Raw genomic sequence first — 56,166 nt, 5'->3', positions numbered from 1 at the left:
GAGGCTTATGCGGCCCGCCATACGCCGGGCTACTGGATGAAGACCGACGAGACCCGGCGGGCGAAGCAGGCCCGTCTCCTGATGGAGGCGGAAAAGGGCGGACGGACCGTCACCACCACTTACGAGACGGATCAGTTCCGAGCCGTGACCGAGCTCACCATCCTGTCACCGGACCATCCGCGCCTGCTTGCAATCATTACGGGAGCCTGCGCGGCGTCCGGAGGCAACATCGTCGATGCGCAGATCTTCACCACCACGGACGGCATGGCCCTCGACACCATCGTGCTGTCCCGCGCCTTCGACCGGGACGAAGACGAGCTGCGGCGGGCCGAGCGGGTCGCCAAGGCCATCGAACGGGCCCTGAAAGGCGAGGTGAGGATCGCCGATCTCGTGGACGGCAAGCGCCCGTCGAAGGAGCGCTCTCGGGCTTTCCACGTGCCCCCGGAGGTGACCATCGACAATTCCCTGTCGAACCGCCAGACGGTGATCGAGGTCTCCGGCCTCGACCGGCCGGGCCTGCTCTATGACCTCACCACGGCCTTGGGCAAGCTCAACCTCAACATCGCCTCGGCCCATATCGTCACCTTCGGCGAGAAGGCCGTGGACGTGTTCTACGTGACGGACCTGACCGGCACGAAGGTCACCCATGCAGGCCGCCAAGCCACCATCCGCCGGGCCCTGCTGGACGTGTTCAAGGCAGAGGAAACCGCCTCCCTCCAGCGGCGCAGCGCTTGATTTGTGGCGCTCGTGACCTGATATGTGGCCCGAACCCATGTTTCTCCCACCTTCAGTTGATCGAGCATGAATCCGAACGACACGGAAAACCAGAACGCGGCCCCGCAGGCCGAGCCCGCCAACGATGCTGCCCCCGAGGCCGCTTTCGCGCCCGAGGCCGACCCGATCGCCGTTCTCGAAGCCGAGAAGGCGGATCTCAAGGACAAGCTCCTGCGCCTGATGGCCGATATGGAGAACCTGCGCCGCCGCACCGAGCGCGAAGTCACGGACGCCCGCACCTATGCGGTGGCGAACTTCGCCCGCGACATGCTCAACGTGGCCGACAACATCCGCCGCGCCATCGAGAGCGTGCCGGAGGAGGCGAGCAGGACCGCCGAGGGCGCCTTCAAGGGCCTCATCGACGGCATCGACCTCACCGAGCGCGACCTGTTGAAGAACCTGGAGCGCCACGGGGTGAAGCGCCTCGACCCGCAGGGGCAGAAGTTCGACCCGAACCTGCACCAGGCCATGTTCGAGATCCCCAACGCGGAGGTGCCGAACGGCACGGTCCTGCAGGTGGTCCAATCCGGCTACGTGATCGGCGACCGGGTTCTGCGCCCGGCGCTGGTCGGCGTCTCCAAGGGCGGCCCGAAGGCGGCCGCCAATGGCGCCGGCAGCGAGACGGCGGACAACTCGTCGGCTTCGTAAGGGACCGGATTTTCCGGTGAACCAGTCCCGCTTCGCCTGAAAATGCTGTAAGCGAACACCCCATAAGCCCTCATCCTGAGGAGGACCGTCAGGTCTGTCTCGAGGTCCCGGACTATGTCCGGGCACGGGGGCGCCTCCAGTGCTCTCTGGACCCTCCTTCGAGACGCAGCTGCGCTGCTCCTCAGGATGAGGTCCGGAGTTATGGCAAGGTGTCCTCGGTGAATTTGCTCCACACGATCCCCTTCGAGACCATCGGCGTCGCCGTCTTCGCGCTTTCTGGCGCCCTGATGGCGGCCCGCAAGGGCATGGACCCGTTCGGCTTCGCCCTCCTGGCGACCCTCACGGGCGTCGGCGGCGGCACCGTGCGGGACCTGCTCATCGGCATCCGGCCGGTCTTCTGGGTGGGTGATCCGGTCGATGTGCTCGTCTGCCTCATCGTGGCCGAGCTGGTGTTTATCCTCGGCCCCAAGCGCGTCACTTGGATCGAGGGCGGGCGGCAAGGGCGCCTGCTGCTCTGGGCAGATGCCCTAGGCTTGGCCCTGTTCGCGGTCTCAGGCACGGCCAAGGCACTCGGCGCCGGCGTGCCGGCCCTGTCGGCGGTGGCGCTCGGCACCGTCACGGCCACGTTCGGCGGCATCATCCGGGACATCTTCGCGGGAACGACGCCGCTCGTGCTGCGCAAGGAGATCTATGTCACGGCGGCGGCCCTGGGCGCTGCCGTCATGGTGGCCCTGCAGGCCCTCAGCCTCGATCCGTTCCTCAGCGCCGCCCTGGGCTTTGTCGCTGCCTTTACCTTAAGGGCGCTCGCCCTCCTGCACGGCTGGTCCCTGCCGGCCTTTCCGGCTCGGGACTAAAGCATCGGACCCAAAAGTGGATTTGCACTTTTGGGTCCGATGCTCCTTCTAATAGGCGTTCATCTCCACGCCGTCGATCACCGCCCGGAAGCGCCGCAGGTTCTCGTCCCGCTGTTCCATCCGGGTCATGCCGACCATGCGCACATAGCGGCCGGGTTCGAAGCGGATGGTCTGCATCACGACAACGGGCTGGCCCGATTCCGCCTCCACCGCCCTGGCGACGATCTCGTGCCAGTCCTGGCCTTTGAAGCGGAAGGATTCCGAGCGCTCGACCCTCACATCCTTGAGGATCTGGTTGGCGTTGAGCGCCGCGCGGGCGAACTGGTTGCGCTGATCGCCGGCGGGCGGCGCGGCACCCGGGGAGGCGGCCATGATCAGGATCGGCTGCTCCACCGCCTTGATCGTGTCCTTCGGGCCGTCCGTGAACAGGACGGAGTTGCCGGAGATCGCTCGCACGGGGCGGAAGCCCGCAAGGTCGCCGAGCCGGAACGGCATGGCGGAGACCTGCTCCTCGATGGGGATCGGGCCGCGCAGGGCAACAGACTTCAGGGCCTCCCGGATCTGGGCCTCGCTGTAGCCGTCGGCCCCGCCGCGCACCTGCGCGATGATGAGGCCGGTCACGTCGGGGCCCTTGACGGCCATGACCCATTTGCGCCCCTCCACAGGACCTTCCATGGTGCCCCCGATCAGCACCCCGGCCTTGTCGCCGAGCTTCAGGGTCTCGCGGGAGGTCTCGTTCAGGCCCTGGCGCTTCAGGGCATCCTTGGTGAAACCCTTGACCAGCTGCTCATAGGCCGGTGCGGGCATCTCCACGAGGTTGATGGCGGCGGCCTTCTCCTCGTTCTCGAAGCCGCTGAAGCGCCGGGACACGGTCATGTCCTGCGGCGGCACGATGCCGATCCGCGAGGCCGGCGGAAACACGGGCTCGGCCGCGAGGGCGGCCTGAACCGATAGAACGACGCCCAAGGCAGCGGCTGCAAAAGCTTTCACGGGTATGCCCCTCCAGGAAACGTGCAGGTCGTGGTTTAGCAGAGGCTAGAGCGCCTTTTCCACCTTGCGCAAGGTGAGATTGAGGCGCCCGCCCTGCGGCAGCAGGTCCGAGCTGCCGGGCGTCAGCCGGTCGATGCCATGATAGATCAGCCGCGCCGGCCCGCCGAACACGATCGCGTCACCGGAGCGAAGCTTGATCGATTTCGTCGGATCCTTGCGCTCCAGACCGCCATAGCGGAACAGCGCCGTGTCGCCCAGGGACAGGGACACGACAGGGGCATCAAATTCCTCCTCGTCCTTGTCCTGGTGCATCCCCATGCGGGCGCTTTGTTCGTAGAAGTTGATCAGGCAGGCATCGGGCGGATGCGGGTAGCCGCTCAATTCCTCCCAGGCGCTCAGCACCTGTTCCGGCATGACAGGCCAAAGCTCGCCCGTCTCAGGATGCGTCGGCTGATAGCGGTAGCCCTGTACATCCGACACCCAGCCCAGCCGCCCGCAATTGGTCATCCGCACGGAAAACGGTTTTCCCGTGCGCGGCATGCGCGGAGTGAAGAGGGGTGCTGCCTTCGTGATCTCGCGCACCGCCTGGAGCAGACGCTCCTGCGCCGGGCGGTCGAGATAATCAGGGTAGTAGGTGAGGCCGGAGCTAAGGGTGATGGACGACATGGACTTATTTTGCACGCTCACCTCCGCACGTCATCACCGGCCCTGTGCCGGTGATCTCGATTGTGTGGAGCGCCGCGCTTCTCGGAAGCGAGATGGCCGGGACAAGCCCGGCCATGACGGATGAGGTTGTGCCAGGCGTTTTTCCTTACCCCTCCAGCACCTTCTTGCTGGCGACCGTCGTGTCCTCGTTGAGCTTGTAGACGAGCGGGATGCCCGTCGCGAGCTCGAGGCCCGGGATGGTCTCCGAGGTCAAACCGTCGAGCACCATCACCAGGGCACGCAGAGAATTACCGTGGGCGGCCACCAGCACGCGCTCGCCGCGCATGACGCGGGGCAGGATCTCGCGGATGTAGTAGGGCAGCACGCGGGCCACCGTGTCCTTCAGGCTCTCGCCGCCGGGGGGCGGCACGTCGTAGGAACGGCGCCAGAGATGGACCTGCTCCTCGCCCCAGCGGGCACGGGCGTCGTCCTTGTTGAGGCCCGCGAGATCGCCGTAGTCGCGCTCGTTCAGGGCGAGGTTTGCAATGGTCTTGAGATCCGGCTGGCCGATCTCTTCCAGGATCAGCTTGCAGGTGCGCTGCGCCCGGGAGAGATCGGACGTGAAGGCGACGTCGAACTGAACGCCCATCTCCTTGAGCCGCTGACCGGCGGTGCGCGCCTCCTGGACGCCGAGATCGGTCAGGCCCGGATCCTTCCAGCCGGTGAACAGGTTCTTGAGGTTCCATTCGCTCTGGCCGTGGCGGGCCAGCACAAGAAGGCGATCCATATCGTCGTGTCTCCGATGTCCGTGAGATGTAAGAGAGTTTTAGAGCCGATCGAGGCCAAGGACATGGTCCATGGTGTAATAGCCCGGCTTCTTGTCGAAGCCCCAGAGGGCGGCCCTCACGGCGCCGCGGGCGAAGAGGCCCCGGTCCTCGGCCCGGTGCGACAGCTCCAGGCGCTCGCCGGCACCGGCGAAGATCACCGAATGCTCGCCCACCACGGTGCCGCCGCGAAGCGTCGCAAAGCCGATATCGCCCGGATTGCGCGCGCCCGTATGCCCGTCGCGGCTGCGCACGGAGCGCTCCTTCAGCGACACCTTTCGTCCCTCAGCCGCCGCATCGCCGAGAAGCAGCGCCGTGCCCGAGGGCGCATCCACCTTCATGCGGTGGTGCATTTCCAGTACCTCGATGTCGAAGTCTTCGCCGAGCGTCGCGGCCACCTTGCGCACAAGACCGGCCAGCAGGTTGACGCCGAGCGACATGTTGCCGGACTGGATGATGCGCGCATGGCGCGCGGCTGCCTCGAGCTTGGTGAAGTCGTCTTCTGCCAAGCCGGTGGTGCCGATCACATGAACGATGCGGGCCTGGGCTGCGAGCGCCGCGAAGGCCGTGGTGGCAGCGGGCGTCGTAAAATCGAGAACGCCGTCAGCCTTGGCGAACACGGGCAGGGGATCGTCGGTGATGGTCACGTCGAGCGGGCCTGTTCCGGCGAGAAGGCCGGCATCCTGCCCGAGGGCCTTCGAGCCCTCACGCGCAATGGCCCCAACGAGGGTGCAGCCTTGCGCCTCAGCCACGGCCTTGATGAGCATGCGCCCCATGCGTCCGGCGGCGCCCACCACGACAAGTCGCATCTCGCTCATGGCCGTTCTCCTGTTGTCACGGGGACAGGGTATAGCGGGTGAGAAGGAGACTGAGAAGCGCGGAGGCTTTCCCGCCTTTGTCATCCCCGGCGAGCGCAGCGAGGGAAGGGGATCCATAGCGTCGAGCCTGTGAGTGGATTCCCTTCCCCTCCGCTACGCTCCGGCCGGGAATGACACCCTCCCACGTCATCACCGGCCTTGTGCCGGTGATCCCGATCACATGGAGCGCCGTGCTTTTCAACATCGGGATGGCAGGGACAAGCCCGGCCATGACGGTGAGCAGATTACCCCGGCTGCGGCCCCTCGTAGCCTTCGATGATGATGATGTCGGCGACCGCGTGACCGTCGCGCTCCGCCTTGGCGGCCTGATACTCGGGCGAGTCCCAGCATTCCAGCGCCGCCTCGTAGGACGGGAATTCGATCACTACGTTGCGGGCGCGCGCCTCGCCCTCGGCCACCCGATACGCGCCGCCGCGCACCAGGAAGCGAGCACCGTATTTGGCGAACGGCACTGCATTGGCCTTCACGTAGTTCTGGTAGGCGTCGGGGTTCGAAACATCGACGCGGCCGATCCAATAGCCCTTCATCGTTCAAGCTCCTTCCACGAGCACGAATTCGCCAACGCAGGCGCCGTCGCGCTTGGCTTTCGCGGCCTGATATTCGGGAGAGTTGTAATAGGTCCTGGCCTGCTCCACCGAGTCGAACTCGATCACCACGTTGCGCGGGCGCGCCTCGCCCTGGAGCGCCTCATAAGCGCCGCCGCGCACCAGCGGCCGGCCGCCATACTGGCGGATCGCTTCCGTCGCGCCCTTGGCGTATTCCGCATAGGCTTCCGGGTTGGTGACGGTGACGCGGGCAATGACATAGCCTTTGGGCATCGGGCGCTCCTTTTGATTTGAGGTGACGCAGCGAACGCCAGGGCAGCCCCAGCGTCAAGCCTCATCCTCGTCGTCATCACCGGCCTTGTGCCGGTGATCCCGCTTGCAGCACACCCTCACCTCATCCTGAGGAGCCTGCGCAGCAGGCGTCTCGAAGGAGCTTCCAGAGCGCACTGGATCCTCCTTCGAGACGGCGCTTGCGCGCCTCCTCAGGATGAGGTTTGTGATTGTTCAAAACATGGATGGCCGGGACCGATCCCCGGATCAAGTCCGAGGACGGCCATGGCAAATGGGGAATGTCTCGTCCATTCCCTTCTCCATGATTTCGCCCCAAGAAAATCAATCGGCCAGAAGGGCGGGCAGGTCGGCCAGCAGGCTGTCGCGGGCGCGGAAGCTCGCGACGGAGCTTTCCCTGCGCTCGTCGCGGATCAGGCGCGCGAAGAGGATCTTGCGCTCGCCCTTCTGCGCCCATCCCACGAACCAGCCGAATTGCCGGGACCGGTCGAACGTGCCGTCCCGCAGCGGCTGAAAGCCGGTGCCGGTCTTGCCATAGGCCGTCCATCCATCGGCCAGTGGGAAGCTCGGCATGATCGCGAGCGTCATGGCGTGGGCCTTGTCCGACACCGGCAATTCACGCTTGAGCAGCTTGCGGAAGAAAGCGATCTGCTCGACAGGCGAGATCTGCAGCGAGGAGGCGCTCAGCCATGCGCGGGTCAGGCCGTTCTTCTTGCCCTTGTCGCCACTGCCATCGCGGTTGCCATAACTGAACGCGTCGACATAACGTTTGAAGCGCTCCTCGCCCAACTCGCGGGTCAGAACATGCGAGTACCAGAGCACTGAATCCTTCAGCCATGACTGCGGGGTCTTGGTCGCCTTCCAGGCCTCGTTCCAAGCCTTGTATTCAGGCTTGTAGGGCCAGGCGGGCTCGTCCTCGTCCGTGAGGATGCCGGCGTCAAAGCCCATCACGCTCAACGGGACCTTGAAGGTGGAGGCCGGGCTGTTGCGGCGCTCGCAATCGCCCTCACGCTTCAGCACGCGGTCGGTGTCGAACGCGGTGACAAGGGTGCAGGTATCGGCTCTGGCTGCGCCGGCGAGCGCGAGCAGGCAGGAGCATGCAAGGAGCAGGCGAGCGAGCATCGTGTGTCTCAGGCGCCGGCGATGTCGCGCACGATGGCTTCCGCGGCCGCGCGTGGATCGGCGGCCTTCACGATGGGGCGGGCCACCACGAGGTGGTTGGCGCCCAGCCGAATGCCTTCGGCCGGTGTGACGATGCGCTTCTGGTCGCCGGCCTCCGAACCCGCGGGACGGATCCCGGGCGTGACGATGAGGCGATCGGGGCCGACGATGGAGCGTACGCGATGCGCTTCCGGAGCCGCGCAGACGATGCCGTCGATGCCGAGATCGCGCGCCTGCCCCGCGCGTTGCGCGACGAGATCTGCGGCCGGAACCGGGGCATAGCCCGCTTCGACGAGATCGTTGTCGTCATAGGAGGTGAGCACCGTCACGGCGAGGATCTTCAGATCGGATCCCGCCTTTCCGGCCACCGCCGCGCGCATGGTCTGCGGATAGGCATGGACCGTGAGGAACGTGGCGCCGAGGCGCGCCACCGAGCGCACGCCTTCCTCCACCGTGTTGCCGATGTCGTGGAGCTTGAGATCGAGAAAGACCTTCTTGCCCTGGCCGATCAGCTCGCGGGCGAACTCCAAGCCGCCCGCATAGGCGAGCTGATAGCCGATCTTGTAGAAGGTCCCGGCATCGCCGATGCGCTCGACGAGCGCGCGGGCCTCCTCGACGGACGGAACGTCGAGACCGATGATAAGCTTGTCGCGGATGTCGCCTGCGGAAATGGGATGCGTCGGAAGGGACATCGCGGCGCTCATGGGTTGTTGACCTTGTTGTAGACCCAGACGCGGGCCGGGGGCAGGTTGCGCCAGATCCGGTTGGAGGCGCGGGCGCTGTAGCTGTCCGAGCGCGCCGGGATCGGCGGCACCACCGCGTAGGTGAACTGGATGAAGGGCGCGCCCGGGTGCATCATGCCTTGAGCGGTTTCCAGAAGTTCCAGGCGCTGATCCATGGGCTTGGTGAAGAGCGGCAGGCTCGACACGGTGGCGGCCCCCGGCTCTGATAAGATGCCCGAGAGCGTCTCCTTCAGATCGTAGGCGTCGCCCTGGATGATTGCCGCCTTGGGAAAGCGGCGCTTCAGCAGCTGACAGAATTCGGGGTTGTACTCGATGAGGACCAGCCGGTCCTGGGCCACGCCGCGCCGGATCAGGGCGTCGGTCACCGGGCCGGTGCCGGGACCGAGCTCGATCACCGGACCGGGAATGCGCGGGTCCACATAGGACGCCATGGTCCGGGCCAGGATCTTGCCGGACGGTGTGACCGCGCCGACGGTGAGCGGGCGTTCGAGCCAGGAGCGCAGGAAGCGCGCCTCATCCTGGAAGCGATCCTTCTTGAGAGGGATTTTTCGGGCCGTTGGCCGTTGGAACGACTGAACCACTAAGCTGACCCCTCGATCTTGCAGATCACGTTCGCTCTTTAGAATCCAATGAAAACGACCGTCAAGTTAAGTTGATCCGCCCAGGCCGTCGAGAAACTCGCGGAAACGCGAGAAAAAGCCTGAGCTTTCCGGGTGATTTTCCTTGGAGCACTCCTGGTCGAACTCCATCAGGAGCTCGCGTTGGCGCTTGGTGAGCTTCTGCGGGGTTTCCACAACAACCTGAATGTAGAGGTCGCCCACGTCGCGCGAGCGCAGCACCGGCATGCCTTTCCCGCGCAGGCGGAACTGCTTTCCGGTCTGGGTGCCCTCGGGCACCTTCACGAGGGCCTCGGAGCCGCCCAGCGTCGGCACGTTGAACTCGCCGCCGATCGCCGCCGTCACCATGGAGATCGGCACGCGGCAGAACAGGTCCGCGCCGTCGCGCTGGAAGAACGGATGCGGCTTGATCGAGAGGAAGATGTAGAGATCGCCCGCCGGCCCGCCGCGCAGGCCGGCTTCGCCCTCGCCCGCAAGGCGGATGCGCGTGCCGTCCTCGACGCCTGCCGGGATGTTGACCGAGAGGGTGCGCTCGCGGGTGACGCGTCCTGCGCCGCCGCAGGAGGCGCAGGGGTCGTCGATGACCTCGCCGCGCCCGTGGCAGTTGGGGCAGGTGCGCTCGATGGAGAAGAACCCTTGCGTCGCCCGCACCCGGCCGGCGCCGCCGCAGGTGGGGCAGGCCTTGGGCTTCGAGCCCGGCTTCGCGCCGGAGCCGGTGCAGGCCTCGCAGGTGACGGAGGTCGGGATCTTGAGTTCCGCGTTCTTGCCGTGGAAGGCCTCGTCGAGGGAGATCTCAAGGTTGTAGCGCATGTCGGCGCCGCGCTCGCGCCCGCCGGCGCTGCGTCCGCGGCCCCGCGCTCCGCCGGCCTCCCCGAAGAAGTTCTCGAAGATGTCCGACATGAAGTCGGAGAAATCGCCGTTGAAGCCCGGCCCGCCGGCGCCGCCGCCATTGGCGAAGGCCGCATGGCCGTAGCGGTCATAGGCCGCGCGCTTCTGGCCGTCCGAGAGGGTCTGGTAAGCCTCGTTGATTTCCTTGAACTTGACCTCGGCCTCGTGATTGCCCGGATTCTTGTCCGGGTGATACTGCATCGCGAGCTTGCGGAAGGCGGATTTCATCTCCGCTTCGGTCGCGGTCTTCGCGACGCCGAGAACCTCGTAGTAATCGCGCTTGGACATGTCAGGCGCCCCTCGGAGCGGCCGGCCGCTCCGTCTTGTTCATCGTCCGCATTGCATGCGCTGCACAGGGAAGGACTCCGAAAGTCCTTGCCGGAGCATCGCGAAAAGCGGTCGGTTGATCGGTCATGGGTGTTTCAAGCTCATTTCACGAAAACGGCACCCGGTCATGAAACCGGGTGCCGAATTCTCTAAAGAGCGCTCATCATTCAGGCGCGCTTTTTCTTGTCGCCTTCGTCGACTTCCTGGAAGTCGGCGTCGATGACGTCGTCCTTCTGGGCAGTCTCGCCTTCAGGCTGCTCGCCGCCTTCCGCGCTGCCGGCCTGGGCCGCGTACATGGCTTCGCCGAGCTTCATGGAGGCCTGCATCAGGTCCGTGGTGCGGGCCTTGATGACCTCGGCATCCTCGCCGGCCAGCGCCTGACGCAGCGCGTCGATGGCGGTGGTGATGCCCTGCCTGTCGGCTTCCGAGACCTTGTCGCCGTACTCGGTAACCGACTTCTCGGTGGCGTGGATCAGGCTCTCGCCCTGGTTCCTCGCCTCGACAAGCTCGCGACGCTTCTTGTCTTCCTCGGCGTGAGCCTCGGCGTCCTTCACCATCTTCTCGATGTCGGCGTCGGACAGGCCGCCGGAGGCCTGGATGCGGATCTGGTGCTCCTTGGCCGTCGCCTTGTCCTTCGCCGTGACGTTCACGATGCCGTTCGCGTCGATGTCGAAGGTCACCTCGATCTGCGGCACGCCGCGCGGTGCGGGCGGAATGCCCACGAGGTCGAACTGGCCGAGCAGCTTGTTGTCCGCGGCCATTTCGCGCTCGCCCTGGAAGACCCGGATCGTCACCGCGTTCTGGTTGTCTTCCGCGGTGGAGAACACCTGGCTCTTCTTCGTCGGGATCGTCGTGTTGCGGTCGATCAGGCGGGTGAACACGCCGCCGAGCGTCTCGATGCCGAGCGACAGCGGGGTCACGTCGAGAAGCAGAACGTCCTTCACGTCGCCCTGGAGCACGCCGGCCTGGATCGCAGCACCGATGGCCACGACCTCATCCGGGTTGACGCCCTTGTGGGGCTCCTTGCCGAAGAAGTTCTTCACCACTTCCTGGATCTTCGGCATGCGGGTCATGCCGCCCACCAGAACCACCTCGTCGATGTCGCCCGGCGAGATGCCGGCATCCTTGAGGGCCTTGCGGCAGGGCTCGATGGTCTTCTGCACGAGATCGTCCACGAGCTGCTCGAACTTGGCGCGCGAGAGCTTGAGGGCGAGGTGCTTCGGACCGGAGGCATCCGCCGTGATGTAGGGCAGGTTGATCTCGGTCTGGGAGGCCGAGGACAGCTCGATCTTGGCCTTCTCGGCCGCTTCCTTCAGGCGCTGAAGGGCGAGCTTGTCCTTGGTCAGGTCGATGCCCTGCTCCTTCTTGAACTCCGCCGCCAGGTACTCGACGAGGCGCATGTCGAAGTCCTCGCCGCCGAGGAAGGTATCGCCGTTCGTGGACTTCACCTCGAACACGCCGTCGCCGATCTCGAGCACGGACACGTCGAAGGTGCCGCCGCCGAGGTCATAGACCGCGATCATGCCGGACTGCTTCTTGTCCAGGCCATAGGCCAGGGCAGCGGCAGTCGGCTCGTTGATGATGCGCAGGACCTCGAGGCCGGCGATGCGGCCGGCGTCCTTGGTGGCCTGACGCTGGGCGTCGTTGAAATAGGCCGGAACCGTGATGACCGCCTGCGTGACCGGCTGCCCGAGATAGGACTCGGCCGTCTCCTTCATCTTCTGAAGGGTGAAGGCGGAGATCTGCGACGGCGACATCTGCTTGCCGTCGGCCTCGACCCAGGCGTCGTTGTTGCCGCCCTTCACGATGGGATAGGGGACGAGGCCCATGTCCTTCTTGGTCATGGGGTCGTCGAAGGTGCGGCCGATCAGGCGCTTGATGGCGAAGAACGTGCGCGACGGGTTCGTGACCCCCTGGCGCTTGGCCGGCTGGCCGACGAGGCGCTCGCCTTCGTCCGTGAACGCCACGATGGACGGGGTCGTCCGGGCGCCTTCCGCGTTCTCGATAACTTTGGGCGTCGAGCCTTCCATGACTGCGACGCAGGAATTGGTGGTGCCGAGGTCGATACCAATGACCTTACCCATGGCGGGATCCCTCACTTTCAAGCAGACCGCCGAGCCCTCAAAGCAGCTCGGCCCATGGCTTACATGTTGCTGACAAATCGCCGGGGCCGCCTCAAACCGAGCCGTGCCCCGTGCTGGCCACGATATAAGAAGGGGTTTTCAGGGCTGCAAGACGAAGGTGGACGCTAGTTTGCGCCAATTCGTCGGAGCCGGACCCTGTTGCATTCCTGCAATATGGGGCGGGGCGCCAAGGCTGCCGGCCCTGAGGCTGGGCTCAGGCGGAGCGATTATCGGGAGCTGTTTCGACGATCACGGTGAGCGCTGCCCTCAGGACCACCTGCCCGGCCTCGTCCCGGACGCTGACGATGAAGGTCTTCTGGTTGCCGTCGGGAAGGGCATCCCGCGCCAGGTCGGGCAGGGCCTTCTGGGCCTCGATCCTGGCCATCTCGACGCTCTGCAACTCGATTCCTTCGGAATCGGAAATGAGACGGTTGCCATCGTAGGTGTCGAAAAAATAGCGCGGCAACTGCATCTCCCATAGCCTGGTGTCTGACAACTCAAGGAACGGGTGATTTGTTCGGAATTCCATCCCAAAACCAGGAAAATGCCTGAAATTCCAAGTCGCTGGCCGGTTTCGAGCAATGGCTGGTCAAGCGGAAGGGGCGGGCCTACCATGCTTGGTGCATAGCCGGTGTGGCTGTGGCTGGTTGTGGGACACCGTGCCCGTGAGAAGGAGCCCGACCATGATGGCCCAATCCCCGAACGGCTTGATGATCCGGAAGCTGGACAGCATCTTCCCGCTATCGGACGAGGAGGAGCAGGCTCTGGCCAGGCTTCCGATGCAGATTGCCGCCTACAAGGCCGACCAGGACATCGTCCGCATCGGCGACCGCCCGTCCCAGTCCTGCCTTCTCCTGGAAGGCTTCACCTGCGTGTACAAGATCACCGCCGAGGGCAAGCGCCAGATCGTGGCCTTCCATGTGCCCGGTGACATTCCCGACCTGCAGAGCCTGCACCTGAAGGTCATGGACAACAGCCTCGCGACCGTCAGCCCATGCACGCTGGGCTTCATTCCGCACGAAGCCCTGTACGACCTCTGCAACCGCTATCCCCGGATCACCGCCGCCCTCTGGCGCGAGACGCTGGTGGACGCCTCGATCTTCCGCGAATGGATGACCGGCATCGGGCGGCGCGAGGCCTACAACCGGACGGCCCACCTTCTGTGCGAGATGCGGGTGCGCCTGAATATGGTGGGCCTGGTGGAGGACGGGACCTTCGACCTGCCGATCACCCAGACCGAGCTCGCGGATGCCATCGGGGCCAGCACGGTCCACGTCAACCGGGTTCTGCAGGAGCTGAGGGCCGACGGCCTCATCCGCAGCCGGGGAACCCAGGTGAGCATCCTGGACTGGAAAGGACTGAAGGAGGCGGGCGATTTCGACCCGCTCTACCTCCACCTTCGGCAGGAGGGGAATGCCTGAGCCCGATCAGTCAACCGTTCTGGAAGGGCGTATTCCTCTTCAGCTTGGCGGCCCGCCGCCCGTAAATCCTATGATCGGCAGAAGCTGATCGCGCTTGAATCGCTCCGTGCGCTCCCGGTCCTGTGCCTCCATCTGCTCAGCCGTCGGCTCGCAGATACCGTCGCATTCCTTGAACGTAACCGCGACCGTCTCCAACGCGATATCATCCGGGGCTTCAGGCGGCTCGGAATTGAGGTCTCGCGCATGAAGAGCGCTTGAGAACGGCCAGTGCGAAATATGGTGCCAGAGCCTCTGGATCGGTGCGCCCATGGCAGCCTCCTCTCATCCAAGAGCATGCTCTTCGCCTTAGAATAGCACGGACCTGTTCAATCTCCTAAGCAAGGCAGTCGGCATGATCCCGCTTTGGGCTTACGAGAATTCTACCCTTCGTTCCCGCTCAAACTCCGCCCCGCTTCCCATCCCAGAATCGCCTGCTTGCGGGTGAGCCCCCAATGGTAGCCGGTGAGTGCGCCCGAGCGGCCGAGCACCCGGTGGCAGGGGACCACGAAGGAGACCGGGTTTTTGCCCACTGCCGCGCCCACGGCCCGGCAGGCGGCGGGCTTGCCGATGTGGCGGGCGATGTCGGAATAGGTGGTGGCCCGGTCGCGGGGGATGCGCAGCAGGGTCTGCCAGACCCGCACCTCGAAATCGGTGCCGATGAGCACCACCCGGAGCGGCTGCTCCGCCTGCCATTGCGACGGGCTGAAAATGCGCTTCGCCACCGGCGCGGTGGCGGCCGGGTCCTCCACATACTCCGCCCTCGGCCAGCGGCGGGTCATGTCGGCGAGCGCCGCCGGACGGTCTCCGTCGTCCACGAAGCCCAGGCCCGCAAGGCCCCTGTCGGTCACGATCAGCAGCGCCTCGCCGAAGGGCGAGGGATGGAAGCCGAAGCGCATGGTGAGCCCTGAGCCGCCCGCTTTGTAGTCGCCCGGCGTCATGGCCTCGTGGGTGACGAACAGGTCGTGCAGCCGGGCCGGACCCGACAGCCCCAGCTCGTAGGTGGCGTCGAGCACGCTGGCGGAATCCGCCAGCAGCGCCTTGGCGTTGTCCAAGGTGATCGCCTGGAGGAAGGCCTTGGGCGACAGACCCGCCCAGCGCCGGAACAGGTGGTGCACATGGGTGGTGGACAGGCCCACATGGTCGGCAATGGCCTCCAGCGACGGCTGCTCGCGCCAGCGCTCCGAGATGTAGGCAATGATCCGGCGCACCCGCTCGTAATCCGAATGGGGCTCGTCCGGCACCATGAGGTCGGCCGGTTCGATGGTGATGTCGCGCAAGGTATCGAGCATGACTTTTATCCTTGATTGACGCTCATCCTAGCGACCCTGAGGGAGGGGCGACACCCGATATCTGTGCGAACCCACCCGTCCGGATCTTCCAAGATTCCATCCACCTTCTCGGACAGGTATCAAACAGGAGCATCATATATATCGTTGCAGTTGAGGGCTCTGCCACTAAGATGCGTCTCGAAGCTCCGCGATAGGCATCCTGGGAAACAGTCATGACTCGTAAGTACCCGACATTGATCGCTCTCCCGGTCATGGCTCTGCTATCGGCCTGCCAGACCAGTCAAATCAATGAGCCGGGGACAGCCATGGCAGCCGTGGAGGCTGAGACTGGAGCGGAAGCCTACGCTTTCGGAGCCGCGCAAGGTGCCGTCGGTGTTGCGGCAGCCTTCGATCCTACGGGTGCTGCATCCCTGCCGACCATGGCTGCAGGCCGCGCGGCCCACAGAGCCTGGATGGCAAGCGTCCAAGCCCGCACAAGGGCTGCCCAGGAAGTGGATCAACAGGCTTTTTATAAGAAACATGGAATGAACCCGGATGGCACACCGTCAGGAGTGCCAGGGCCCGGTTCCAAAACGCCGTAGTAGGCAGAACGCTCGGTAAAATTCTTGAGGGTTAGGATGACCGCCTTCTCACCATCGCGCTTGTTCTCACTTTGTTCTTGACAATTCTCCTAAGCTCGGCTATAGGTATGGACATCCTCGTCCGATGAGGGGCGCGCTCGCGAGGCGTCGTAAGAGTGGGGCAAGGAGCGGTCCTGCCGCAGGCCTCGCAAGCCTGTGATCGCAGGTGGCCGATCTGGCATGCCTCCAGGTCCGCTGAAACAAACCGCGCGTGATGAGCAGCTTGGCTCTCACCTTCCACACACCACATCGAGCCGGGCTGCCCTGAGCGCCACCCTCGATTGACCTGACGGCTTGAGGCCAGACGGCCTCAGGCCCGAAGGTGCTGGTTCTTTCTCAATAGCCCCGCTTCACATCCGCCAGGGCACGGCCCAAGGCTTCGGCGAGGGTCTCGCGCTCCGGCGGGGAGAGGTCGCGGGCGATCACCACGTGCTCGTTGCGGGAGGAAAGCGCCAGCTTCTGCATGCCGTATTCGTCGTCGATCTCCCGGTCGAGGCGGGTCCAGAGCGGGTTGAACTGCCAGTCCTTCACCTCGCCCTTCGGGCTCACCTTGCGGAACAGGAGCCGGATCGGGGTCAGCTCGAGCAGTTCGAAGGCATCGCCTTGCCGGTAGCTGACCCGGAAGGCGATGTAGAGGCCGAGGAAATCGAGGCCGAAGAAGCCGGCCACGGGCCAGAAGCCCATGACCACGAAGGGGATGCTCGCCACCAGGGAGGTGAGGCAGACGAGCCACATGACGATCCTGAACGCTCTCGGGCTCAGCGACCGGTGCGGCCGGATGACGGCCGAGAACACCGGCTCCTCGAACCGTTCCGCGCCATCAAATGTCGCCTTGCTGCCTGCCATAGCCTGGATATAACGCAGGAATGTCCGATCTGAAGTCGTCCTCTCGTCGCATTTCGAAGCCTAAGACCAAGTCTGCCGTGCCGGCAAAAGCCGTGGGCAGGGCGGTGCGCTCCCGCGTGCCGAAGCCGGTCGACCGGGCCACCATGGTCGAGATCTTCCGCCGCTGGCACACGGCCAATCCCGAGCCCAAGGGCGAGCTCGACTACACGAACCCGTATACGCTGCTGGTCGCCGTGACGCTCTCGGCCCAGGCGACCGACGTGGGGGTCAACAAGGCGACGAAGAACCTGTTTCCGATTGCCGACACGCCGCAGAAGATGCTCGATCTCGGCGAGGAAGGCCTGCGCCAGCACGTCAAGACGCTGAATTTCTTCAACACCAAGGCGAAGAACGTGATCGCCATGGCCCGGCGCCTCGTCGATGAGTTCGGCGGTGAGGTGCCCAATTCCGTGGAGATCCTGGAGACCCTGCCGGGGGTCGGGCGCAAGACCGCAAGCGTCGTGGTCAACATCGCGTTCGGCGATCCGAGGGTTGCGGTGGACACGCACATCTTCCGCGTCACCAACCGCCTGCCGCTCGCCATCACCAAGACGCCGCTGGACACGCAGGTCGCCCTCGAAAAGCTGATCCCGGACGAGTACCGGCTCCACGCTCATCACTGGCTCATCCTGCACGGCCGCTACATCTGCAAGGCCCGCAAGCCCGAATGCTGGCGCTGCCCGGTGAACGACCTGTGCCGCTATCCGGACAAGACGATTCCTTAGGTTTTGCTCTCGCTCCTCAATCTCTCATCGTCATCCCTGGGCTTGTCCCGGGGATCCACGTCTTTACAGCCCTGCGTTTCCGAAGACGTGGATGGCCGGAACAAGTCCGGCCATGACGAGGGAGGGTGAAACGCGCTACCGCCGCAAGCAACGCGGTGCTGAAGGCGTGCAGGCGATTCCCGGCGTCGAGCAGGCGAGCCCTTGCGGTGTGCGGCTGCAGACCACGCAGCTGTCGGTCCATTCCAGGCACGTCGCATCCGGCGCGCCGTTCGGCATGGCGGCTCGTGGCTCCGTGCTCAGGCCGAAGAGGATCGCCAATGTTGCAACCAGCAAAGCGACCGCAACAGAGAGGGTGACGGCCAGGGCTTCGTCGCACGACAGCATGGGTCAGCCGTAGACCATGAGGCCTGCGAGACCTGCGGCCCCGGCGAGGATGCGCCAATAGGCGAAGGGCGTGAAGCCATGGCGCGACACGTAGTCGAGCAGCAGCTTCACCACGAGCAGGGCCGCCACGAAGGCGGAGATGAATCCCGCCACGATGATCGTGATGTCGTTGGCCGAGAGGATCTTGTAGTTCTTCAGCAGGTCGTAGGTGAAAGCGCCCGCCATGGTGGGCATGGCCAGGAAGAACGAGAATTCCGCGGCCGCGCGTTTCGAGGCTCCCATCAGCATGGCTCCCACGATGGTGGCGCCTGAGCGCGACACGCCGGGGATCATCGCCACGCATTGGATGAGGCCGATCTTGAGGTACATCGAAAGAGGAAAGCGGGTCGCGTCGGTTTTCGTCGCCTCGAGCGGCATCCGGTCGATGACGAGCAGCACGAAGCCTCCGACGATCAGCGTCACGCACACGATCCAGGGGTTGAAGAGCACCTCCTTGATGAAGCCGTGCAGCACGGCGCCGATCAGGGCCGCGGGCAGGAAGGCCACCAGCACGCCGATCACGAAGTGGCGCGCCATGGGATCGTGCGGCAGGGCCTTGGCGATCGACCAGAGCTTGTTGAAGTAGACCGACAGGATCGCCAGGATCGCGCCGAGCTGGATCAGCACCTCGAAGGTCTTGCCCGTCGACTCGAAGCCGAGGAAGTGGCCGACGAGGAGCAGGTGGCCGGTCGAGGAGACGGGGAGAAACTCCGTCAGCCCTTCGATGAGGCCGAGAAAGAGCGCCTCGATGATTTGCGACATCGTTGAAAATCCTGAGAACGGCGCCAGATGCGGGAGCGCCTCCACCTCTGTCAAGAAAGGTTTGCGCTCAAGGCGCGGCCCTTCTGCGTCAGAGACATGAGATTCACCAATATTCCTTACCAACTCTTAACGAAGCACGGCCTTATTCTTGCCGCCTGTTTCGCGTCAGCATCATTCATGGCCACCCTGCATTCCTATCCCTTTTGCCCGCAGTCGCGGTTCGCGCGCCTCATTGTTGCGGAACTCGGCCTTGAACCGGACGTGGTCGAGGAGAAGCCGTGGGATCGGCGCATCCCGTATCTTGAGATCAACCCGGCCGGCAACCTGCCGCTCTTCCTCGACGACAACGGGCTCGCGGTGCCAGGCCCCATGGGCATTGCGGAGTATCTGGACGAGACGCGGGGCGAGGATCTTCGCGATCGCCGGTTCCTGCCGGGGGATCTCGCCGGGCGGGTCGAGGTGCGCCGCCTGCTCGACTGGTTCCTGGTCAAGTTCCACGGCGAGGTGTCGGACTACCTTGCCACAGAAAAGATCTATAAGCGGTTCATGCCCAGCGAACTGGGGGGCGGTCCGCCGGACATGGGCGCGATTCGCGCAGCCCAGACCAATGTGCGATACCATCTCAAATATATCGGTTTTCTAATCTCAAAACGGAATTGGCTTGCCGGCGACCAGATGACCTATGCGGATCTGGCCGCGGCGGCCCATCTGTCGGTGGTGGATTATCTCGGCGACGTGCCATGGAACGAGGACGAGACAGCGAAGCTTTGGTACGCCAGGATCAAGTCCCGGCCGTCCTTTCGCGCGCTCCTGGCGGACCGGGTGCCGGGCATGGCGCCGGCGGACCACTACGACAACCTGGACTTTTAACCGGGGAAGCTCTCAAGCGCGCCTTCGTCGAGCGCGCCAAGGCGCTCGGCTTCGACACCGTGCGCATTGCCCGGCCGGATTCGATCCCGCTTGCGCCGGAGCGTCTTCAGGCCTGGCTTGAGGCCGGGCATCACGGCTCCATGGACTGGATGGCGGACACGGCCGAGCGCCGCGCCGACCCCCGCACCCTTTGGCCGGAGGTGCGCAGCGTCATCCTGCTCGGGCTGAACTACGGGCCTGCCGATGATCCCCTCGCGGAACTTGCCCAGAAGGACCGCGGCTACATCTCGGTCTATGCCCGCAACCGCGACTACCATGACGTGATCAAGGGCAAGCTGAAGGAGGCTGCGGGCTTCCTGGCTTCCAAAGCCTCGTCCGACGTGAAGGTGTTCGTCGATACGGCGCCGGTGATGGAAAAGCCGCTGGCGGAAGCAGCGGGCCTCGGCTTCCAGGGCAAGCACACGGTGGTCGTGTCACGGGAGTTCGGCAACTGGCTCTTCTTGGGCGCCATCTTCACCACGGCGGAACTGCCTGCCGACGCGCCGGAGCGCAACCATTGCGGCTCCTGCCGCCGCTGCCTCGATGTCTGCCCGACGAACGCCTTTCCGGCGCCCTATCAGCTCGATGCGAGGCGCTGCATCTCGTATCTGACCATCGAGCATAAGGGACATATCCCCGAAGAGCTTCGCTCCGGCATCGGCAACCGCATCTTCGGCTGCGACGACTGTCTGGCGGTATGCCCCTGGAACAAGTTCGCGCAGGCCGGCCGCGAGGCGCGCCTCGTGCAGCGGGAGGACCTTGCCGCCCTGCCGCTGGCGGATCTCGCCCGCCTCGACGATCCCGCGTTCCGCACCCGCTTCGCCGGCACGCCCATCAAGCGCACGGGGCGCGACCGTTTCATCCGCAACGTGCTGATCGCCATCGGCAACGCGGGCGATGCGAGCCTCGCGGAAGAGGCAGAGCGCCTGCTGGACGACGCCTCGCCGCTGGTGCGCGCCATGGCGGTCTGGACGCTCGGACGCTTGCTGCCGCCCGAGGCGAAGGCTCGCTATGCTGCCGAGCGGCTGGAGCAAGAGAGCGATCCAGATGTGCGCGAAGAATGGCGTAAGGTGATGGCGACCCTGATCGAAACCGTAGTCTGAATTCTAAGAAACGAACCATCATCCTCCAACCTCATCCTGAGGAGCCCACGTAGTGGGCGTCTCGAAGGAGCTTCCAGAGAGCACTGGACGATCCTTCGAGACGCAGCCTTACGGCTGCTCCTCAGGATGAGGTCGGAGGGTGTGAAGTGCGGTTTTGCTGCCGGCCAGAATCACGCCGCGTGGCGGTTCGCAGTCGGCCCGAAATGGTCGATGTAGCGTGGATTAATCGCCGAGACGGGAAGGACGACGAGCACGTCCGTGGTGCCGAACTGCCGGTCGATCACGGCGCCCGTGCCGAAGGTCGCACCAACGCGCAGGTAGCCCTTGATCAGGGGCGGCAGGGCATGAAGGGCGGCCTTCGGGTCGATAGCCTCCTTGGGCAGGATGTTCATGGGGGTGAAGCGTTCCGGCAGGGCGCGGGCCTGCCACTCGGCCGGGGCGGCGGCGTAGTGGTGCAGGAAGCTTAAAGGGAGCGCCAGCGCCCGCGGGTCCGTGCCCTCCAGGCTGGCGCAGCCCATCATCACGTCGATGCGATGATGGAGCACATAGGCCCAGATGCCGTGCCACAGCAGTTCGACCGTGCGCTTGTTACGATAGGGCTTGAGCACGCAGGAGCGGCCGAGCTCCAGGAAGCGCAGGCCGGGATGAGCCTTCAGCAGCGGCGCGATGTCGTATTCGCCCCGCGTGTAGAACCCACTGTTGCGCTCAGCCATGGCCTGGCGGAGCAGGCGGTAGGTGCCCACCACCTTGGGCTTCGCCGGGCGGAAGGGCTTGGCCTTCACGTCGTGGTCAAGGACGAGGATGTGGTCGCAGATCCGGTCATATTCATCCACATCGCGGCGGGAGATCAGGGCCGCACCGCTGGGGGAGGCCGACATCTCCTCGTAGAACACCTTGAAGCGCAGACGCTGGGCGCGCCGGATGTTCTTGGCGGTGGTGGCGAGGCGAACCTCGAGGGAGCCGATCCGGCCGAGCACCGGATCGAGGCTGCCATAGTCGCGGACGATCCTGTCGCCTCCGGGCATGAACTTGAGCCCGTGAAGACCTGAACCAATAGGGGCCAAGCCAGGCGCGGCATGGTTCGAAGGATACTGACTCATCGCTGCCTCACAGAATCGTCTCTCCGGCGCCGGATCGTGGCTGACGCCGCTCCGCTTCCGCTATGACATAAAACCTGTTCCAAACTGTTTTGTGACAGAAAACATATCCGTTCCGGTGGAAGATATCGGAGCCGGTTCAGGGATTCACAAGCAGGGTGAAGGGATCCTCGCTCCCATATCACGCAGCGGCTGGGCGCCGGTCCGCATGGGCGCGGTAGGAGAGAGCTTCGGCCACATGGATGCGCCGGACGCGCTCCTCCCCATCGAGGTCGGCGAGCGTCCGCCCCACCTTCAGCACCCGGTGGAAGCCGCGGGCCGAGAGCCGCATGGCATTGGCCGCATCGCGGATCAGGGACAGGCCCTCCGGATCGGGCTGCGCCACGTCCTCCAGCAGCGCCGGCGGGCAGGCGGCATTGGTGGTCACGCCATCGAGCTTCAGAGCGGCATAGCGCCTGACCTGCCGCTCGCGGGCCTGGGCCACCCGGGCCGCAACGTCGGCGGAGCCCTCAGCGGGAGCCGGCAGGATCAGGTCGGCCGCCGTGACGGCCGGCACGTCGATGGACAGATCGATGCGGTCGAGGAGGGGGCCGGAGAGCCGTGCCTGGTACTGCGCGATGCAGCGCTCGTTCGGCTGACGGCGGCAGACATAGCCGGGCTCGGTGGCCTGCCCGCAGCGGCACGGGTTCATGGCGGCGACGAGCTGGAAGCGGGCGGGATAGGTGACCCGGTGATTGGCCCTGGCGATCAGGATTTCGCCTGCCTCGATCGGCTGACGCAGCGAATCCAGAACCTGCGGCTGGAATTCCGGCAGCTCATCGAGAAAGAGCACCCCGTGGTGGGCGAGCGACGCCTCGCCGGGGCGGGCGTTGAGCCCGCTGCCCACCAGCGCCGCCATGGAAGCCGAATGGTGCGGAGCCCGGAAGGGGCGGCGGTTCGACAGGGCGCCCTCGGCCAGCAGCCCCGCCACCGACTGGATCATCGAAACCTCCAGGAGTTCCCGTGGCGAGAGCGGCGGCAGGATGGAGGGCAGGCGCTGGGCCAGCATGGATTTGCCGGCGCCGGGCGGGCCGTTCATCAGGAGGTTATGGGCGCCGGCCGCAGCGATCTCGAGGGTCCGCTTGGCGCTCTCCTGTCCCTTGATGTCCCTGAGATCCGGCAGCATGCCGGAGGCGGGCATGATGGCGGGTTCCGGTCGCGCCAGCACCTGGGTGCCCTTGAAGTGATTGGCGAGCTGGATGAGCGAGCGCGGTGCCAGGATGTCGATGTCGCTGCCGGCCCAGGCGGCCTCCGAGCCGCAGGCTGCGGGGCAGATCAGCCCATGACTACGCTAATGGGCCGCCATGGCGGCGGGAAGCGCTCCCGCGACGGCGGTGATCGAGCCGTCGAGCGCCAGCTCGCCCAGCACCGTGAAGCCACCCAGGGCATCCGCCGGGATGGCCCCGATGGCGCCCATGACTGCAAGGGCGATGGGCAGATCGTAATGGCTGCCCTCTTTCGGCAGGTCGGCCGGGGCGAGATTGACCGTGATGCGCTTGGCCGGCAGGGCGAGGCCCGAGGCGATCAGGGCCGAGCGGACCCGCTCGCGGGATTCCGCCACCGCCTTGTCGGGCAGGCCCACGATGGTGAAGGCGACCGCGCCGGGGGAAATCTGAACCTGGACATCGACCGTCCGCGCTTCAATTCCTTCGAACGCAACAGTGGAAACGCGCGTCACCATCCGGCTTGAACCTCCCGCAAAGCCTGGATGTTAACGTGGTCTTTTGAAACAGGATAGTGTTGCTATATTTTCTGGCGGAAGACTCGCTTTTCATGCGGAACCGTCGCCCTGAAAAAGCGTTGAGTCCAACTGTACGGAGAAAGCCGCAAGGCGACCAAGTCTCCGAAAAAGCTGTTCGGGAGGGGCCTTCATGACACGGATCGATTTCATTCGGCTGAAGCCGCGATGCTGATCCGACAATCGAGAAGGCCGTTGACTTGGCGCAACGGGAAGCCAGGTACACGTACCGAATTTGGAATGTCCGCCGTCGCGGAGGAGACGAAGTTTGAGTAGCGATAAGCCTTTGCGCATCCTCGTCGTCGAGGATGAAATCCTCATCGCGCTCGAACTCGAAAGCCTGCTCCAGGATCTGGGGCATGACGTCGTAGGGATCGCAGCCTCGTCCGAGGACGCCTTGTCCCTCGGCCGGGATCTCAAGCCCGATCTCGCCTTCGTCGACATCCATCTATCGGACGGGCCGACCGGCGTCGACGTGGCCCGCCATCTCAGCAGCGAGCACGAGGTCACGGTGCTGTTCATGACAGCCAATGCCAAGCGCATTCCTGAAGATTTCGCAGGCGCCTGGGGCGTCATCGCCAAGCCCTATACGGAGCGCGGCGTGCGGGAGGCTCTCGCCTATGTGATGGCCGGTCACCCGCGCGAGGCTCAGGAGGCGCGAACGGTGACCTTCGTCCCTTTCGATCCGGCAACCCGCCAGCGTAGCTCGCAAATGTCGTGAGAAGCCCCTGCGGCTAAAGCATCGGACCCAGAAGTGGAGGGCACTTCTGGAATTCAATTCGATGCTCTAATTCTGTGACTTGAGTCGGTAGAGCGCATCGAGCGCTTCCCGCGGGGTCATCTGGTCGGGATCGAGAGCCGCGAGCGCTTCCCGTAAGGAATCCTGCTTCAGTGCAGGTAGAGGCTCATTGCGGACGGGCACGGCGAAGAGCGGCAGGTCGTCGAGCAGCGCGCGCTTCGGGGCCTCCCGGTCGGATTTTTCCAACTTACTTAAGATCGTCTTTGCTCGCTCGACGACGGGCGTCGGCAAACCGGCAAGGCGCGCCACCTGCAGGCCATAGGAGCGGTCGGCCGCGCCGGGCACCACTTCGTGCAGGAACACCACCTCGCCGTTCCATTCCGTAACCTTCAGGGTCGCGTTCGAGATGCGAGCCATGCGCTCGGCCAAAGCCGTCAGCTCGTGGAAATGGGTGGCGAACAGGGCGCGGCAGCGATTGGTCTCGTGCAGGTGCTCGATGGCCGCCCAGGCAATGGACAGCCCGTCGAAGGTGGCGGTGCCGCGGCCGATCTCGTCGAGGATCACGAGAGACCGGGCGGTGGCCTGATTGAGGATGGCGGCGGTTTCCACCATCTCGACCATGAAGGTCGAGCGGCCCCGCGCCAGGTCGTCGGCGGCGCCCACGCGGGAGAAGAGCCGGTCGACGATGCCGATCTTCGCCTCTTTCGCGGGCACGTAGGAGCCCATCTGGGCCAGCACGACGATGAGCGCGTTCTGGCGCAGATAGGTCGACTTGCCGCCCATGTTCGGGCCGGTGATCAGCAGGATGTGCCCCGCGTCCTTGCCGGACAGGTCCGAATCGTTGGCGATGAACGGAACGCCCTCGCGCTTGAGCGCGGCCTCGACCACCGGATGGCGCCCACCCTTGATCGTAAACGCGAGACCGGTGTCCACCACGGGCCGCGTCCAGTCGAGGCGCATGGCGAGATCGGCGAGCGCCGCCGTCACGTCGATGACGGCGATCGCTTCCGCAGCCATCGCGATCTCTCCCGTGAGATCGAGCAGCGCCTGCACCATCTCGTCGAACAGCGCGAGTTCGATCTTCAGCCCTCGGTCGGCCGCAGAGGCGATCTTCGACTCGAGCTCGCCGAGCTCCATGGTGGAAAAGCGCATGGCGCCCGCCATGGTCTGGCGATGGACGAAGGTGTCCTTCCAGGGCTCCTTGAGAAGATCCTCACCCACATTCTGCGGCACCTCCACGAAGTAGCCGATCATGTGGTTGTGCTTGACGCGAAGCGTCCGGCAGCCGGTCTCGGTGGCGTAGCGGGCCTGTAGCGCCGCGATGAAGCGGCGCGAATCCTGCTGCAGCTCGCGCAGCTCGTCGAGGCTCGGGTCGAAGCCGGCGCGAATGAAGCCGCCGTCGCGTTTCAAAAGCGGCAGTTCGTCGGCCAGAGCGGCGCTCAGCCGGTCGGCCACATCCGTGCGCAGGCCTTGAAGCACCTGAGCGGCTTCGGACAATTCACGCGGCAGGTTGGGCGCAATCGCCAGCTCAAGCCCAAGTTCGCGCGCCGCGAACAGGCCGTCGCGCACGCAGGCCAAGTCTCGCGGCCCGCCGCGTCCGAGGCTGAGGCGCGAGAGGGCGCGGGCGAGATCCGGCGAGCGCTTGAGAATGCGCCGCAGCCGGTCGCGCAGGTCGCCGTTCTCGACGAGGGCCGTGACCGAATCCTGCCGGTCTCGGATCAGGCCGGGATGGGTGAGGGGACCGGCGAGTCGCTCGGCCAGCAGCCGCGCACCGCCCGGCGTCACCGTGCAGTCGATGGTGGCGAGCAGGCTGCCCGCCCGCTCGCCCGACAGGGTGCGGGTCAGCTCCAGGTTGGCGCGGGTCGCCGCATCGATGGCCAAGGCCGCGCCAGCGGTGTCGCGGGAGGGCGGGTTGAGGACCGGGCGGCTGTCGATCTGCGTCTTCTCGACATAGAACAGGGCACTGCCAGCCGCCGTGATCTCGGCCGGGCTGAAAGCTCCGAAGGCATCGAGCGTCGCAACCCCGAAATAGCTTTTGAGCCGACGCTCGGCCGAGGCCGGATCGAGGCCTTCGCGGGACAGGGGCGTGATGGAGGCACGGGTCTCCTGCCAGAAGCCCCTCAGCTCCGGATCGTCGTGGATCACGTCCGGCACGAGGATCTCGCGCGGCTCGAAGCGGGCGATCTCAGCCGAGAGGCCGGTGCCGTCCGTCTCGCTTAAGACGAAATGGCCTGTGGATATGTCGAGGGCTGCCAGCCCATAGCACCATTGCGTGTCGGAGGCCCGGCGCCGGGCGATGGCCAGCAGGTAATTGGCCCGGCCGGGCTCCAGCAGGCGCTCCTCGGTGATCGTGCCGGGGGTGACGAGGCGCACCACGTCGCGGCGCACGACCGATTTGGAACCCCGCTTCTTCGCCTCGGCCGGATCCTCGGTCTGCTCGCAGACGGCGACCCGGTGGCCCAGGCCGATGAGGCGCTGGAGATAGTCGTCGGCCCGCTCCACCGGCACGCCGCACATGGGAATGTCCTGTCCCTGGTGCTTGCCGCGCTTGGTGAGCACGATGCCGAGCGACTGGCTGGCAATCTCCGCATCCTCAAAGAACAGCTCGTAGAAGTCGCCCATCCGGTAGAACAGCAGGCTGTCCGGGTTGGCGGCCTTGATCTCGATATACTGCGCCATCATGGGCGTGACGCGGTTGTCCGCTAAGGGCGCGGCGTTCGCTGAAGCGGTCTCGGAGGATTTATAGGCGGCTTGGGACGACATCCGTCCTGTGTAGCAAAGCTCAAGCCCCAGTTCATCCGTGTCATGGGGTCCGAAGGGCGCATGTGGACAAGTCTTGAGGAAGTCGCATCCTATGTCTTAAGGTCGCATCCCCCTTAGGAAACGCCCTGCATCACAAGAATCGGACCCTCATGACCGACGATCAGCGCCCGACCCGCCGCAAACGCCCCACCTTCACGGACCAGGAGGCGCTGCAATTCCACGCCCAAGGACGACCCGGCAAGCTCGAGGTGGTCCCGACCAAGCCCATGGCGACCCAGCGCGACCTGTCGCTCGCCTATTCTCCGGGCGTCGCAGTGCCGGTGCTGGCCATTGCCGAGAACCCGTCGCTCGCTTTCGACTACACCACCCGGTCCAACATGGTGGCGGTGATCTCGAATGGCACGGCGATCCTCGGCCTCGGCAATCTCGGGGCGCTGGCCTCGAAGCCGGTGATGGAGGGCAAATCGGTGCTCTTCAAGCGCTTCGCGGATGTGGACTCCATCGACCTCGAGGTCGATACGGAGGATGCGGACAACTTCATCAACTGCGTCCGCTATCTCGGCCCCTCCTTCGGCGGCATCAACCTCGAGGACATCAAGGCGCCGGAATGCTTCATCATCGAGGAGCGTCTGCGGGAACTCATGGACATTCCGGTGTTCCATGATGATCAGCACGGCACGGCGATCATCGCGGCGGCGGGCCTCATCAACGCCCTGCATCTCACCGACCGCGACATGGCAAAGACGAAATTGGTGGTGAACGGCGCCGGTGCCGCGGGAATCGCCTGCACGGAGCTCCTGAAAGCCATGGGCTTTGCGCCCAACAATGTCATCCTCTGCGACACCAAGGGCGTGATCTACAAGGGCCGCACCGAGGGCATGAACCAGTGGAAATCGGGTCATGCGGCCGAAACCGATGCCCGCACGCTGGCTGATGCGCTCAACGGCGCCGATGCGGTGTTCGGACTGTCGGCAAAGGGCGCATTCAGCGATGACATGATCCGCTCCATGGCACCGAACCCGATCATCTTCGCCATGGCCAATCCGGATCCGGAAATCACCCCTGAAGAGGTGGCGCGCATCCGCGACGACGTGATTATCGCCACGGGCCGTTCCGACTACCCGAACCAGGTCAACAACGTCCTCGGCTTCCCCTACATCTTCCGTGGCGCGCTGGACGTGCAGGCGACCACCATCAACATGGAGATGAAGATCGCCGCCGCCCATGCACTCGCGGAACTCGCCCGCGAGGACGTGCCCGACGAGGTGGCGGCGGCCTATCAGGGCACGCGTCCGCGCTTCGGGCGCGACTACATCATTCCCGTGCCGTTCGATCCGCGCCTCATCCACACGATCCCCATGGCGGTGGCGAAGGCCGCGATGGATACCGGCGTGGCCCGTCGTCCCATCGTCGACATGCGCGCCTACAAGGCGCAGCTCTCCGCCCGGCGCGATCCGGTGGCCGGCACCCTCAACCGCATCTTCGAGCGCGTGCGCAAGTTCCCCAAGCGCGTGGTCTTCGCCGAGGGCGAGGAGGAGCAGGTGATCCGCGCCGCCCTGTCCTTCGTCAACCAGGGGCTCGGCAAGGCCATCCTGGTTGGGCGCGAGGATCGCATCCACGAAACCGCAGCCCAGGCCGGCATCGATCTTGAGGGCCGTGAAGGCATCGAGATCCACAACGCGCGTCTGTCGAACCGCAACGCAACCTATGCGCAGTTCCTCTATGAGCGCCTGCAGCGCAAGGGTTACCTGTTCCGCGATTGCCAGCGCATGATCAACCAGGACCGCAATCACTTCGGAGCCTCGATGGTGGCTCTGGGCGACGCGGACGCCATGGTGACGGGCGCGACGCGCAACTACTCGACGGCGCTTGCCGACGTGCGGCACGTGGTCGATGCAAAGCCCGGCCACCGGGTGATCGGCGTCTCCCTCTGCCTCGCACGCGGCCGCACGGTGCTGGTGGCCGATACGGCCATTCATGAAATGCCGAACGCGCAGGAATTGGCCGAGATCGCGATTGAATCCGCCGGCGTCGCGCGCCGCCTCGGCTACGAGCCGCGCGTGGCGCTCCTGTCCTTCTCGACCTTCGGGCATCCGAAGGCGGAGCGGGCCGAGAAGATCCAGGAGGCTGTAAAAATCCTGGACGGCATGCGGGTCGATTTCGAGTATGACGGCGAGATGGCGGCCGATGTGGCGCTCAACCGGGACGTCATGGCGCAATATCCCTTCAGCCGCCTGACCGACACGGCGAACGTGCTGATCATGCCAGCATTCCACTCGGCCTCCATCTCCACCAAGATGCTGCAGGAGCTCGGTGGCGCGATGGTGCTGGGCCCACTCGTGGTCGGCCTCGACAAGCCGGTTCAGATCGTATCGCTGGGCGCCACCGACAACGACATCGTCAATATGGCGGCGTTGGCTGCCTACAACATCGGCGGATAAGGCCGGGTACCTCCCTCATGCCGGTGCGTTGAGGGAGGTGCATCCCGCCAAGTCTCGTGCCTCTTGATCTTGAGAGTAGCGTCGGATCCTGCCAGGGGCTAAACGCCTGGAGGAAAGTTGAAGGAAGACGCCTCATCATGAGCAAGCCGACCACAATTGTGTTCGACATCGGCAACGTCCTGCTGCGCTGGGACCCGCGCAATCTCTACCGCACCCTCTTTGAGGACGCGGCGGAGATGGAGTGGTTTCTCAAGAATGTCTGCACCCATGACTGGAACGTGGAGCAGGACCGAGGCCGCGACTGGGACGAGGCGGTGACCATGCTGGTCAAGGATCATCCCAAGCACGAACCGCATATCCGCGCCTTCCACGAGCGCTGGAGCGAGACCGTCTCGGGCGTGTTCGAGGACCATGTGGCCCTGCTGCTCCGCCTGCGTGAGGCGGGCGTGCCGAACTACTGCATCACGAACTTCTCCGGGCCAAAGTTCATCTTGGCGAAGGAGCGCTTTCCATTCCTGGCAGGCTTCGACGGCATCATCGTCTCGGGCGACGAGCGCCTGTTGAAGCCGGATCCCGCCATCTATCACCTCCTGCTCGACCGCTACGGGCTCAAAGCGGAGGATTGCGTCTTCATCGACGATTCCAGGCCCAATGTAGAAGCGGCCCGCGATGTGGGCATGCACGCTATCCATTGCATCGAAGGCATCGATCTCGCGGCCGAGCTGCGGGGATATGGCTTTCCTGTTTGAAGGCCGGTCCGTAACTGATGCTGGTTCCTCCGCCGTCATCCCCGGGCTTGTCCCGGGGATCCACGGCTTCAACCCGGCTCAAGACGTGGATGGCCGGAACAAGTCCGGCCATGACGGTGAGGGCATCATCCCGGTGGTCGTGAACTAGGAATGACAGCATAACTCAACCACCCTTGCCCTTCCGCTCTGCTTGAGCCATCACGCGGCATGCGCATTTTCGACACCTCCCTGCCCATCGATGCAGTCCTCGGCGACCTGACCGCAAGCCTGCGCGGGCGGCCGAATGCGGTGCTTGTGGCGCCGCCCGGCGCCGGCAAGACCACACGCGTGCCGCTGGTGCTGCTCGACGAGCCCTGGGTGAACGGGGCTAAGATCATCGTGCTGGAGCCGCGCCGTCTTGCGGCCCGCGCGGCGGCCACCCGCATGGCGCAGACCCTGGGCGAGGCTGTCGGCGACACGGTGGGTCTTCGCGTGCGCCTCGGCTCCAAGGTGAGCCGAAAAACGCGCATCGAGGTCGTGACCGAAGGCGTCTTTGCCCGCATGATCCTCGACGACCCGGCGCTGGAGGGTGTCGCGGCCGTGCTCTTCGACGAGTTCCACGAACGCTCCCTCGATGCGGATCTCGGACTCGCCCTGGCGCTCGATGCTCAAGGGGGCCTGCGCGAAGACCTTCGTCTTCTCGTCATGTCCGCAACCCTCGATGGTGCACGGGTGGCGAGGCTGTTGAGCGAAGCGCCGGTGGTCGAATCCGAAGGCCGGGCCTATCCGGTCGAGACCCGTTATCTCGGGCGCGATCCCAATCGCCGAATCGAGGAGCAGGTGGCCGATGCGGTCACGCGTGCCCTGCGGGCCGAGGGCGGTTCCATCCTCGTCTTCCTGCCTGGGCAGGGGGAAATCCGCCGGGTCGAGACCATCTTACGCGAGCGTATCGTCGATCCTGCCGTCGACCTCGCGCCACTCTATGGCGCCTTGGATCGCGGCGAGCAGGATCTGGCGGTGAGCCCCGCCAAGCCCGGACGGCGCAAGGTGGTACTCGCCACCTCCATCGCCGAGACCTCGCTCACCATCGAGGGCGTGCGCGTGGTCATCGATTCAGGGCTCGCCCGCGTCCCGGTCTACGAGCCGAATATCGGCCTCACGCGCCTTGAGACCGTGCGCGTCTCGCGCGCCGCCGCCGACCAGCGCCGCGGCCGCGCGGGCCGAACGGAACCGGGTGTCTGTTACCGGCTGTGGGAGGAAGCTGCGACCGGGGCGCTGGAGCCGTTCGGCCGGCCGGAAATTCTCTCCGCCGACTTGGCGCCGCTGCTGCTCGATTGCGCCGCCTGGGGCGTTGCTGATCCGACCTCGCTCGCCTTCCTCGATCTGCCCCCCGCGCCAGCCCTGAAGGAGGCGAAAACGTTGCTGCAGCAACTCGGCGCTCTCGACGGCGAGGGGCGCATCACCGAGGTTGGGCACAAGTTGCGCGACCTGCCGCTGCCGCCACGGCTGGCCCGCATGGTGCTGCTCGCCGGTGCAAGCGGGCAGGCGCGCGATGCGGCGGATGTGGCTGCCGTGCTCGTCGAGCGCGGCCTCGGTGGTGATGCGGTGGATCTCTCGGATCGCGTCGAGCGCTTCCGCCGCGACCGCTCCAAGCGGGCGGAGGACATGCGGCGCATGGCGGAGGGCTGGGCGAAGGGCAGCAACGGCGCATCGAAGGGCGATCCGCGCTCCACCGGCGCGCTGCTGACGCTGGCCTATCCCGACCGCATCGCCAAGGCCCGCGGCAAGCCGGGCGAATATCTCATGGCCAATGGGCGCGGCGCCTCGCTCGAGGCGCATGAGCGGCTGGCCAAGGAGCCTTATCTGGCGGTTGCTGAAATCGCCGGTGGTGCGGCATCGGCACGCATTCTGGCAGCGGCGGCCATTTCCCTGGAGGAGATCGAGGCGCTGTTCGGGAATACCATCGAGCAACGCGACGAAGTCACCTTCGACCGACAGGCGCGGGCCCTGCGGGCACGCGGTGTTCGGCGCCTGGGTGCGCTGTTGCTCAACGAGCGCCCCCTGAAGGTTCCGCAGACGGTAGAGGCGGCGCGGGCGCTCGCCGAAGGCCTCGTCTTGATGGGGCTCGATGCGCTGCCCTGGTCGAAAGCCCTGGCGCAATGGCGTGAGCGCGTGATGTTCCTGCGCAAAGCCGAGGGCGAGGAATGGCCGGACCTGTCCGACGATGCGCTGACCAGCACGGCGGATGAGTGGCTGGCGCCGCATATCACCGGCAAAAGCAGCCTCGGCGAGATCGGCCCCGACCTGTTGAGCGAGGCCCTGCGCGGGCTGCTGCCGTGGAACCTGCAGCGTCGTCTCGACACGGAGGCGCCCACCCATATCGAGGTGCCGACGGGATCGCAGATCCCGATTGATTATGGAGCCGGGGAGGGACCAGTCCTTGCCGTGCGGGTGCAGGAATTGTTCGGGCTCGAGAAGCATCCCACCATTGCGGCCGGGCGCGTGCCGCTCATCCTGCATCTGCTCTCGCCGGCGCAGCGCCCGATCCAGATCACCCGCGACCTGCCGGGGTTCTGGCGCGGCTCCTGGGCGGTGGTGCGGGCCGACATGCGCGGGCAATACCCCAAGCATCCCTGGCCGGAGGATCCGCTGACCGCACCGCCGACACGGCGTGCGAAGCCGCGGGGCACGTGACGGCTGCTCCTCCTGCCCCAACGGGCGCAACTCGATGCGCAGGCCCGGCTCTGCGTTCCGCTTAGAGCCAAAGAGACAAAACGATCAGGATCACAACCGATATGCTGAGCACCGCGAGCCAGATCCGGGTTGTCCGTCCATGTTCGCGGATCTCGTCCCTGAGATTCAGCTCGAGTTCTTCGAGGCGCCGGTAGAGGTTCTCCTGCCGCTGATCGAACAGCAGCCGCGTCTTCTCATGCGCGTCCCGCGTTCCCTCAATCAGGATCTCCCAATATTCGCGGCGCTCCTTATCGTTCGCCTCCCGGCGGGCCTGCGACTGCCGCTTGCGCTCTTCTGCTGAAGGTTGGGCCATCTCGTCATTTCCAATTGATCAAGAAATATTCATCCACTGCTTCTGCTTCCAATGGTGCATCGTCTGTTGCGAACCTCCCGCTCCCCACGATGCGGCGCACGAAGCCGCCTTGAACTTAGTCTCGGAACGACTCGATCAGACGTCCTGCCGTGGCGCGGTTCAGGGCCATGGGAATGTCGTACACGAGGGCGAGTCGCATCAGGGCCTTCACGTCCACGTCATGCGGGTGCGGCGAGAGAGGATCGACGAAGAAGAACAGGGCGTCGATCCTTCCTTCCGCGATCATCGCGCCGATCTGCTGGTCGCCGCCGAGCGGGCCGCTCTTCAGCCGCGTGACCGACAGCGAAGGGCATCGCTCCATCACGCGAGCGCCCGTGGTGCCGGTGGCAAAAAGCGTGAAGGGGCGCAGATCGTCCTCGTACAGGGCCACGAATGCGGCCATGTCATCCTTCTTGGCGTCGTGGGCCACGAGCGCCAGGGTCAGTTGGGTCATGGGAGGGACAGCTCAATTGCTCCAGCGGTCACGCCACTGCATTTCGCCGGCCATGCAGTTGGTGCGCTGAGGGGACTGGATGCGGCTGATCAGGGGCTGTCCGGGCATCAGGTTGGCAATCTCAAGCAGGATCTTGGTTTTGATCGCCTCGATGAACTGGTCGCGCTCCCGCACCGGAACGGTGAACGCACCCTGACCGCCGATCACGCAGTCCTTGTAATAGACGTCGAGGTCCGGGATGTCGAGGTAGCCGGGCTGGCGCAGCATGATCGGCAGCCCGTTAATGGTGATGCCCTTGGCCAGCGCCGCGTCACGGGCCTCCAGCACGAGACGGCCCTGGTTGTTGGGACCGTCGCCCGACACATCGATTACCCGCCGGGTAGCATTCAAGCCGCTCTCCTCCAGGAGCTTCACGCTGAAGTCGATGGCGCTGGAGATCGAGGTCCGCTGCGCCCGCCGCAGGGGTGTGGAGGCGATCCTGTCGGCGAAGGCCATCAGGCTCTCGGAGTTGTCGAGCACAGTCCAGGGAATGATCACCTTCTGATCCGGGGAGCCTGCCCATTCCATGTAGGTGACGGCGATCCGGCCTAGCATGCCGCCGCGGATCGCATCGTGGACGAGCTTGGAGCGGAAGGCCTGGGCAAACCCTTCCCGCTGCAGGGCCTGTTCGTCCGTGTCCATGGAAAAGGAGATATCCACCGCGACCACGAGGGCGAGATCGACCTCGGTCTCGGTCTGGGCCTGAGCCGGCAGGGCAAGGATCCCCCACAGGCAGACAAATGCCGCGGCAAGGCGGGTGAAGCCGGAACAAACCATCGGAATCTCCTGTGCGGGAGCCGGATTGGTCGGAAAAGTGTGCCAGCTTCTGGAACTAAGGCAAGGCTGCTCCCGGACCAGAGGGGAGCTTAAGAATGCTTAGCCTCCACGATCGCGAGGGCTGCCTGGAAAGCAGCGTCGGGGTCGAGATCCGTCGTGTCGAGGGTCACCGCGTCGGCGGCGGCCTTGAGCGGAGCGGTGCTGCGGCTCATGTCCCGCTCGTCCCGGCGTCGGATATCCGCAAGGATCGTCTCGTATTCGGCCTGCTCGCCGCGCCGCAGGAGTTCGAGATGCCGGCGTCGCGCCCGCTCCTCGGGCGCCGCGGTGATGAACAGCTTCACGTTCGCATCCGGGCAGACCACGGTGCCGATGTCCCGTCCGTCGAGCACCGCGCCCGGTTCCTGCACGCTGAACTGGCGCTGGAAGGCCAGCAGCGCATCGCGCACCGGCTGGTATGCGGACACCACCGAGGCAGCCTCGCCCATGGCGGCGCCCCTGAGGCGGGAATCGTTGTCGAGGTGCGAGACGTCCAGGTTCTGCGCCACTGCGGTGGCAGCGTCCTGGTCCGTGAGGGGAACGTCTCCGTCTATAAGCACGCCGGCGACCGCCCGATAGAGCAGGCCGGTGTCCAGATGGGCGAAGCCGTAATGCTCCGCGAGGCGCTTGCCCAGGGTGCCCTTGCCGGAAGCCGCAGGGCCGTCGATGGCGATGATCATGGGCTGCTTCAATCCTGGATCGTGGCGCCGAGCTCCCGCATGAGCGGGATGAAGGAGGGAAAGCTCGTCACGATCATGGCACCATCGTCGACCGTCATCGGCTCACTCGTCGCCAGGCCCATGACCAGGAACGACATGGCGATGCGGTGGTCGAGGTGGGTCGCCACCGGCTTGCCGCCGCCCCGGACCTTGCCGCCCGAGCCATGGACGATGAGGTCATCCCCCTCGATCTCATACGTGACGCCGGCCTCGGCGAGACCGGCCGCCACGGCCGCCAGGCGGTCGGATTCCTTGACCCGCAACTCATGCAGGCCCTGCATCCGGGTCGTGCCTTCGGCAAAGGAGGCCGCCACGGCCAGGATCGGGTATTCGTCGATCATAGCCGGGGCGCGGGCGTGGGGAACGGTCACCCCGGTGAGCCTGCTGTGCTGCACGCGCAGGTCCGCCACCGTCTCGCCGCCCTCATTGCGCTTGTTCAGGCGCTCGATGGCAGCGCCCATCTCGATCAGCGTCGTGATGAGGCCGGTGCGAAGCGGATTCATCATCACGCCCTCGATCACCACTTCCGAGCCGGGGGTGATAAGGGCTGCCACCAGGGGGAAGGCGGCCGAGGAGGGGTCGGTTGGCACCACAATGTCCGTGCCGCGCAGCTCCGGCTGGCCCTGCAGGGTGATGGCGCGGCCATCCGTGCCATGGGAGGCAACCTCCACGCTCGCCCCGAAATGGCGCAGCATCCGCTCCGTGTGGTCGCGGGTGGCCTCGCGCTCGATCACGGTGGTCTTGCCCGGCGAGTTGAGGCCGGCGAGCAGGATCGCCGACTTGATCTGGGCCGAGGCGGCAGGAGTCTCGTAGGTGATCGGCAGCGTTTCCTTAGGGCCGCGCAGGGTCAGGGGCACCCGCCCGCCTTCGGCCTCGCTCACCACGGCCACGCCCATCTGCGCGAGCGGGTCGAGGATCCGGCGCATGGGGCGCTTTCTCAAGGAAGCATCGCCGTCGAAGGTCGAGGTGATCGGGTGGCTGCCGGCCACACCCATCATCAGCCGCGAGCCGGTGCCCGCATTGCCGAAATCGAGAACGCCCTTGGGCTCCGTCAGGCCCCCGATGCCGACGCCGACGATCCGCCAGCGGCCCGGAGCCTCGCGGGTGATGGTGGCGCCGAGCGCCCGGCAGGCCTCGGCCGTGCGCAGCACATCGTCGCCCTCCAACAGGCCCTCGACCCGGGTTTCGCCGATGGAGAGGAGCCCGAAGATCATGGAGCGGTGGGAGATCGACTTGTCGCCGGGAACGCGGATGCGCCCTTTCAGGGGCGTTCCGGCCCTGCTGGCGACCGGGGAGGGCGTTCCGTGCGCGTGCGACATCGTGGTGGGTTCCTTGAGAGCCTTCTCGTCAGGGCGGGCTCCTAACACGGGGTTTTCCCGCCGTCACGCGCAAGCTGGGTCAAGCTCGGCCCTTGCATCTGCAATTTCCTATTTGACAAGCCATCCCCTGCCGACTAACGGAGCCTTCCCAACCATTCACACTTATCCAAGGCAATCACCCGTGGCCAAACCGGAACTCGGCTTGAAGCGCCAGTGCATGAGCTGCGGCGCGAAGTTCTACGATCTCAGCAAGGACCCGGCGGTCTGCCCGAAATGCGGCACCGTGTTCCAGGCAACCGCCATGACGACCCGCGTGGCCGCTCCCGTGGCGGCCCGTGCCGCCGCCGTGGTCGATGACGACGAGACCGAGCTCGAGGCAGCCGGTCCGGAGATGGTCTCCCTCGACGAGGTTGAGGCTGACGAGAACGAGAAGGACATCCCGGTCGATGACGACATCGAGGTGGCCGACGACGTCGCCGATGACGACACCTTCCTCGAAGACGAGGAAGAAGGCGACGACGACGTGTCCGATCTGATCGACAGCGATCTGGAAGACGACGAAGAGGCTTGAACCTCGGATCGGAGGCGACTATAGAGACGCCTCCGATTTCAACAGAGATCGCCGCGGTGACCCATACACCGCGGTTCGGATGGGGCCATAGCTCAGCTGGGAGAGCGCTTGCATGGCATGCAAGAGGTCGGCGGTTCGATCCCGCCTGGCTCCACCAAATCTTTCCAAGAAGCCGCCTTCGGGCGGCTTTTTTGTTGAGCGGTCATGCCCTCAGCCCTTCGTCTCATGGAAAGGGCGTTCATCTTCATTTTTAGTCGCAACGCCTTAATCTAAGGCCAGGATCTTCACATCCACCGAAAGCGGAACGATGACGCGCATCCAGACGAACGGCCTCCAGGTCGCCCCGGTTCTTCATGATTTCATCGAGCGGGAGGCGCTGGCCTATACCGGCGTCTCGGCCGATGCCTTCTGGAAGGGGCTAGCCGGTCTCGTGAAGGAGTTCGCCCCCCGCGACCGCGAACTGCTCGCGGTCCGCGACAGGCTCCAGGAGCAGATCGACGAGTATCACCGCGCCCGAAAGGGGCAGCCCTTCGATCAGGCCAGCTACGAGCAGTTCCTGCGCGACATCGGCTATGTGCTGCCGGAGCCCGAGGACTTTGCGGTTCGGACGCAGAACGTGGACGACGAGATCGCCCGCATCGCCGGACCCCAGCTCGTGGTGCCGGTGTCGAATGCCCGTTATGCGCTGAATGCCGCCAATGCCCGCTGGGGCAGCCTCTATGACGCCCTCTACGGCACCGATGCGATCCCGGAGGACGAGGGCGCCACCCGCTCGGGCGGTTACAACAAGGCCCGCGGCGCCAAGGTGGTGGCCCGCGCCCGCGAGGTGCTCGACCAGGCGGCGCCGCTCGCCGGCGGTAGCCACAGGGATGCAGCCTCCTACACAATCCAGGGCACGGCCCTCATCGTGACGCTTCGCGACGGCAGCGAGACGGGGCTTGCCGACCCGGCCCAGTTCGTCGGCTATCAGGGTGAGGCGGCGAGTCCGTCATCGGTGCTGCTGCGCCACAACAATCTGCATCTCGACATCCGCATCGACCGCTCCCATGCCATCGGCGCCGAGGATCCGGCCGGCGTTGCCGACGTGGTGATGGAATCGGCCGTTTCCACCATCATGGACCTGGAGGACTCGGTAGCGGCAGTGGATGCCGACGACAAGGTCGAGGTCTACCGCACCTGGCTCGGGCTGATGAAGGGCGATCTGGTCGAGAGCTTCGAGAAGGGCGGGCGAACCGTCGAACGCAGGCTCAACCCGGACCGGGTCTACACGGCCGTCAACGGCGGCGAGTTGCGGCTTCATGGACGCAGCCTGATGCTGGTGCGCAATGTGGGCCACCACATGTTCACCGATGCGGTGCTCGACGAGAACGGCGAGGAGATCCCTGAGACCATCCTCGATGCGGCCATCACATCCCTCCTCGCCATCCATGATGTGAAAGGCGCGGGCTCCCTGCGCAACAGCCGCGCGGGCTCGGTCTATATCGTGAAGCCCAAGATGCATGGGCCGGACGAGGTGGCGTTCGCCAACGACCTCTTCGCCGCCGTCGAGAGCATGCTGGATCTGCCCCGCAACACCCTCAAGATGGGCATCATGGACGAGGAGCGGCGCACCTCCGTCAACCTCAAGGCCTGCATCCATGCGGCGGCCGAGCGCATCGTGTTTATCAACACCGGCTTCCTCGACCGCACGGGCGACGAGATCCACACCTCCATGGAAGCAGGCCCCATGATCCGCAAGAACGACATGAAGTCGACTGCGTGGATCAAGGCTTACGAGGACAACAACGTGGATGTCGGGATGCTCTGCGGTCTGCCCGGCAAGGCGCAGATCGGCAAGGGCATGTGGGCCGCGCCCGACAAGATGGCCGACATGCTGGCCCAGAAGATCGGCCACCCGCAGGCCGGCGCCACCACAGCGTGGGTGCCATCGCCCACCGCCGCGACGCTGCATGCGCTGCACTACCATCAGGTGAGCGTGCCGGCGCGCCAGGACGAGCTGAAGAAGCGCTCGCGCGCAAAACTCTCCGACATCCTGACCATTCCGGTGTCCCAGTCCAACTGGGCGCCGGATGCGGTGCAGCAGGAGCTCGACAACAACTGTCAGGGCATCCTCGGCTACGTGGTGCGCTGGATCGACCAGGGCGTCGGCTGCTCGAAGGTGCCGGACATCCATGACGTTGGTCTCATGGAAGATCGCGCCACCTTGCGCATCTCCAGCCAGCATCTCGCCAACTGGCTGCGCCACGGCATCGTCAGCGAGGATCAGGTGATGCAAACCCTGCGCCGCATGGCCGAGGTGGTGGACCGGCAGAATGCCGGCGATCCGCTCTACCGGCCGATGGCGCCTGATTTCAAAGGCCCTGCCTTCCGGGCCGCCTGCGATCTGGTCTTCAAGGGCGCGGAGCAACCCAACGGTTATACCGAATACGTGCTGCACGAGCGCCGCCGCGAGGCAAAGGCCGCAGGGGCGCCGGACCGCATCGACGAGAGCGGCGTCAGAACACAGTAAGAGGGAAGGGCGCCGCACCGGTGCCCTTTTCATTCGTGTGATGCAGAGGAGAGCGCGTCGACCGTGCCGCCGATGAGGTTGCGGCTGAGAAGATGCTCCGTGGTCAGATCGAAGCGGACGGGTGTGAGCTTGGATGGAAGAGACGCGATCCAATCTTTCAGCTGCCGCGCCGCCGCCACGGCCTCGTCCCGCTCCACGGCCTTGAAGCGCACTTGTGTGCCTGAGCGCATCTGCGCGAAGCGGGCCAGATCGGCGCTGATCACCGTGGCGATCTTCGGATAGCCACCCGCCGTCTGCCGGTCGCGCATGAGCACAATCGGTTGGCCGCTGCCCGGCACCTGGATATGGCCGTCGACGATGCCGTCCGACACGATGTTGAACCCCTTGGCATGCTCGAGCTTGGGTCCGGTGAGCTGAAAGCCCATCCGATCGGCTTGCGGGCTGATGGTGAATTCACTGTCCAGAAACAAACGAATGCTGTCCGGCGTGAAGTAATCGTCCTGCGGCCCGAGCATGACGCGGAGGGGGCCGGTCTCCTCGACGATGTCGACGGTGAGCTGCATCGGCTCACCCGCTTGAACCTCCGGCCGGCAGGGCAGGCGGTTTCCCGCCTGGAGCGGCGCGCCTTTCAGGCCGCCGAGGCGGGAGCGCAGATGAAACGAGAGACTTCCCAACTGCGGTTCGATTATAAGACCACCAGCCACCGCCAGATACGCGAAGGTGCCCGTGCGCGGGTGCCCCACGTCCAGGGTTTGGCCCTCTCTCAGCATGAACGCGGTCAGGGGTGGGACGGGCGTGCCGTCAATGCTGGCGGACGTGCCCGCGCCGGCAACGGCAAGGCGCAGGTCGCCGCCTTCCGCCGTGAAGGCGCCGCCGAGATTGACGAACTCGATAGCCGCCATGTCGGGAGTATTCCCAACCAGGGCGTTGGCCATCGCCAATGCGCGGCGATCCATGGCGCCGGAGGGCGAGACGCCGAAGCCCTGATAGCCGATCCGGCCGCGATCCTGCAGGGCGGTCATCGGGCCGCAGGATTTCACCACGAGATCGATCATGGGCGAACCTCCTCGGCCACCGGCTCGCCGGCCAGCACGGCCTTCTCCATGGCCTCCCAGCGCGAAGCATCGACCGGCTCGAACACAATCTCGTCGCCGGCCGCGAACAGGAAGACCGGATCGCGCTCCGGCGCATAAGGGCGCACCGGCGTCAGGCCGAGATTGTGCCAGCCGCTCGGCATGTCCATGGGAGCAATGCCGGCCTGCTCGCCGCCGATCATGATCGTCCCGGCCGGGATCTTCGCCCGGGGATGGACACGGCGGGACGTGGCGATCCGCTTGTCGAGGCCGCCGAGATAGGTGAAGCCCGGTAGGAAGCCGATCATGTAGATGCGGTAGACCGCCGACGAATGGATCTCGATCACTTGGTTCGGCGTGAGACCATGGATCTCCGCCACCTCCTCCAGGTCGCTCCCGTAGGCGCCGCCATACACCACCGGCACGCGCCAGCGGCGGCCCACCGCGTGCCGAGGTGCGAGATCCCTGGTCTCCTCGTCGAGAAGCCTCACAAGCGCGTCGTAGTCGGTCACTGCAGGATCGAATTGGATGGTCAGGGAGCGGTAGGTCGGCACCGTCTCGATCAGCCCGGCGGGGGCACGGCTGCGGACAATCTCGTCGAGGGCCAGGACCATGGCATTGAGGGCAGGATCGATCGTGCTCCCGAACTCGACCGTCAGGGCGCTGTCGCCGCAGGGAAGAATCTTTGGTGTCGGCACCACGCCCCCATTGCATTGTCGAAAGGCCCCCGATCCATCTCATATTGGCGGCTGCCACACAACGGCAGGGAAGGGGAAAGGGACATGCGCCCGGCACATGGGCGAGCTCGCGCACGGAATCTGTTCCCCATGCTCCTTTTTGCTAGGCTCACCTCCATCGTGCCCTTCGTGCTATTCCACCTGCCATGTGATGCCTGGAGCCCAGGCCCAAGCGGAGAAGACCATGATCTTGACATCGAAAGCAGCCGTGATCACCGGCTCGACCAGCGGCATCGGCCTCGCCATCGCCCGCGCGCTCGCCAAGGAAGGCGCCAACATCGTCCTCAATGGATTGGGAGACGAGGCCGAGATCGAAAAGACCCGCGCCGGGATCGAGAGCGAGTTCGGTGTCAAAGCCGTCTATTCGCCGGCCAACATGCTCAAGGCCGACGAGATCGAGGAGATGGTCCGGCTCGGCGAGCGCAGTTTCGGCAGCGTCGATATTCTCGTCAACAATGCGGGCATTCAGTTCGTCTCGCCGGTGGAGGATTTCCCGGTCGAGAAGTGGGACCAGATCATCGCCATCAATCTCACATCGGCCTTCCACGCCATCCGCGCCGCCGTGCCTGGCATGAAGGCGCGCAAGTGGGGCCGCATCATCAACACGGCCTCGGCCCATTCGCTTGTCGCCTCGCCGTTCAAGTCTGCCTATGTGGCGGCCAAGCACGGCATCGCCGGCCTCACCAAGACTGTGGCGCTGGAAGTGGCGACGCACGGCATCACGGTGAACTGCATCAGCCCCGGCTATGTGTGGACGCCTCTCGTCGAGCGGCAGATCCCCGATACCATGAAGGCGCGCGGGCTCACCAAGGAGCAGGTGATCAACGACGTGCTTCTGGAGGCTCAGCCCACCAAGCAGTTCGTCACCGTCGATCAGGTGGCGGGGCTCGCCGTCTTCCTGTGCTCGGACGCAGCCAGCCAGATGTCGGGCGCCAACCTGTCCATGGATGGCGGCTGGACGGCGAAGTAAGTTTTTCACGATCGTCATCCCGGACGCCGCACAAGATCCGGGACCGCGTGCAGAACAGGGCACTAGAACCTCGACACTGTCATTCCCGCGAAGGCGGGAATCCATAACCGCCGGCAGTGCCGGACTGGTTCTAGGTCGTGGCTATGGATCCCGGGCTCCGCTGAGCGGCCCCGGGATGACAGTGCCAGGCTGGTCAAGGCGATCCCGGATCTTCGCTGCGCTCCGTCCGGGATGACGCTTGTCCGCTAACCTCATCCCCTCGCGAAGGCGTCCGTTGCTTCGATGAGATGATGCGTGATGCCGGGCTCGCTCACCGCGTGGCCCGCATCCGGCACCATGATGAACTGCGCCTCGGGCCAAGCCTTGTGCAGATCCCACGCGGTTTTAGGCGGCGTGGCCATGTCGTAGCGGCCCTGGATGATCACGCCCGGAATGCCCTTCAGCCGATGGGCGTTGCGGATGAGCTGTCCCTCCTCGAACCAGCCCTCGTTGACGAAGTAGTGGTTCTCGATCCGGGCGAAGGCGATGGCGTAGTGCTCGTCGCCGAAGATGTCGCTGTATTCCTGGTTGTGCAGGAGCGTGATCGTCTCGCCCTCCCATAAGCTCCAGGCGCGGGCAGCTTTTGCCTGGACGGCCGGATCGGGATCGATCAGGCGCTTGCGGTAGGCCGCCATGAGATCGCCGCGCTCCGCTTCCGGGATCGGCGCAAGAAAGCCCTCCCACTTGTCAGGGAAGATCCACGAGGCGCCCTCCTGATAGTACCAGAGCAGCTCCGAGCGGCGCAGCGTGAAGATCCCGCGCAGCACGAGCTCGGTCACGCGCTCCGGATGTGTCTCGGCATAGGCGAGCGCCAGCGTCGAGCCCCAGGAGCCGCCGAACACCATCCACTTGTCCACACCGATCATTTCGCGCAGGCGCTCGATGTCGGCCACCAGGTGCCAGGTGGTGTTGGCCTCCAGGCTGGCATAGGGCGTAGAGCGGCCGCAGCCGCGCTGATCGAACAGCAGGATGCGGTATTTCTCCGGGTCGAACAGCCGCCGCTGGGTCGGCGTGCAGCCGCCGCCCGGGCCGCCATGCAGGAAAACCACGGGTTTTCCTTTCGGATTCCCACACAATTTCCAATAGACACGATGACCATCGCCGACATCGAGCATGCCGGTCTCATAGGGTTCTATTTCGGGGTAGAAACTGCGCATGGCTGGAGGCTCCTGCAGAGAGAGTCCATCCATAGCCGGGAGAGCGGCCCCTGTCAGCATGGCCTTGAATTCCTAAGCCGGCTTCAAACCCCTAGCGCGTCGCGCAACTGTCATATAGTTTTGCAACTGGGGAACAAGGGCAAAGCCCAACCACACTGGAGGACGAGGATGTTGACGAAACGCGCCAGCCTGAAGCTGGCTACGGCTCTTGCCGCTCTCATGGTCGCCGGATCGGCACAAGCCGCCGAGAAGCTGCGGCTCCTGACCTGGTCGGGCTATGCGCCGGCCGATATCGTGGCGCAGTTCACGAAGGAGACGGGCATCGAAGTCGAGGTGACGACCTCGAACAATGAGGAGATGATCTCCAAGCTGCGCGCCACGCAAGGCGCTGGCTTCGATCTCGCTCAGCCGAGCCAGGACCGCATCGCCGGCCCGCAGGCGGAGTTCGGCATCTACAAGCCGCTCGATCTCTCCAAGCTGAAGTCCGATCAGTTCATCGGCTCGATGCTGGATGCGACGAAGAAGAACACCAGTGTGGACGGCAAGGTCTACGGCGTCCCCCATATCTGGGGCACGGACGGTCTCGTGGTGAACACCAAGGCCGCGCCGAAAGTGGCCGATTACAACGATCTCTGCGATCCCGCTCTCGCCGGCAAGACCAGCTTCCGCGCCAAGCGCCCGGCCCTGATCGCGTTCGCATTCGCCAACGGCATGGATCCCTTCGCGGCGTACGGCGATGCGAAGGCTTACGCGGCCCTGATGGACAAGGTCGGCGCCAAGCTCGCCGAGTGCAAGAAGAACGTGAAGTTCTTCTGGGAGGGCTCCGATCAGCTCCTCAACGCCGCGCGCTCCGGCGAGATCGTCGCCGCCATGGCCTGGGATACGGGTGGTTGGAAGCTCAACGCCGAAAATCCGGACATGAAGTTCATTGCGCCGAAGTCGGGCGCGCTCGGCTGGGTGGACACCTTCGCGATCCCCGCCAAGGGCCGCAATGACGATGCCGCCTACAAGTGGATCAACTTCAACATGCGCCCGGAGATAGCCGCAAAGGTCGCGGCTGCCGCCGGCAACTTCACGGCCTCGAATAGCGCCGACAAGCTCATGGAAGGCAAGCTGAAGGATCAGTTCGCCGAGAGCTTCCCGAAGGCCGCCATCGACAACATCCGCTGGTATCCGGCCGTGCCGGCTGGCCTCGAGGAGATCGAGGGCAAGGTTCTCGACCGCCTGAAGGCCGGTTCGTAAACCTCTTATCGTCGTGTTTCGTCGTCCCCCGACCCGTTCGGGGGACGACTCTTTGTATCGGCAGCGTCATGGCCTCTTCCACCGATCTCGACATCGTCAACGTCACGAAGCGCTTCGGCTCGTATGCTGCCGTCGATGACGTGAGCTTCAGCGTCGCGCCCGGCGAGTTCTTTTCGATCCTCGGTCCCTCCGGCTGCGGCAAGACCACACTGATGCGCATGATTGCCGGGTTCGAGCACCCGACATCCGGGGACATCCGCATCCGCGGGAAATCAATGCTGGGTGTTCCGGCCAACAGGCGCCCGGTCAACATGGTGTTCCAGAGCCTCGCGCTCTTTCCCATGATGAGCGTCGGAGAAAACGTCGCTTATGGGCTCACTTGCCGCGGCGTATCCCGTGGGGACGCCGAGGAGCGCGCGAGCCGCATGCTGGAGCGCGTCGGCCTCAAGGGTTTCGGTGAGCGCCGCGTGACAGCGCTCTCGGGCGGCCAGCGGCAGCGCGTGGCGATTGCCCGCTGCCTCGTGCTGGAGCCGACCCTCGTGCTCCTCGACGAGCCGCTCGGCGCCCTCGATCTGAAATTGCGCGAGCACATGAAGATCGAGTTGAAACAGCTCCAGGGCACGTTCAACACCACCTTCGCCTATATCACGCACGACCAGTCCGAAGCCCTCGTCATGTCCGACCGCATCGCCGTGATGAACCAGGGCCGTTTCGAGCAGGTGGGCAGCCCGCGCGAGCTTTATCACAGCCCGGCCACACCCTTCGTGGCGAGCTTCGTCGGCGAGACGAACCGCCTGCAGGGCGAGGCGGCTTCCGCTTCCAACGGCACCGTTGCCGTTCGCCTGTCATCGGGCGCCATCGTGCAGGGGCAGGGGAGTGCAGCCGCGAAGGCGGCGCTTGCCTTCGTGCGCCCTGAAGCTGTGGCCCTCGCGCACGATCCTTCATCGTTGAGCAATCTGCCCAACCGCTTCGAGGGCCGCGTCTCGGCCGTGCTGTTCGACGGGGCCGCTTCGAGCCTGCTCATCGACACCGCCGGCTTCGAGCAGCCGGTGCGCGCCGTGCTGCCGCAAGCAGGTCCGCTCGCCGGCATCCAGGTCGGTGCGCCTGTCCATGTGGGCTGGACGGCGGATGCCATGAAGGTGTTCGCCGCATGATCGCGAAGCAGGCCTCACGCCTCACGCTCTTCCTGCTGCTCGCCCCCGCCATCCTGTGGCTCGGGCTTCTCATCGTGCTGCCGCACGTGGAGATCCTCGTCCTCTCCTTCAGCGAGCGTGTGGCGCCGCGGGTCTATGCCTTCGGGTTCGGCAACTATCTCGAGTTCTTCACCGAGCCGCTCTACTGGCGCACCTTCGCCCGCACGGCCTTCATGTCGATCCTGGTCACGGCGCTCACGCTGGTGCTCGCCTTTCCCATCGCGCTCTATATCGCCCGCGTGGCGCAAGGCCGCCTCAAGGCCATGCTGTTGCTGCTCTGCCTGTTGCCGTTCTGGGTGTCGGAGCTGGTGCGCACGCTTGGCTGGATGATCCTGCTGCGCGAGACCGGCATGATATCCTACGCGCTGCGCTCCATCGGTCTCGCGGGTCAACCGGTGGAGCTTCTCTACAACGATGGCGCGGTGATCCTCGGCCTGATCTATGGCGGCCTGCTGTTCATGATCGTGCCGCTCGCCAATGCGCTGGAAAGCCTGGAGCCTGCGGTCGTGGAAGCCGGCTACGATCTCGGCGGCAGCCGCTGGACCGTGCTGCGCCGCATCGTCATTCCCCATGCCATGCCGGGCATCGTGGCAGGCTGCATCATCGTGTTCATGCTCACCGTCGGCAACTTCGCTACGCCGGTTCTGCTCGGCGGCAAGAACGGGCTGTGGTTCACCGAGCAGATCTACGCGCAGTTCATCACGCGCTTCAACTGGCCCCAGGGAGCTGCCTTCGGCATGCTGCTCCTGCTCTTGTCCTCCGCCATCGTGTGGCTGGGCCTGCGCCTCACCGGCCAGAGCCTCGGCACCACCCTGAAGCAGGCCTGACGCCATGAACCGTCCGTCTCTCAGTTGGAAGCTTTACATCGTGGCGTTCTACCTGTTCCTGTTCACGCCACTTCTCGTCGTGGCGATCTTTGCCTTCAACGCAAGCCCGTTCCCATCACCGCCCTGGCGCGGCTTTACGCTGGAATGGTTCACCGGCTCCGGGGCTGTCGTCGGCAAGCCCGGCGTGCTGGTCGATCCGATCTGGCTGGAGAGCATCGGCAACAGCTTCAAGGTCGCCATTCCGGTTGCGCTGCTCGCGGTGCTTCTCGGCACGGTGAATGCCTGGGTGCTGGAGCGCGCGGAGTTTCGCGGCAAGACGTTTGTCGTCATGATGATGCTCTGGCCGCTGGTCATCCCAGGCGTGGTGCTCGGCATTTCGATCCTGGCCTTTTTCTCGCGCGTGACGAACGGGCTCGAGGACTGGCTTCAGACCGATCTCGATTCTCTGCGGCCCGGCCTGCCGCTCGTGGTGTTGGGCCAGCTCTCCTTCATCCTCACCATCGCGACGCTCATCATCGCCGCCCGCCTGCGCAAGTTCGATCGCTCACTGGAGGAAGCCGCCTTCGATCTCGGCGCCACCCGCGCGCGGGTGCTGCGCACCGTCACGCTGCCTTTCTTGAAACCCGCCCTCATTGGCGCCGGACTCGTAGCGTTGCTGATGTCGTTCGAGAACTTCAACACCACCCTGATGCTCGTAGGCTCCGAGGCGCCGCTGCCGATCGCCATGTACGGACAGATGCGCGAGGGCGCGTCACCGGCGATCAACGCGGTGAGCCTGCTGCTCATGCTTGGCGTCGGTGGCATCGCGAGCGTGTTCGCGCTCAACTCGAAGGCGGAGAGGTAAGTTCGCTACCACGTCGTCACCGGCCTTGTGCCGGCCGTGAAGGGATAAGGTGTCATCCCGGACGGCGTAAGCCGATCCGGGATCGCTTCAACCAGTCCAGCATTGTCATCCCGGGGCTGCGCAGCAGAGCCCGGGATCCATAAACGCCGACGATGCAGAACGAGGCGCGACGCCGTTCGCTCTCTTCTGAAACGTCGTGGTTCTGGATCCCCGCCTGCGCGGGGATGACAGCGTTGAGGATCCAGTGTCTTGTTCTGCATACGATCCCGGATCTGCTCTCCGCTTGTCCGGGATGACCATAGATGATCGTAGTCGAACCGATCACCGCCCCCAGGTGCGCTCCAGAACATTGACCCAGTTCTCGTAGCAGAGCTTGCGCAGGGTGGCTTCGTCATAGCCGTGGCGGCGCATGGCGTCGACGAGGCGGGGCAGGCCGCGCACGTCGCCGATCTCGGCCGGGATCGTCGCGCCGTCGAAATCGGAGCCGAGGCCGACGCCGTCCACACCCACATGGTCGATCAGGTGATCCATGTGCCGGATCATCTCCTCCAGGGGCGTGTCGTCGTTGCGCATGCCGTCGGGGCGGATGAACGAGGTGGCGAAGTTCACGCCCACCATGCCGCGGCTCTCGCGGATCGCGCCGAGCTGCTTGTCGGTGAGGTTGCGCGAGTGGCGGCAGATCTCCCACGCATTGGAATGCGTGGCGACCAGTGGCGCATCCGAGAGCCGCGCCACATCCCAAAACCCCTTCTCGTTCAGGTGCGAGAGATCGATCATGATCTTGAGGCGGTTGCAGGCGCGTACCAGCTCGATGCCGCGATCCGTCAGGCCCGGGCCGGTATCCGGTGTCGAGGGATAGCGGAACGGCACGCCGTGGCCGAAGATGTTGGGGCGGCTCCAGACGGGTCCGATGGAGCGCAAGCCGCTCTCGTAGAGCACGTCGAGCATGTAGAGATCGGGGTCGATGCCTTCGGCGCCCTCGATATGCAGGATGGCCGCGAGCTTGCCGGTCTCGATGCAGTGGCGGATGTCCGCAGCCGTGCGGCAGATCTTGACCTCGCCCTTCGAGGCGCGCTCGATGCGGATGAGCAGCGCAGCCATGTGCGCCGTCACCTGCTGGCTCGTCGGGAGCGGGAGCGGCGAGGAGAGCGGCACATCGTACTGCGCCTGGGCCATCAGCTCATCCACATCGACGCCCACGCTCTCGGACGGCACATAGACGGCGAAGAACCCGCCAATGAGGCCGCCCTGCTTCATCCGCGGCCAGTCGAGGTGGCCGATATTGTCGCCTTCGAGGAAAGCCTGCTCGGGCTGGATCTTACCGCGCATCAGGCGCAGCAGCACGTCGTTGTGACCATCGAAGACAGGCATCAGAGTAGAGCTGGGCATCATTTCACATCAAAATAGGTGGCGGAAAAAAGCGTCGTTAAGCGGCAGGAGCTTGAGCCGGCAGCGGGGCAACCCGCGTGAAGCCCTGGCTCGCTTGAATCAGCGACTGCGTATAATCGTTCGAGGCTGCGCCCGAGCGCAGGGCAGCCGCGGTCGTTTCCTCGACGGCTTCGCCATGCTGCATGACGAGCAGGCGCTCGCACAAGTGGGCCACGACGGCGAGGTCGTGGCTGACCAGGATATAGGTCAGGCCCAAGCGCCGGCGCAGGTCGTCAAGAAGATTCAGGATCTCGGCCTGCACCGAGGCGTCGAGCGCCGAGGTCGGCTCGTCGAGCAGCAGCACCTTCGGGCGCAGGATCAGCGCACGGGCGATGGCAATGCGCTGGCGCTGGCCGCCGGAGAGCTGGTGCGGGTAGCGGAAACGGAAGGAGGGGCTGAGGCCCACCTCCTTCAGAGCCTGGAGGATGCGCGCCTCCGCATCCTTCTCGCCATGGATCGCCAGCGGCTCGGAGAGCGTGCGGTCCACGGTGTGTCGTGGATGAAGCGAGGCATAGGGGTCCTGAAACACCATCTGGACCGTGCGGTAGAAGGCCTTGCCGCGTGGCGTGGTGACGGCATTGCCATGGACGCTCACGCGGCCGCTGGTGATTGGTGCGAGCCCGCAGATGGCGCGCAGCACGGTCGACTTGCCGGAGCCGGACTCGCCCACGAGCCCATAGGCCGCCCCTGGCTCCACATGGAAGCTCACGTTCTTGACCGCATCGACCCGCATGCGACCGGTGCCGTAGACGACTTGAAGGTTCTGAATATCGAGCATCGTTAGAGCGCCCATGCGGGATCGCGGTTCAGGGTCGGCAACGGACGAACGTCATCCGCGAGCGTCGGCAGGCAGCGCATGAGGCCCTGGGTATAGGGGTGCTTGGCCTCCCGCAGGTTCTTCGCCTCCAGTTCCTCGACCACGCGGCCGGCATACATGACCAGCACCCGATCGCAGAAGGAGGAGACGAGCTTGAGGTCGTGCGAGATGAAGATCAGGCCCATGCCGCGTTCCGAGACGAGCTCGTCAAGAATGCGCAGCACCTCCATCGAGACTGTCACATCGAGGGCCGAGGTCGGCTCGTCGGCGATGAGAAGATCCGGATCGGTGACCAGCATCATGGCGATCATGGCGCGCTGCCCCATGCCGCCGGAGACCTCGTGCGGGTAGAGGGAGAAAACACGGCCGGGATCGCGCATCTTCACGGCTTCCAGCATGGCGAGCGCCCTGTCGCGGGCCTCCGCCTTGCCGGCTTTCACATGGGCCTGATAGGCCTCGATGATCTGCTCGCCGATGGTCATGACCGGATTGAGCGAGTATTTCGGATCCTGCATGACCATGCTGATGCGCCCGCCGCGCAGGGTGCGCAGGGTGCGTTTTGAGGCTTTCTGCAGGTCGATTCCGTCGAAGGCGAGGCGCTTGGCCGTCACCTCGCCGGGCGGCGGGGTGAGGCCGAGAATGGCGCGGCCCGTCTGCGACTTGCCGGAGCCGGACTCGCCCACGATACCGAGGCGTTCGCGGCCGAGCTGGAAGGACACGCCGCGCACCGCTTCCACGGTGCCGGTGCGCAGATGAAAGCGGACGCGCAGGTCCTCGACGTCGAGAAGCGGCTTGGTCATTTGGCGGCCTTCGGATCGAGAACGTCGCGCAGGCCGTCGCCCAGCAGGTTGAAGCCGAGGCTCACCACGAAGATGGCGATGCCCGGCATGGCGGCGACCCACCATTGGTCGATGAGGTAGTTGCGGCCCGTGGCCACCATGGCGCCCCATTCCGGCATCGGTGGCTGCGCCCCGAGGCCGAGGAAGCCGAGGCCCGCGGCCGTCAGGATGATGCCGGCCATGTCAAGCGTCACACGCACGATCAGCGAGGAGAGGCAGAGCGGCACCACATGACCGAGGATGATGCGCGGCGTCGAGGCACCCTGCAGTTTCACCGCCGCGATGAAGTCGCTGTTGCGGATCATCAGGGTCTCGGCGCGCGCGATGCGGGCATAGGGCGGCCAGGAGGTGATCGCGATGGCGATAATGGCGTTCTCGATGCCTGGCCCTAAGGCCGCCACGAAGGCGAGCGCCAGGATCAGGCGCGGGAAGGCCAGGAAGATGTCGGTGATGCGCATCAGCACCGTGTCGACCCAGCCCCCGAGGTAGCCGGAGACGGTGCCCACCAGAAGCCCGATGGGGGTTGCGATCAGGGCCACCAGAACGACGATGAAGAGCGTGACGCGAGAGCCGTGGACGATGCGTGAGAAGATATCACGGGCCTGATCATCCGTGCCGAGCCAATAGGTCTCGCTCGGTGGCAGGAGGCGCTGCGTGCGCAGGTCCCCGCCGGTGACCGGCGAGTAGGGCGCAATGACGTCGGCGAAGATCGCCACAAGGATCAGCAGAATGACGATGCCGAGGCCAACGACGGCGAGCGGGTTCCGGGAGAAGGAGCGCCAGCCGAGATAGAAGCGGCCGAGTCGCGCCTGCCAGCGGGAATGGGGCTCCGGGGACAGCAGCCAGGCCCGCATGCCGGACGGCTCAGAGGTCAGGGGAAGAGGGGCGCCGGTCATCAGCGGGTCCTCGGATCAAGCAGGCGGTAGAGCAGGTCGGACACGAGATTGAGCAGCACGAAGGCGGTTCCGATCACGAGGGTTCCGCCGAGCACTGCGTTCATGTCCGCGTTCTGCAGGGAATTGGTGATGTACTGGCCCAGGCCCGGCCACGCGAAGATCGTCTCCGTGAGCACGGAGCCTTCGAGCAGGTTGGCATAGGACAGGGCGATCACGGTGATCAGAGGAACGGCGGCGTTGCGCAGGGCATGGCGCCAGATCACCCGCATCTCGGACAGGCCCTTCACCCGCGCGGCGATCACGTATTCCTGCGCCAGCTCGTTGAGCATGAAGGAGCGCGTCATGCGGCTGATATAGGCCAGCGAGAAATAGCCGAGCAGGCAGGCGGGCAGGATGATGTGCGAAACCGCATCCCAGAACGCGTCCCACTGGCCCTGCATGGCGGTGTCGAGGAGCACGATGTTGGTGACTGGCGTGTAGAGGTAGGAATAGGTCACGTCGAGGCGGCCCGGTCCCGCCACCCAGCCGAGCTTGGCATAGAAGACAAGCAGGCCCATGAGGCCGAGCCAGAAGATCGGAATGGAGTAGCCGGCAAGGCCCAGCACGCGTACGAACTGGTCGATGAAGCTGCCGCGCTTGACGGCGGCGAGGATACCGAGCGGGACACCGAGGACGACACCGATCAGGGTGCCGAGGGTGGCAAGCTCCAGCGTCGCGGGAAACGTATTGGCGATGTCCGTCATCACCGGATTGGTGGTGAGAACCGAATTGCCGAAATCGCCCGTCACGGCCTTCTTCAGATAGATCCAGAACTGCTGAATGAGCGGCAGATCGAGGCCGAGTTCCTGGCGGACGCGCTCGTAAACCTGCGCAGGAGCCCGGTCGCCCACGATGGCGATCACGGGATCGATGGGGACGACGCGCCCGATGAAGAAGGTGACGGCGGCAAGGCCGAGAAGCGTCGTCATCAGGACCATGACGAACTGGGCGACGTTCTTAAGGGAGGAGCGGAGGGCACTTGCATGCCCTCCGCCCCGATTCATGACTGCTGAAACCATCGAAGCGTCAGTTCTTCTTTACCTGTGACAGGTCGTTGTCGCTGAACGACGGACCGAGGATGAAGTTCTCCACGTTCTTGCGCACGGACGCGACTTCCGTCTGCTGCAGGAAGAGCACGAAGGGGCTGTCGTCGAGAACCGCCTTCTGCAGCTCCTTGTACATCTGTGCGCGCTTCTCTGCGTCGCGTTCCATGACTGCAGCGCGGGTCTTGGCAGTCAGCGGGCCCGGATCCCAGGCATTGCGCCAAGCGAGCGGCTTCGCCTTGGCTTGGTCCGAGTTGTCGTCGTTCGCCGCGAAGGTGTCGGCGTTGGAGTTCGGGTCCTGATAATCCGAGCCCCAGTTGCCGATGTAGATGTCGTGCTGGCGGGCACGATACTTGGTCAGGGCCTGCTTCGAATCCATCGGCAGGATCTCCAGCTTGACGCCGGCCTGAGCGAAGGTCGATTGCATGGCCTGGGCGACACCCATGATCTCGGGGGTGGAGCGGGTGTCCATCGTCACCGAGAAGCCGTCCTTCAGGCCGGCCTTGGCCAGAAGCTCCTTCGCCTTGGCGACGTCGAGCTTGTACGGGTTGGAGGTCTCGGCACCGAGGAAGCCCTTGGGCAGGAAGTTCTGATGAACGTCGCCCTTGTACTTCATGATCGTATCGGCGATCGCCTGATAATCGACAAGATACTTCAGAGCCTGACGAACCTCGGGCTTGGCTAGGTTCGGGTTCTTCTGGTTCAGGCCGAGATAATAGACCGTACCCTTCGGAGCGCTCTGAACCTTGATGTCCGGGTTCTTGGACATCGCCGTGATCTCTTCAGGGTTCAGGCTGCGGGCCACGTCAATGTCGCCCTTCTCGAGCAGGAGGCGCTGGCTGGCGGTCTCCTTGATGTGGCGGAAGATCACGCGGGCGAGAGGGGTCTTCTTCTCGTAGTGCGGGTTGCGCTCGAGGACGAGAACCTCGTTGGCCTTCCAGTCGCGCATGATGTACGGGCCCGAGCCGGCATACTTGGTCTTCAGCCAGTTGTAGCCCCAGTCGCCGTCCTTCTCGTTCTGGACGAGCAGCTTCTTCTCGACAATCGAGGCAACCGAGTTGCCGAGGCAGTAGAGAACGAGGGTCGGGGCGTAGGGCTTGTCGACCTCAATCGTGAGCTCGAGCGGACCGGTCTGCTTGATCTTGTCCTTCACATTGTCTTTCGTGAAGCCGAACTGGCCCAGGATGAAAGCCGGGGACTTGTCGAGCGATACGGCGCGGTGGAGCGAGTAGACCACATCCTCGGCCGTGATGTTGCTGCCGGAGGCGAATTTCTTGTTCGGGCGGATCTTGAAGGTGTAGGTCTTGCCGTCCGGGGAGACGGTCCAGGACTCGGCGACTTGGCCGGAGATCTTGGACACGTCCTTGATGTCATAGGTGATCAGGCGCTCATAGGTATTGCCCATGATCTCGGAGGCGCTCAGCTCGAACACCTCGGCCGGATCGAGCGAGATGATGTCGTCCATCTGCCAGGCCTGGACCAGGGTGTCGGCCGGCGTGGCTGCCTTTACGGCAGAGAAAGAAGTCGCCATCACGGTAACCATGGCGGCGGATAGGATAAATTTCGGAAGACTTGTCATAGGCCAGTTCCCTCGCAGCGCTGGGTGCGCTTCTTGTGCGCCCGTATGAATGCAAATCACACAGGTTCTGTCGAGTCTACTCACTGGTTACCAACTGGTAAACATGGTGCAGCATGCCCAAAGGTCGGGCAGATGCGGTTCGGGTTGGCTTGCAGGGGAAAACTGTGGCAAAGGCTCCCCGACATTTCTTGATCGGATGAAGCCCGTGTCTGAAGACGCCAAAAAACCCGGTGCCAACACCATGTGGGGCGGACGCTTCTCGTCCTCGCCAAGCGCGCTCATGGAAGCCATCAACGCCTCCATCGGCTTCGACAAGCGACTGGCTTCCCAGGACATCCAGGGCTCCATCGCCCACAGCACCATGCTGGCCAGGCAGGGAATCATCGCCGAGAGCGACCGGGACGCCATCCATCAGGGGCTTCAGCGGGTGCTGGGCGAAATCGAGTCCGGCTCCTTCAGCTTCTCGACAGCCCTCGAAGACATCCACATGAACGTGGAGAGCCGCCTGCGCGAGATCGTCGGCGATCCGGCGGCCCGCCTGCATACGGCCCGCAGCCGCAACGACCAGGTGGCCACCGATGCCCGGCTTTGGGTGCGCGAGGCCCATGACCGAACCGATGAGCAGCTTACCAGCCTGATCAAGGCGCTCCTCGACAAGGCCGAGGCTCATGCCGCCACCGTGATGCCGGGCTTCACCCATCTCCAGAGCGCCCAGCCGGTGACCTTCGGGCACCACCTGATGGCCTATGTGGAGATGTTCGGCCGCGACCGCAGCCGCATCCGCGATTCCCGCAAGCGCCTGAACGAGTGCCCCCTGGGCGCGGGCGCGCTCGCCGGAACCTCCTTCCCTATCGACCGGCACATGACCGCCAAGGCAATGGGCTTCGACGGCCCGACCCGTAATTCGCTCGACACCGTCTCGGACCGGGATAGCCTGCTCGAGTACATGGCCGCCGCCGCCATCTGCGCCGTGCACCTGTCACGCCTTGCGGAAGAGATCATCATCTGGATGTCGGCACCCTTCGGCTTCGTGCGCCTGCCGGACCGCTGGACCACCGGCTCCAGCATGATGCCGCAGAAGCGCAACCCGGATGCCGCCGAACTAGTGCGGGGCAAGACCGGCCGCGTCATCGGTTCCCTGGTCTCCCTGCTCACCGTGATGAAGGGCCTGCCGCTCGCCTATTCCAAGGACATGCAGGAGGACAAGGAGCAGGTCTTCGATGCGGCCGACACCATCGAGATCGTGCTCGCCGCCACCACCGGCATGATCCGGGACCTGGAGCCGGTGCCGGAGCGCATGGCAGCCGTGGCCGGCGCAGGCTTCTCCACGGCGACGGATCTCGCCGACTGGCTCGTGCGCAGCCTCAACATCCCGTTCCGTGACGCTCATCACATCACCGGGCGCATCGTGTCCGAGGCGGAGAGCCGCGGCTGCACCCTGGAGGAGCTGCCGCTCGAGGCCATGCAGGCGGTCGAGCCCAAGATCCACCAGGGTGTCTACGATGTGCTCGGCGTCGAGAACTCCGTCCGCTCCCGGACGAGCTTCGGCGGCACGTCCCCGGTTCGGGTGGCCGAGCAGGTCGCCTGGTGGCGGGAGCGGGTCTAGTCCGCTCCTCAGGCTCTATTGACCGTGAGAACTGGGCGCTGCCAGGGCGACTTGGCCAGGGTCTTGATCGGCCGAAGCGGCGTATCCATATCTCCGACAGCGGCCCGGTTCCGGGCCACTTGAGTGCCGCATCGGCGGGCTCAAAACCAACCGAAGTGCCTCTAACCTTGGGCTTCGAACATGTCGCGTCAGTCGCCCTTCGGGCATCCGTTTATGTTAGGCTTCGATGAGATCGAGCAGGCGCTCGATCGGGTCGCCAAGGCGGCCGGGGACGGTTATCCGCCCTACAACATCGAGCGTCT

General features: G+C 65.1%; 53 protein-coding genes, 1 tRNA gene and 1 pseudogene (2 of these 55 cut by a window edge). 22 read left to right on the top strand and 33 right to left on the bottom strand.

Going from position 1 to position 56,166, the window contains the following annotated elements; all coding sequences use genetic code 11:
* The 3 genes from IC232_RS01445 to IC232_RS01435 all read left to right on the top strand — a co-directional run.
* On the top strand, positions 1–735 hold the 3' end of the coding sequence (locus IC232_RS01445; protein WP_190843104.1) for a [protein-PII] uridylyltransferase. Its footprint begins 2,016 nt before the window's first position; 735 of the gene's 2,751 nt are visible here — the last part of the coding sequence; the start codon falls outside the window, past its left edge; it ends in the stop codon at positions 733–735.
* A 66-nt stretch (positions 736–801) separates the two neighbouring features.
* Entirely contained in the window at positions 802–1,422 is a 621-nt protein-coding gene (gene grpE, locus IC232_RS01440; protein WP_190843103.1) for a nucleotide exchange factor GrpE, read from the top strand.
* 218 nt (positions 1,423–1,640) lie between these two features.
* Positions 1,641–2,276, top strand: a complete 636-nt coding sequence (locus IC232_RS01435; RefSeq protein WP_312895089.1) for a trimeric intracellular cation channel family protein — start codon at positions 1,641–1,643, stop codon at positions 2,274–2,276.
* Positions 2,277–2,324: 48 nt separating this feature from the next.
* Here the strand turns inward: IC232_RS01435 and IC232_RS01430 are convergent, their stop codons facing one another.
* From IC232_RS01430 to IC232_RS01375, 12 genes are all read right to left on the bottom strand, one after another.
* The gene (locus IC232_RS01430) at positions 2,325–3,266 is read right to left on the bottom strand and encodes a hypothetical protein (protein WP_312895088.1); all 942 of its coding nucleotides are present in this window, start codon (positions 3,264–3,266) and stop codon (positions 2,325–2,327) included.
* A 45-nt stretch (positions 3,267–3,311) separates the two neighbouring features.
* Positions 3,312–3,932 carry an alpha-ketoglutarate-dependent dioxygenase AlkB family protein gene (locus IC232_RS01425; protein WP_190843428.1) on the bottom strand — a complete coding sequence of 207 codons (621 nt, stop codon included), beginning with the start codon at positions 3,930–3,932 and terminating at the stop codon, positions 3,312–3,314.
* A 145-nt stretch (positions 3,933–4,077) separates the two neighbouring features.
* The gene (locus IC232_RS01420; RefSeq protein ID WP_190843102.1) at positions 4,078–4,698 is read right to left on the bottom strand and encodes a 2,3-bisphosphoglycerate-dependent phosphoglycerate mutase; all 621 of its coding nucleotides are present in this window, start codon (positions 4,696–4,698) and stop codon (positions 4,078–4,080) included.
* A 39-nt stretch (positions 4,699–4,737) separates the two neighbouring features.
* Entirely contained in the window at positions 4,738–5,544 is an 807-nt protein-coding gene (gene dapB, locus IC232_RS01415) for a 4-hydroxy-tetrahydrodipicolinate reductase (RefSeq protein ID WP_190843427.1), read from the bottom strand.
* Positions 5,545–5,837: 293 nt separating this feature from the next.
* Positions 5,838–6,140 (bottom strand): DUF1330 domain-containing protein, encoded by a 303-nt coding sequence (locus IC232_RS01410; RefSeq protein WP_190843101.1) that lies wholly within the window; start codon positions 6,138–6,140, stop codon positions 5,838–5,840.
* A 3-nt stretch (positions 6,141–6,143) separates the two neighbouring features.
* Entirely contained in the window at positions 6,144–6,431 is a 288-nt protein-coding gene (locus IC232_RS01405; RefSeq protein ID WP_190843100.1) for a DUF1330 domain-containing protein, read from the bottom strand.
* A 339-nt stretch (positions 6,432–6,770) separates the two neighbouring features.
* Positions 6,771–7,568: a class D beta-lactamase gene (gene blaOXA / locus IC232_RS01400; RefSeq protein ID WP_190843099.1), complete on the bottom strand. Its 798-nt coding sequence runs from the start codon at positions 7,566–7,568 to the stop codon at positions 6,771–6,773.
* A gap of 8 nt (positions 7,569–7,576) precedes the next feature.
* Positions 7,577–8,299, bottom strand: coding sequence for an orotidine-5'-phosphate decarboxylase (gene pyrF / locus IC232_RS01395; protein WP_246811990.1), 723 nt, complete (start codon positions 8,297–8,299; stop codon positions 7,577–7,579).
* A gap of 8 nt (positions 8,300–8,307) precedes the next feature.
* Positions 8,308–8,931: a class I SAM-dependent methyltransferase gene (locus IC232_RS01390; protein ID WP_190843097.1), complete on the bottom strand. Its 624-nt coding sequence runs from the start codon at positions 8,929–8,931 to the stop codon at positions 8,308–8,310.
* Between the two features lie 66 nt (positions 8,932–8,997).
* Complete coding sequence (gene dnaJ / locus IC232_RS01385) at positions 8,998–10,143, bottom strand: molecular chaperone DnaJ (protein WP_190843096.1); 1,146 nt, start codon at positions 10,141–10,143, stop codon at positions 8,998–9,000.
* Between the two features lie 206 nt (positions 10,144–10,349).
* Positions 10,350–12,266, bottom strand: a complete 1,917-nt coding sequence (gene dnaK, locus IC232_RS01380) for a molecular chaperone DnaK (protein WP_190843095.1) — start codon at positions 12,264–12,266, stop codon at positions 10,350–10,352.
* 253 nt (positions 12,267–12,519) lie between these two features.
* Entirely contained in the window at positions 12,520–12,771 is a 252-nt protein-coding gene (locus IC232_RS01375; RefSeq protein ID WP_190843094.1) for a DUF6894 family protein, read from the bottom strand.
* A gap of 217 nt (positions 12,772–12,988) precedes the next feature.
* On the opposite strand from IC232_RS01375, the gene IC232_RS01370 reads away from it, so the two are divergent.
* Entirely contained in the window at positions 12,989–13,726 is a 738-nt protein-coding gene (locus IC232_RS01370) for a Crp/Fnr family transcriptional regulator (protein WP_190843093.1), read from the top strand.
* A gap of 39 nt (positions 13,727–13,765) precedes the next feature.
* Here the strand turns inward: IC232_RS01370 and IC232_RS01365 are convergent, their stop codons facing one another.
* The 3 genes from IC232_RS01365 to IC232_RS01355 form a co-directional block, all read right to left on the bottom strand.
* Complete coding sequence (locus tag IC232_RS01365; protein ID WP_190843092.1) at positions 13,766–14,035, bottom strand: hypothetical protein; 270 nt, start codon at positions 14,033–14,035, stop codon at positions 13,766–13,768.
* Between the two features lie 110 nt (positions 14,036–14,145).
* Entirely contained in the window at positions 14,146–15,009 is an 864-nt protein-coding gene (locus tag IC232_RS01360; protein ID WP_246812009.1) for a methylated-DNA--[protein]-cysteine S-methyltransferase, read from the bottom strand.
* A 1,001-nt stretch (positions 15,010–16,010) separates the two neighbouring features.
* Positions 16,011–16,520, bottom strand: a complete 510-nt coding sequence (locus IC232_RS01355; protein WP_190843090.1) for a DUF2244 domain-containing protein — start codon at positions 16,518–16,520, stop codon at positions 16,011–16,013.
* Between the two features lie 20 nt (positions 16,521–16,540).
* Between IC232_RS01355 and nth the strand changes: the two genes are divergently transcribed.
* Together nth and IC232_RS01345 are read left to right on the top strand one after the other, a co-directional pair.
* The gene (nth, locus tag IC232_RS01350; protein ID WP_190843089.1) at positions 16,541–17,284 is read left to right on the top strand and encodes an endonuclease III; all 744 of its coding nucleotides are present in this window, start codon (positions 16,541–16,543) and stop codon (positions 17,282–17,284) included.
* A 91-nt stretch (positions 17,285–17,375) separates the two neighbouring features.
* Positions 17,376–17,681 (top strand): hypothetical protein, encoded by a 306-nt coding sequence (locus IC232_RS01345; RefSeq protein ID WP_190843088.1) that lies wholly within the window; start codon positions 17,376–17,378, stop codon positions 17,679–17,681.
* On the opposite strand, the gene IC232_RS01340 is transcribed toward IC232_RS01345, so the two are convergent.
* A complete protein-coding gene (locus IC232_RS01340) occupies positions 17,672–18,469 on the bottom strand; it encodes an undecaprenyl-diphosphate phosphatase (RefSeq protein ID WP_190843087.1) in 798 nt (265 codons plus the stop codon). The two genes, IC232_RS01345 and IC232_RS01340, sit on opposite strands and share 10 nt — an antisense overlap.
* Positions 18,470–18,646: 177 nt before the next feature.
* Here IC232_RS01340 and IC232_RS01335 point away from each other — a divergent pair, with 177 nt between their 5' ends.
* Positions 18,647–19,339, top strand: a complete 693-nt coding sequence (locus IC232_RS01335) for a glutathione S-transferase family protein (RefSeq protein WP_190843086.1) — start codon at positions 18,647–18,649, stop codon at positions 19,337–19,339.
* Positions 19,237–20,481 (top strand): tRNA epoxyqueuosine(34) reductase QueG, encoded by a 1,245-nt coding sequence (queG, locus tag IC232_RS01330; RefSeq protein WP_190843444.1) that lies wholly within the window; start codon positions 19,237–19,239, stop codon positions 20,479–20,481. Before IC232_RS01335 ends, queG begins: the two co-directional genes overlap by 103 nt.
* Positions 20,482–20,651: 170 nt before the next feature.
* Here queG and IC232_RS01325 read toward each other — a convergent pair whose 3' ends face one another.
* Together IC232_RS01325 and IC232_RS01320 are read right to left on the bottom strand one after the other, a co-directional pair.
* Complete coding sequence (locus IC232_RS01325) at positions 20,652–21,506, bottom strand: GNAT family N-acetyltransferase (protein WP_246812008.1); 855 nt, start codon at positions 21,504–21,506, stop codon at positions 20,652–20,654.
* Between the two features lie 253 nt (positions 21,507–21,759).
* A pseudogene (locus IC232_RS01320) lies at positions 21,760–23,298 on the bottom strand (YifB family Mg chelatase-like AAA ATPase).
* 325 nt (positions 23,299–23,623) lie between these two features.
* On the opposite strand from IC232_RS01320, the gene IC232_RS01315 reads away from it, so the two are divergent.
* The gene (locus IC232_RS01315) at positions 23,624–24,076 is read left to right on the top strand and encodes a response regulator (protein ID WP_190843084.1); all 453 of its coding nucleotides are present in this window, start codon (positions 23,624–23,626) and stop codon (positions 24,074–24,076) included.
* Between the two features lie 66 nt (positions 24,077–24,142).
* Here IC232_RS01315 and mutS read toward each other — a convergent pair whose 3' ends face one another.
* Positions 24,143–26,857, bottom strand: a complete 2,715-nt coding sequence (gene mutS, locus IC232_RS01310) for a DNA mismatch repair protein MutS (RefSeq protein ID WP_190843083.1) — start codon at positions 26,855–26,857, stop codon at positions 24,143–24,145.
* 149 nt (positions 26,858–27,006) lie between these two features.
* On the opposite strand from mutS, the gene IC232_RS01305 reads away from it, so the two are divergent.
* From IC232_RS01305 to hrpB, 3 genes are all read left to right on the top strand, one after another.
* Positions 27,007–29,298, top strand: coding sequence for an NADP-dependent malic enzyme (locus IC232_RS01305; protein WP_190843082.1), 2,292 nt, complete (start codon positions 27,007–27,009; stop codon positions 29,296–29,298).
* Between the two features lie 137 nt (positions 29,299–29,435).
* Complete coding sequence (locus IC232_RS01300) at positions 29,436–30,047, top strand: HAD family hydrolase (RefSeq protein ID WP_190843081.1); 612 nt, start codon at positions 29,436–29,438, stop codon at positions 30,045–30,047.
* Positions 30,048–30,254: 207 nt separating this feature from the next.
* Positions 30,255–32,720, top strand: a complete 2,466-nt coding sequence (gene hrpB / locus IC232_RS01295; protein ID WP_190843080.1) for an ATP-dependent helicase HrpB — start codon at positions 30,255–30,257, stop codon at positions 32,718–32,720.
* A 61-nt stretch (positions 32,721–32,781) separates the two neighbouring features.
* Here the strand turns inward: hrpB and IC232_RS01290 are convergent, their stop codons facing one another.
* From IC232_RS01290 to aroA, 5 genes are all read right to left on the bottom strand, one after another.
* Positions 32,782–33,072, bottom strand: coding sequence for a hypothetical protein (locus IC232_RS01290; RefSeq protein WP_190843079.1), 291 nt, complete (start codon positions 33,070–33,072; stop codon positions 32,782–32,784).
* Positions 33,073–33,187: 115 nt separating this feature from the next.
* A complete protein-coding gene (locus IC232_RS01285) occupies positions 33,188–33,565 on the bottom strand; it encodes a methylglyoxal synthase (protein ID WP_190843078.1) in 378 nt (125 codons plus the stop codon).
* Between the two features lie 12 nt (positions 33,566–33,577).
* Positions 33,578–34,381: a DUF1194 domain-containing protein gene (locus IC232_RS01280; RefSeq protein ID WP_190843077.1), complete on the bottom strand. Its 804-nt coding sequence runs from the start codon at positions 34,379–34,381 to the stop codon at positions 33,578–33,580.
* Between the two features lie 89 nt (positions 34,382–34,470).
* The gene (cmk, locus tag IC232_RS01275; protein ID WP_190843076.1) at positions 34,471–35,097 is read right to left on the bottom strand and encodes a (d)CMP kinase; all 627 of its coding nucleotides are present in this window, start codon (positions 35,095–35,097) and stop codon (positions 34,471–34,473) included.
* A gap of 8 nt (positions 35,098–35,105) precedes the next feature.
* Entirely contained in the window at positions 35,106–36,455 is a 1,350-nt protein-coding gene (aroA, locus tag IC232_RS01270) for a 3-phosphoshikimate 1-carboxyvinyltransferase (protein ID WP_190843426.1), read from the bottom strand.
* Positions 36,456–36,636: 181 nt separating this feature from the next.
* On the opposite strand from aroA, the gene IC232_RS01265 reads away from it, so the two are divergent.
* The 3 genes from IC232_RS01265 to IC232_RS01255 all read left to right on the top strand — a co-directional run bounded on the left by IC232_RS01265 (position 36,637) and on the right by IC232_RS01255 (position 39,535).
* Positions 36,637–37,026, top strand: a complete 390-nt coding sequence (locus tag IC232_RS01265; RefSeq protein ID WP_190843075.1) for a TIGR02300 family protein — start codon at positions 36,637–36,639, stop codon at positions 37,024–37,026.
* Between the two features lie 81 nt (positions 37,027–37,107).
* Positions 37,108–37,183: transfer RNA gene (locus IC232_RS01260), tRNA-Ala, on the top strand.
* Positions 37,184–37,333: 150 nt separating this feature from the next.
* The gene (locus IC232_RS01255; RefSeq protein ID WP_190843074.1) at positions 37,334–39,535 is read left to right on the top strand and encodes a malate synthase G; all 2,202 of its coding nucleotides are present in this window, start codon (positions 37,334–37,336) and stop codon (positions 39,533–39,535) included.
* A gap of 29 nt (positions 39,536–39,564) precedes the next feature.
* On the opposite strand, the gene IC232_RS01250 is transcribed toward IC232_RS01255, so the two are convergent.
* Both IC232_RS01250 and pxpB read right to left on the bottom strand, forming a co-directional pair.
* Positions 39,565–40,590: a biotin-dependent carboxyltransferase family protein gene (locus IC232_RS01250; RefSeq protein ID WP_190843073.1), complete on the bottom strand. Its 1,026-nt coding sequence runs from the start codon at positions 40,588–40,590 to the stop codon at positions 39,565–39,567.
* The gene (pxpB, locus tag IC232_RS01245) at positions 40,587–41,306 is read right to left on the bottom strand and encodes a 5-oxoprolinase subunit PxpB (RefSeq protein ID WP_190843072.1); all 720 of its coding nucleotides are present in this window, start codon (positions 41,304–41,306) and stop codon (positions 40,587–40,589) included. The genes IC232_RS01250 and pxpB overlap by 4 nt, the downstream gene beginning before the upstream one ends.
* Before the next feature lie 223 nt (positions 41,307–41,529).
* On the opposite strand from pxpB, the gene IC232_RS01240 reads away from it, so the two are divergent.
* Positions 41,530–42,315 (top strand): 3-hydroxybutyrate dehydrogenase, encoded by a 786-nt coding sequence (locus tag IC232_RS01240; protein ID WP_190843071.1) that lies wholly within the window; start codon positions 41,530–41,532, stop codon positions 42,313–42,315.
* A gap of 251 nt (positions 42,316–42,566) precedes the next feature.
* Here the strand turns inward: IC232_RS01240 and pip are convergent, their stop codons facing one another.
* The gene (gene pip / locus IC232_RS01235) at positions 42,567–43,511 is read right to left on the bottom strand and encodes a prolyl aminopeptidase (RefSeq protein ID WP_190843070.1); all 945 of its coding nucleotides are present in this window, start codon (positions 43,509–43,511) and stop codon (positions 42,567–42,569) included.
* A gap of 168 nt (positions 43,512–43,679) precedes the next feature.
* Between pip and IC232_RS01230 the strand changes: the two genes are divergently transcribed.
* From IC232_RS01230 to IC232_RS01215, 4 genes are all read left to right on the top strand, one after another.
* Complete coding sequence (locus IC232_RS01230) at positions 43,680–44,753, top strand: extracellular solute-binding protein (RefSeq protein WP_190843069.1); 1,074 nt, start codon at positions 43,680–43,682, stop codon at positions 44,751–44,753.
* A 68-nt stretch (positions 44,754–44,821) separates the two neighbouring features.
* The gene (locus IC232_RS01225; protein WP_190843068.1) at positions 44,822–45,907 is read left to right on the top strand and encodes an ABC transporter ATP-binding protein; all 1,086 of its coding nucleotides are present in this window, start codon (positions 44,822–44,824) and stop codon (positions 45,905–45,907) included.
* Positions 45,904–46,773: an ABC transporter permease gene (locus IC232_RS01220; protein WP_190843067.1), complete on the top strand. Its 870-nt coding sequence runs from the start codon at positions 45,904–45,906 to the stop codon at positions 46,771–46,773. The genes IC232_RS01225 and IC232_RS01220 overlap by 4 nt, the downstream gene beginning before the upstream one ends.
* Positions 46,774–46,777: 4 nt before the next feature.
* Positions 46,778–47,617, top strand: a complete 840-nt coding sequence (locus IC232_RS01215; RefSeq protein WP_190843066.1) for an ABC transporter permease — start codon at positions 46,778–46,780, stop codon at positions 47,615–47,617.
* Positions 47,618–47,938: 321 nt separating this feature from the next.
* Here IC232_RS01215 and IC232_RS01210 read toward each other — a convergent pair whose 3' ends face one another.
* From IC232_RS01210 to IC232_RS01185, 6 genes are all read right to left on the bottom strand, one after another.
* Positions 47,939–49,006, bottom strand: a complete 1,068-nt coding sequence (locus tag IC232_RS01210) for a dipeptidase (protein ID WP_190843425.1) — start codon at positions 49,004–49,006, stop codon at positions 47,939–47,941.
* Positions 49,007–49,043: 37 nt separating this feature from the next.
* Positions 49,044–49,823 carry an ABC transporter ATP-binding protein gene (locus IC232_RS01205; RefSeq protein ID WP_190843065.1) on the bottom strand — a complete coding sequence of 260 codons (780 nt, stop codon included), beginning with the start codon at positions 49,821–49,823 and terminating at the stop codon, positions 49,044–49,046.
* A gap of 2 nt (positions 49,824–49,825) precedes the next feature.
* Positions 49,826–50,662, bottom strand: a complete 837-nt coding sequence (locus IC232_RS01200) for an ABC transporter ATP-binding protein (protein ID WP_190843064.1) — start codon at positions 50,660–50,662, stop codon at positions 49,826–49,828.
* Entirely contained in the window at positions 50,659–51,597 is a 939-nt protein-coding gene (locus IC232_RS01195) for an ABC transporter permease (protein ID WP_190843063.1), read from the bottom strand. Before IC232_RS01195 ends, IC232_RS01200 begins: the two co-directional genes overlap by 4 nt.
* Positions 51,597–52,574: an ABC transporter permease gene (locus IC232_RS01190; protein WP_409564839.1), complete on the bottom strand. Its 978-nt coding sequence runs from the start codon at positions 52,572–52,574 to the stop codon at positions 51,597–51,599. Before IC232_RS01190 ends, IC232_RS01195 begins: the two co-directional genes overlap by 1 nt.
* 88 nt (positions 52,575–52,662) lie before the next feature.
* Entirely contained in the window at positions 52,663–54,258 is a 1,596-nt protein-coding gene (locus IC232_RS01185) for an ABC transporter substrate-binding protein (RefSeq protein WP_190843062.1), read from the bottom strand.
* 241 nt (positions 54,259–54,499) lie between these two features.
* On the opposite strand from IC232_RS01185, the gene argH reads away from it, so the two are divergent.
* Together argH and IC232_RS01175 are read left to right on the top strand one after the other, a co-directional pair.
* Positions 54,500–55,864, top strand: a complete 1,365-nt coding sequence (argH, locus tag IC232_RS01180; protein WP_246812006.1) for an argininosuccinate lyase — start codon at positions 54,500–54,502, stop codon at positions 55,862–55,864.
* A gap of 180 nt (positions 55,865–56,044) precedes the next feature.
* Positions 56,045–56,166 carry the 5' end (the start) of an Hsp20 family protein gene (locus tag IC232_RS01175; protein WP_190843060.1) on the top strand. It continues 313 nt past the right edge of the window, so only the first 122 of its 435 coding nucleotides appear in the window; it begins with the start codon at positions 56,045–56,047; its stop codon lies beyond the right edge, outside the window.

It is taken from the genome of Microvirga sp. (assembly GCF_014699075.1).
Taxonomy (GTDB): domain Bacteria; phylum Pseudomonadota; class Alphaproteobacteria; order Rhizobiales; family Beijerinckiaceae; genus Microvirga.
The sequence above is the reverse complement of the archived record's forward strand: the minus strand, read 5'-3'. Positions and strand labels throughout refer to the sequence as shown.

What these genes read in the sequence shown, in the direction of transcription:
- grpE (WP_190843103.1), top strand. Translation starts at nt 802, where the DNA reads ATGAATCCGAACGACACGGAAAACCAGAACGCGGCCCCGCAGGCCGAG.
- IC232_RS01425 (WP_190843428.1), bottom strand. Translation starts at nt 3,932, where the DNA reads ATGTCGTCCATCACCCTTAGCTCCGGCCTCACCTACTACCCTGATTAT.
- IC232_RS01420 (WP_190843102.1), bottom strand. Translation starts at nt 4,698, where the DNA reads ATGGATCGCCTTCTTGTGCTGGCCCGCCACGGCCAGAGCGAATGGAAC.
- dapB (WP_190843427.1), bottom strand. Translation starts at nt 5,544, where the DNA reads ATGCGACTTGTCGTGGTGGGCGCCGCCGGACGCATGGGGCGCATGCTC.
- IC232_RS01410 (WP_190843101.1), bottom strand. Translation starts at nt 6,140, where the DNA reads ATGAAGGGCTATTGGATCGGCCGCGTCGATGTTTCGAACCCCGACGCC.
- IC232_RS01405 (WP_190843100.1), bottom strand. Translation starts at nt 6,431, where the DNA reads ATGCCCAAAGGCTATGTCATTGCCCGCGTCACCGTCACCAACCCGGAA.
- blaOXA (WP_190843099.1), bottom strand. Translation starts at nt 7,568, where the DNA reads ATGCTCGCTCGCCTGCTCCTTGCATGCTCCTGCCTGCTCGCGCTCGCC.
- pyrF (WP_246811990.1), bottom strand. Translation starts at nt 8,299, where the DNA reads ATGTCCCTTCCGACGCATCCCATTTCCGCAGGCGACATCCGCGACAAG.
- dnaJ (WP_190843096.1), bottom strand. Translation starts at nt 10,143, where the DNA reads ATGTCCAAGCGCGATTACTACGAGGTTCTCGGCGTCGCGAAGACCGCG.
- dnaK (WP_190843095.1), bottom strand. Translation starts at nt 12,266, where the DNA reads ATGGGTAAGGTCATTGGTATCGACCTCGGCACCACCAATTCCTGCGTC.
- IC232_RS01370 (WP_190843093.1), top strand. Translation starts at nt 12,989, where the DNA reads ATGATGGCCCAATCCCCGAACGGCTTGATGATCCGGAAGCTGGACAGC.
- IC232_RS01365 (WP_190843092.1), bottom strand. Translation starts at nt 14,035, where the DNA reads ATGGGCGCACCGATCCAGAGGCTCTGGCACCATATTTCGCACTGGCCG.
- IC232_RS01360 (WP_246812009.1), bottom strand. Translation starts at nt 15,009, where the DNA reads ATGGTGCCGGACGAGCCCCATTCGGATTACGAGCGGGTGCGCCGGATC.
- IC232_RS01355 (WP_190843090.1), bottom strand. Translation starts at nt 16,520, where the DNA reads ATGGCAGGCAGCAAGGCGACATTTGATGGCGCGGAACGGTTCGAGGAG.
- nth (WP_190843089.1), top strand. Translation starts at nt 16,541, where the DNA reads ATGTCCGATCTGAAGTCGTCCTCTCGTCGCATTTCGAAGCCTAAGACC.
- IC232_RS01345 (WP_190843088.1), top strand. Translation starts at nt 17,376, where the DNA reads ATGGCCGGAACAAGTCCGGCCATGACGAGGGAGGGTGAAACGCGCTAC.
- IC232_RS01340 (WP_190843087.1), bottom strand. Translation starts at nt 18,469, where the DNA reads ATGTCGCAAATCATCGAGGCGCTCTTTCTCGGCCTCATCGAAGGGCTG.
- IC232_RS01335 (WP_190843086.1), top strand. Translation starts at nt 18,647, where the DNA reads ATGGCCACCCTGCATTCCTATCCCTTTTGCCCGCAGTCGCGGTTCGCG.
- IC232_RS01325 (WP_246812008.1), bottom strand. Translation starts at nt 21,506, where the DNA reads ATGCCCGGAGGCGACAGGATCGTCCGCGACTATGGCAGCCTCGATCCG.
- mutS (WP_190843083.1), bottom strand. Translation starts at nt 26,857, where the DNA reads ATGTCGTCCCAAGCCGCCTATAAATCCTCCGAGACCGCTTCAGCGAAC.
- IC232_RS01305 (WP_190843082.1), top strand. Translation starts at nt 27,007, where the DNA reads ATGACCGACGATCAGCGCCCGACCCGCCGCAAACGCCCCACCTTCACG.
- IC232_RS01300 (WP_190843081.1), top strand. Translation starts at nt 29,436, where the DNA reads ATGAGCAAGCCGACCACAATTGTGTTCGACATCGGCAACGTCCTGCTG.
- hrpB (WP_190843080.1), top strand. Translation starts at nt 30,255, where the DNA reads ATGCGCATTTTCGACACCTCCCTGCCCATCGATGCAGTCCTCGGCGAC.
- IC232_RS01290 (WP_190843079.1), bottom strand. Translation starts at nt 33,072, where the DNA reads ATGGCCCAACCTTCAGCAGAAGAGCGCAAGCGGCAGTCGCAGGCCCGC.
- IC232_RS01285 (WP_190843078.1), bottom strand. Translation starts at nt 33,565, where the DNA reads ATGACCCAACTGACCCTGGCGCTCGTGGCCCACGACGCCAAGAAGGAT.
- IC232_RS01280 (WP_190843077.1), bottom strand. Translation starts at nt 34,381, where the DNA reads ATGGTTTGTTCCGGCTTCACCCGCCTTGCCGCGGCATTTGTCTGCCTG.
- cmk (WP_190843076.1), bottom strand. Translation starts at nt 35,097, where the DNA reads ATGATCATCGCCATCGACGGCCCTGCGGCTTCCGGCAAGGGCACCCTG.
- aroA (WP_190843426.1), bottom strand. Translation starts at nt 36,455, where the DNA reads ATGTCGCACGCGCACGGAACGCCCTCCCCGGTCGCCAGCAGGGCCGGA.
- IC232_RS01255 (WP_190843074.1), top strand. Translation starts at nt 37,334, where the DNA reads ATGACGCGCATCCAGACGAACGGCCTCCAGGTCGCCCCGGTTCTTCAT.
- IC232_RS01250 (WP_190843073.1), bottom strand. Translation starts at nt 40,590, where the DNA reads ATGATCGATCTCGTGGTGAAATCCTGCGGCCCGATGACCGCCCTGCAG.
- IC232_RS01240 (WP_190843071.1), top strand. Translation starts at nt 41,530, where the DNA reads ATGATCTTGACATCGAAAGCAGCCGTGATCACCGGCTCGACCAGCGGC.
- pip (WP_190843070.1), bottom strand. Translation starts at nt 43,511, where the DNA reads ATGCGCAGTTTCTACCCCGAAATAGAACCCTATGAGACCGGCATGCTC.
- IC232_RS01230 (WP_190843069.1), top strand. Translation starts at nt 43,680, where the DNA reads ATGTTGACGAAACGCGCCAGCCTGAAGCTGGCTACGGCTCTTGCCGCT.
- IC232_RS01225 (WP_190843068.1), top strand. Translation starts at nt 44,822, where the DNA reads ATGGCCTCTTCCACCGATCTCGACATCGTCAACGTCACGAAGCGCTTC.
- IC232_RS01220 (WP_190843067.1), top strand. Translation starts at nt 45,904, where the DNA reads ATGATCGCGAAGCAGGCCTCACGCCTCACGCTCTTCCTGCTGCTCGCC.
- IC232_RS01215 (WP_190843066.1), top strand. Translation starts at nt 46,778, where the DNA reads ATGAACCGTCCGTCTCTCAGTTGGAAGCTTTACATCGTGGCGTTCTAC.
- IC232_RS01210 (WP_190843425.1), bottom strand. Translation starts at nt 49,006, where the DNA reads ATGCCCAGCTCTACTCTGATGCCTGTCTTCGATGGTCACAACGACGTG.
- IC232_RS01205 (WP_190843065.1), bottom strand. Translation starts at nt 49,823, where the DNA reads ATGCTCGATATTCAGAACCTTCAAGTCGTCTACGGCACCGGTCGCATG.
- IC232_RS01200 (WP_190843064.1), bottom strand. Translation starts at nt 50,662, where the DNA reads ATGACCAAGCCGCTTCTCGACGTCGAGGACCTGCGCGTCCGCTTTCAT.
- IC232_RS01195 (WP_190843063.1), bottom strand. Translation starts at nt 51,597, where the DNA reads ATGACCGGCGCCCCTCTTCCCCTGACCTCTGAGCCGTCCGGCATGCGG.
- IC232_RS01190 (WP_409564839.1), bottom strand. Translation starts at nt 52,574, where the DNA reads ATGGTCCTGATGACGACGCTTCTCGGCCTTGCCGCCGTCACCTTCTTC.
- IC232_RS01185 (WP_190843062.1), bottom strand. Translation starts at nt 54,258, where the DNA reads ATGACAAGTCTTCCGAAATTTATCCTATCCGCCGCCATGGTTACCGTG.
- argH (WP_246812006.1), top strand. Translation starts at nt 54,500, where the DNA reads ATGTGGGGCGGACGCTTCTCGTCCTCGCCAAGCGCGCTCATGGAAGCC.